The following is a 56108-nucleotide window of genomic DNA, read 5'->3' on the forward strand; positions in this document are numbered from 1 at the left end:
GCTTAACTGCGAGACAAACACGTCGAGCAGGTACGAAAGTAGGTCTTAGTGATCCGGTGGTTCTGTATGGAAGGGCCATCGCTCAACGGATAAAAGGTACTCCGGGGATAACAGGCTGATACCGCCCAAGAGTTCACATCGACGGCGGTGTTTGGCACCTCGATGTCGGCTCATCACATCCTGGGGCTGAAGCCGGTCCCAAGGGTATGGCTGTTCGCCATTTAAAGTGGTACGCGAGCTGGGTTTAGAACGTCGTGAGACAGTTCGGTCCCTATCTGCCGTGGACGTTGGAGATTTGAGGAGAGTTGCTCCTAGTACGAGAGGACCGGAGTGAACGAACCGCTGGTGTTCGGGTTGTGATGCCAATCGCATTGCCCGGTAGCTATGTTCGGACGGGATAACCGCTGAAAGCATCTAAGCGGGAAGCCCCCTTCAAGATAAGATCTCCCTGAGGACTTGATCCTCCTAAAGGGCCCTTGTAGACCACGAGGTTGATAGGCTGGGTGTGTAAGCGCTGCGAGGCGTTGAGCTAACCAGTACTAATTGCCCGAGAGGCTTGACCATATAACACCGAAGTAATTTACCGGTATTGATTGAGTATAACTGCTTATCCAAGTTAAAGGTCTTCTGACCAAGCGCCAACTAGACAAGCTAGAACTAAGACAAAGCTTAACGGTTTTGCCTGATGATCATAGCGGACTGGAACCACCTGATCCCATTCCGAACTCAGAAGTGAAACAGTCCAGCGCCGATGGTAGTGTGGATTCCCATGCAAGAGTAGGTCGTCGTCAGGCTCTTAATACGAAGAACCCGTCCTCGTGACGGGTTTTTTTATGCCTGGAGTTTATGCCCAGGCCAGGCGTCAGAGCCCCTCTTACTATTCCCGTAGAGCGCTTCATCTACCACAAACAAACCCTTCAAGCTCAGTGAAAGTCCCTTGATCGCGACTCCAGTTCCTCCAGGTGCGGCGTCAGGTCCGTCAAACGATGGGCGATGACGTGCGCTACGCTCCCTTCGTCATCCTTATCGATCTCTCCGTATACCATTAGCTGTCGCGCTTTGATGAGGACGTCCATCTGCGCCATCGCTGTTTTTTTCCAAGCAATGATATTGATTGAGCCCGTTTCATCTTCCAGCGTGATAAAAGTTACTCCTGTCGAGGTTTTTGGGCGTTGCCTGTTAATGACCACGCCTGCTACATAGGTCTTGAGGCCTGCTTTTTGTGTAGTCACTTCAGCTGCCTCTATGGATCTATGGGCTGTGCAACTGGCTCGGGCGCTCGGCGCTGACGTTGCGATTAACCAGCTCTAGCGGCTGTCGGCTAGTTCATCGGGAATTGTGGTGCGACAGGACTTACCACACAGCACGCCTTCCAGCCCCATTTCGCTCATCAATCGTGCGACAGTACAGCGCGCCACGGTTATATCTCCGCGGTTTAGCTGATTCCAGATCATGCGGGCGCTGTAGACCTGTAAGTTCTCTTCGTGCGATCACAGCGCTGTTCCAGGGTAGCGGCAAGATGTTTACGGCGGTAGTACGTAGACGGAGCCATCGGCAAGACTTTTCAGATTGACTCGACACCATACGCCTCCTGTTCCTGGTCAATAAATTCGACCATTGCTTCGGTTTGCGGTCGAGCTCCGCTTGGGTGAAAAAAGCCGCCGCCTTTCGCAAAATCTCATTGGCGCGTTTAAGCTCACGGTTCTCCCGTTCGAACTCTTCACTGCGTGTTCACGTACTTCGAGGGGAGTCTCCAGATCGTTTGTTTACAGGCTAACTCTCTCGAGAAGACTGGCCTCCGACAAACCTGGGAGATTCAAAGCTTGCTTTGTTGGGTCAGAATGGAGCTGCATTTGGGCAGACTGAGTATGCTACAAACCAAGATTTCGAGGACTTATATAGAGTTGATTTTTCGTGCAAAGTTTGGCTGTGGTTCTTTGAAGAAAAAGGGCGTTGTAAAACGCCCTTTTTTAGCAGAAGAAGTTAGCTCTTTCTGCGACGTGCCAACAAGCCAGCCAGACCAAGTCCCATCAGTGCCAAGCTAGCCGGTTCTGGAACTGCTGAGGCGACAACAATGTGGTCCTTCTCTGTAGCGACTCGACCACCGTCAACGGTGGCGTAGATGTCAAAATCGTGAGTTCCTGGAGTTGTGCCAGTAAAAGTTACTTCAAACTCGTAAGTTGCAGCGCTATCACGAGTGAATGAGCCGGTGTATACACCAGGAGACACGGATACCATGCCAGGAGGTGCGTCAGAAATATCAAGCGCTACTTCAGAGTATGTGGATATGGCATTGGAAATAGCCTCGTTGATAGTGTCAACTAGCGAGGAGGTGTCGATGCCAGCATGATAGGTGCCACCAGTTGCTGCGGTAATACGGGTAGCCTGCCCGGTGCCGTCCAAGCAGTAGCCTATCCTGCAGCTGGATGCAACGTCGATGGCTTCCACTTGAATGCTTGCCGCCTGCAGAGCCGCAGTGGCGCTCGCTTCGGTTGAACCCAGAGACGGGTCATGGCCTGTTGCGTCGCCGAACCATAGAAGGATGCGTTCTGCATCTGGACGCCATGAAACAGTGTTTGCCACCTGTTCGAGGGCGTAGATATTTGCCTCAGGGCGGTCTCTGCCTCCAAATGCTTCCCAATTATTGATGGCTGCTTGTGCCACAGAGGTATTAGCAGTCATATCGGTGAGTGTGCGGTAGGTGAAAGCGTCAGATATATCGCGGTAGCCGCCAACTCCAAAATTAATGTCTCCAAAGCCTGCTGCGGTGCTTAATATTGAGCTTGCCGCTGCTTTTACGGCTGCAATTTCTCCACCCATGCTTCCGGTTTCGTCCATGAGAAAGAATACGTCCACTTTTGAAGTGGTGGCTTCTGCATCAATGGTAACCGTCTTGGTGATTGTCACGCTCTCACCCACACCTAGTGTGGCAGAGTACGAGGAAGGGGAAATAGAGTCTGCCATTGCTGAGAGCGGCAATAGCGCCGTTAGCGCGAAAGAGCACGCCAATCGTTTCATAGTTATCTCCTGATGTCGATTGTAGTTAGTGAGCTTGTTAATAAATGAAGTGTTTGGAATTGACTCAGGGTCCCAATAAGCACAAATTTGGCCATATTTATTAAAATGCTAAATAGGATAATGACTTAGTGTTTGGTTGTTTGATTTCTCATTCTCAAATAGTTGTAAACCCATTGGACATGAAGAATGGAAGTGTTCTCGGTGAATCGGTGAAGGGTTATTCTTAAAGGCTTATCCCTATGTGGCGGGGCGTCGAGGTTGGACTAGGTCATAATATTCGGATTTGATTCTATAAAGAAGGCATTTCAAGATACTCTGCATTTATAGCTGTTTTTTATTCCTATTTATTATAAGTGTGGAGCAATAGGAAACATTGAGAAAGTGTAAAGTCTTTGAACGGTAGAGCGTTTGTTATCCGCAATGTCTGCAAGTGAAGTTAGGGCGCGCGGCTCTTTTTACGCATCTTGTGACATACTGGTAGTCGTGTTTATGTCTGAGCGTATAATACTTTTCTGATAGTGGCGGACGCCTTTTAAATGAAGTGGGAGAGTCGCGATGAGCAGCGGACATTTGGTGATATTCGATACAACCTTACGTGATGGAGAGCAAAGCCCTGGCGCCTCCATGACAAAGAATGAGAAGCTGCGTATCGCCAAGGCGCTGGAAAAAATGAAGGTGGATGTCATAGAGGCGGGTTTCGCCATCGCCAGTCCCGGAGACTTTGAGGCGGTTAAGGCGATTGCTGAGTCTGTCAGTGAATCCACCGTATGTAGTTTGGCGAGAGCGTTAGATAAGGATATAGATCGTGCTGCTGAGGCTTTGAAGCCGGCCAAATTAGCTCGTATTCATACGTTCATAGCCACTTCCCCAATCCATATGAAGTACAAATTGCAGATGCAGCCTGATCAAGTCGTGGAGCAGGCTATCAGGGCGGTTGAACGCGCCAGGATGTACACGGACGATGTTGAGTTTTCTTGCGAAGACGCGGGACGCTCAGAGATAGACTTTCTCTGTAGAATTATAGAAGCGGCGATAGCCGCTGGCGCGAGAACAATTAATATCCCTGATACGGTAGGTTATGCGATTCCGCAGCAGTTTGGCGAAACGATTCAAACTCTATTGGAAAGAGTTCCCAATGCAGATAAAGCAATATTCTCCGTACACTGTCACAATGATTTGGGGCTAGCCGTGGCGAACTCCCTCGCGGCGGTGATGAGCGGCGCTCGTCAGGTGGAATGCACTATTAACGGGCTGGGTGAGAGGGCGGGAAATGCGGCGTTAGAAGAGATCGTTATGGCGGTGAGAACCCGGAAAGATCTATTTGCCGTTGAAACTCGCTTGGATACGCAGTTCATAGTGCCAACTTCCCGTCTGGTCTCGACAATTACAGGGTTCCCTGTGCAGCCAAATAAGGCGATAGTCGGCGCTAATGCGTTCGCGCATGAGTCTGGCATCCATCAGGATGGCGTGCTTAAGCATAGGGAAACATATGAAATCATGCAGGCGCAGGACGTAGGTTGGCGCACCAACAGTCTGGTGTTGGGCAAGCACTCTGGTCGTAATGCTTTTCGCACCAGGCTGCATGAACTTGGCTATGAATTTGATTCAGAAACTGCGCTTAACGAAGCCTTTGCTCGCTTCAAAGACTTGGCTGATAAGAAGCATGAAATTTTCGATGAAGACTTGCAGGCTTTGGTTAGTGCTGTAGAGCTATCAGAAGATGATGAAATTTATAAATTGGTCTGTATGTCTGTTCGCAGTGAAACCGGCGTTACGCCTATTTCGAAAGTCACCTTGATAATAAACGGAGATGAACGAACAGCTTCTGCGGAAGGGGGCGGGCCTGTTGATGCGACTTATCGGGCGATAGAGGAAATAGCCTCTTCTGGCGCGAGCTTGCAGCTATATTCGGTTAACAACATAACCAGCGGAACTGACTCGCAGGGAGAGGTGACTGTCCGTCTGGAGCGTGGAGGCAGGATCGTAAATGGCGTTGGCGCGGACACCGATATTGTGATCGCTTCAGCGAAGGCATATATCAACGCCCTGAACCTGATTTCTTCAGATAAAAGGAAGCAGCATCCGCAGAGTGAAGTGTGATTTTTCCTGCGAATACAATTATGAACTTTTTGTACGAGAACGACAGACAGACATATTTAAGTGAAATGGGAATTGCGGTGTGGTATGCACGCCGTCAATTGCCGAATGCTGCTCCTTCCACACTATTTGAGTTCGAGGAGACATCTGAGGAACTAGATAATCGAGATATAGAGCGACGCGCGAGCAAAGCCAGTCCGCTCAAAGCGCCATCATTAAAAAGCGCTCAGCAAGCAGCGGCTCTTCGCCAAACGATGTCTGCTATCGCTCAGCCGGAGCAGGTTAAACAGAAGAAAACCCAGGAACAGGATAAGAAAGACGCTTCCCCAATACCTGTATTGGTAAAATCATCTCCTCCAACTATCAATAAGCTGCGTGCGATGAGCATAAAAGGGGATGACATTGGGATGCTGGCGCTGTCTAAGGGAGAAGCAGATATAACTCCTGAATCGTCCGGTGGCCAGCTTCTGGCCAATATTGCGTTGGCGGTTGGCTTGGGAGAGCAATGGAAAGATGCGTATAGCCTTTTCTCCTGGCCGCCATTTGAACGCAAAGGGTTGCCGATGCAAGACGACGCGATGCTGACTAAACTTCTGGCGCGCTGGGCTGCCCCCAATAGTCTGAAGTACTGCATTCTATTCTGTGACGCAGAAATTGCGGTGGCTTTAGGCGGTTTGGACCCTTTGTGGAAGGACGACAGGCTTCTGCAATTGCCGTCTTTAAATGAAATGCTTCATAACCCATCCATCAAAAAATTCGTGTGGCGCAAGCTTCGTCAGTATCTCTACTCCAATGACTGATCAAAAATCCGATCTTGCTTTCAGGTTAATGACCGAAGCGGACTTACCCTTAGTTTTAAATAATGAGCGTGGGGCTTATTCTCATCCTTGGACTGAAGGTGTTTTTAAAGAGTGTTTGACGGGAGCTTCTGAATGTTGGGTCGCTATATATAAAGACGAAGTGGTCGGACATGCGGTAACCTCAATGGTTATAGACGAAGCACACTTGCTTAATTTATGCGTAGCGCGAGCGCTGCAAGGAAATGGTATGGGGGCATCTTTTATGGCGTTTTTGCTGGAGCGTTTTCGTGCGCAAAATATGGTGGAGCTATTTTTAGAGGTGCGCGCCAGCAATGTCGCAGCCGTGCAGCTGTACAGAAAGTTGGGCTTTAATGAGATTGGTTACCGAAAAGCCTATTACCCCGCTTCCGATGGTCGTGAAGACGCCATTGTTATGTCGATGAAATTGCGTTGCGAAGAGTAAGTTGTGGAATATCTGCGCTCCGACTTGTTGCCTTTGGCTGTTGAGCTGGGGTTGTGGGGAGTGATAATTGGGTATATCGCTCTGTTGTGGGTTAGGCGCTGCCATGCACTTTTGCGGCAAGACAATACGTTGCAGCATATTTTCTGGGGATGTGCATTGGCCCTGGGGTTGTTTTGGCGCCTCAGAATTGATGTCGATTTTGGCGTTTCTCTTCATTTTCTCCTTCTAAGCGCGCTAACCCTGGTTCTGGATTGGGAGTTGACGCTGCTTGCCGGCTTTATCGGATTATCGTTACTGGCGCTCTTGGGCTCTACTCCCTGGCTGCTTATCCCTTTGAATTTTCTAGGGGTAGTATTCATCCCCGTAATGGTGACCAAATGGGCTGTAGATATGGAAAGGAAGTCTGGTGGGCGGCTGTTCTTTGCTTATCCTTTGGTCAACGGTTTTCTGGGCGGTGGACTGTCGATAGTCGGCAGCGTATTGTTTGGAATGTCGATTTGCTGGCTCGGAGGCGGCGAATGGAGTCAGGATCACTCTTTAATGCTCGCTTATCTCCCTTTGATAGCCTTGCCTGAAGGCGTGATTAATGGAATGTTGGCGACAGGTATGATGGTGTATTTCCCAAGTGTGCTTAGAACCTTTGATTCCAGTCGCTATCAATAGCTTTTGACACTCTGTTTGCGGCGCTATAATGTTCGCCCTCAATTCGCCAGATGTTCAAGGTTTGTCATGGGACTTCGTGAAGAAATCAAACGCCGTCGTACATTCGCCATTATCTCTCACCCTGATGCGGGTAAAACCACCATTACTGAGAAAGTGCTCTTACATGGCGGTGCGTTGCAGAAAGCCGGTACAGTAAAAGGTAAAAAGTCCGGCCAATTTGCGAAATCCGACTGGATGGAAATGGAAAAAGAGCGAGGTATCTCCGTAACCACTTCCGTTATGCAGTTCCCTTATGACGACTCTCTGGTAAACCTGCTTGATACCCCGGGTCACGAAGACTTCTCTGAAGACACCTATCGTACTTTGACTGCGGTTGACTCATGTTTGATGGTCATAGACAGCGCAAAAGGTGTCGAGGAGCGCACTATCAAGTTAATGGAAGTCACACGGCTGCGCGATACGCCAATCATTACTTTCATGAATAAACTTGACCGCGATATTCGAGATCCAATGGAGTTGTTGGATGAGGTCGAGGATGTGCTGAAAATTAAGTGCGCGCCTATTTCCTGGCCCATTGGAATGGGTAAGGGGTTCAAGGGCGTATACCATCTTCTGCGGGACGAAGTCATTTTATACCAGACTGGTAAGGGGCATACTCTCCAGGATGGGCGCACGATTAAAGGCTTGGATAACCCTGAATTAGATCAGGTACTTGGCTCGGACGCAGAGAATTTGCGCGGCGAAATCGAATTGTTGCAAGGCGCTTCTCATGAATTCGATCATCAGGCTTTTTTGGCTGGTGAGTTGACCCCAGTATTTTTTGGCACAGCGCTAGGTAACTTTGGCGTTGATCATATGTTGGATGGTTTGGTTGCATGGGCTCCATCTCCTCAGCCCAGAGAGACTGACAAGCGCATTGTTGAGGCGGAAGACGAGAAGTTTTCCGGCTTTGTGTTCAAGATACAGGCCAATATGGATCCGCTTCATCGTGACCGAATCGCCTTCTTGAGGGTCTGTTCAGGACGTTACGAACAGGGCATGAAAATAAAGCATGTGCGATTAGGTAAAGATGTTCGTATTGCTGACGCGCTGACTTTCATGGCGGGAGACCGAGCTCGGGCGGAAGAGGCGTTCGCAGGCGACATCATCGGCTTGCATAACCACGGCACTATTCAGATTGGCGATACCTTCAGCGAAGGGGAAGAGTTGAAATTTAGCGGCATCCCTAACTTTGCACCGGAGCTATTCCGCCGTATTCGCCTGAAGGATCCTTTAAAGTCCAAGCAGCTACAAAAAGGTCTGATTCAGTTGTCTGAAGAGGGCGCTGTGCAGGTGTTCAGGCCACTCAATAACAACGACTTGATTGTTGGGGCAGTGGGGATGTTGCAGTTTGATGTGGTGGTGCATCGCCTCAAGTCTGAATACAAGGTGGAAGCGGTGTACGAGCCGGTAAATGTTTCCACGGCTCGCTGGGTTGATGCAAAAGATCCGAAAAAGCTGGAAGAATTCAGGCGGAAGGTATCCGAAAACTTATCACTCGACGGTGGTGACAACTTAACCTATCTTGCGCCGACGAATGTTAACTTGCAGCTCGCCATCGAGCGTTACCCGGATGTTCAGTTCCGGAAGACGCGGGAGCACTAAGAGGATTGGCGATGGCGACTTTTATAGATAGCCATTGCCACTTTGATTTTCCCGATTTCGATGACGACAGGGAAGAGGTGTTACTCAGTGCCAGGGAATTGGGGGTAAAGCGTATCGTTGCGCCCTCGGTAGGTATTCAAAATTGGGCTCGTATATCTCAGTTGGCTAAGAGCTTTGACGAGCTTGATTTCGCGCTGGGTATCCATCCTCTCTATCTGCGCGAGCACTCAGAATTCCATCTGAATGAGTTGGGTGACAGGTTGCGCGAACAGCGTACGGATGTCTCCGCCGTGGGCGAATGTGGGCTGGATGCAACGGCGGACATTGATTTTGACTCGCAGATGCTTTTTTTGTGTGAGCAGCTAAGGATGGCGAAAGCGCTAGATCTTCCTGTGATTCTTCACTCAAGAAAGACTCATAGTCAGCTTGTGAAGCTGGTCAAAGAATCTGGCGTTAAGTGTGGTGTTGTGCACGCCTTCTCAGGAAGCTATGAAGAGGGGATGCAGTTTGTAAGGCTGGGGCTCAAATTAGGTGTTGGCGGCGTCATCACCTATGACCGAGCGCAAAAAACCAGGAAAGCGATTTCCAGACTTCCCTTGGAGTCCCTGTTGTTAGAAACCGACGCTCCGGATATGCCGTTGTGTGGTCGACAGGGGCGGCGTAATTCACCAGAATTGATTCCCCTGGTATTTAGTGTGTTGTGCGCTTTGAGAGAAGAGGCCCCAGAACGGATATCCGACACGATTCTTCAAAACACTATCGATACATTCGATTTTCCCAAGCCTTGAGTCGAAGCCTTAACTTTGTGGGCTGTGTAATTAATTGGATTTAGAGTAGCAATTGAGCAGGAAGTGCAATATAATCCTGCGCCCGGATTTGCAATATAGTTAGGAACTTTGGCGAAGCCCCGAAGCCCGAGTTTCGAAAAGTCAGAACGTCGTTGTAACTTTCCCCGAAGGAGAGGCGCAGCGTGCGTTTTATTTGGATTAATCAGCCGAGAATTTAAGAGTAAGGCGGGATTTAAATGAAAACGATCAGCGCTAAGCCAGAAACCGTAAAGCGTGACTGGTATGTTATAGACGCGACCGACAAGACGCTTGGACGTCTTTCTACTGAAATCGCCCGTCGCTTGAGGGGCAAGCACAAAGCGGAATATACCCCTCATGTTGACACTGGGGATTACATTGTTGTGGTAAACGCAGAGAAAGTGCGTGTTACTGGTAACAAAGCTCAAGACAAAATGTACTATCGTCACACAGGCTATCCTGGCGGCTTGAAAGAAATGTCTTTCGATAAGCTGATCCAACATGCTCCTGAGCGTGTTATCGAAACAGCTGTTAAAGGCATGATGCCGCGCAATCCTTTAGGTCGTGCGATGCTGAAAAAGCTCAAGGTATACGCTTCGGCTGAACACCCGCATACCGCTCAGCAACCGATTGAACTGAAAATTTAAGGAAGGTGGATATGTCTGTTACTCAATACTACGGTACAGGTCGTCGTAAAACTTCGACTGCTCGCGTCTTCCTGAGACCCGGTAGCGGAAAAATTACTGTGAACCAGACTGATCTGGATTCATACTTTGGTCGTGAAACCGCGCGTATGGTCGTACGTCAGCCTCTGGAGTTGTTGGACTCTATTGGCAATTTTGATGTATTTGTTACTGTTAAAGGCGGTGGTCCTTCTGGCCAAGCTGGCGCAATTCGTCACGGCATCACTCGTGCGCTGATTCAATATGATGAAGCGAATCGTTCTCCGCTGCGTAAGGCCGGTTACGTTACTCGCGATGCTCGTGAAGTTGAACGTAAGAAAGTGGGTCTGCGTAAAGCGCGTAAGCGTCCGCAATTCTCCAAGCGTTAATCGATACGCTAAAATAAAAAGCCCGGTAATCCGGGCTTTTTTGTTTCCGCTGAACATAAGCGAAAATCGTCCGACGGATATTTAACTTGGATCAATATTGTTGAGACAAGGCCTCGCCGCACGTGCGTCGTCCTTGTATCGATAAGGCATTTTAATTAGTATGTCAGCCGGATTTTACGCCTGAAGAAATAAGAGCATAATGGCCTGATTTTGGCCTCAAATTGCTGCCTGATGGGAGAAACCTAGTATGACGAAAGACGACGTGAATAAGAGCCGCCGTCGTTTTCTGGTGGGAGCAACCTCGGTCGTTGGAGGTATCGGCGCCATCGGCGCAGCCGTGCCTTTTGTCGCTTCCTGGAACCCTAGCGCTAAAGCAAAAGCCGCTGGCGCGCCTGTTAAGGTCAATATCAGTAAGCTTGAACCTGGTCAACAGATGACTGTTGAATGGCGGGGCAAGCCTGTTTGGGTTGTGCGGAGAACGCCGGAAATGCTGAAAGGCTTGGATTCGATTACGGAAGAACTGCAGGACCCGCAATCCGAAAAGCTACAGCAACCCGCATACGCTCAAAACCCTCATCGCTCCATCAAAGATGAATACGTCATACTGGTTGGAATTTGTACGCATCTGGGTTGCTCGCCAAAGTTCTTGCCAGAGGTCATTCCCGATGAAACCGTTGGCGGTTTTTACTGTCCTTGTCATGGTAGCAAGTTCGACTTGGCGGGAAGGGTCTTCAAAGATGTTCCTGCTCCAAAGAATCTTGAAGTGCCTCCCCACATGTATGTTGATGACGTGAACCTCATCGTAGGTGAAGACAAGGAGAACGCATAATGCAGAAGCTTATCCAGTGGATCGACGATCGCCTGCCAATCGTCGATGCCTTCGAAAAGCACATGAGCAAGTACTATGCGCCAAAAAACTTTAACGTATGGTATTTCTTTGGTTCTTTGTCTTTGGTTGTTCTAATTAACCAGTTGCTTACGGGCATTTGGTTGACAATGAGCTATAACCCCTCCGCTGAAGGCGCGTTTGCTTCAGTAGAGTACATTATGCGCGATGTTGAGTTCGGGTGGCTGATTCGATTGATGCATTCGACTGGCGCATCCGCTTTCTTTGTCGTCGTTTACCTGCATATGTTCCGAGGGCTCTTGTACGGTTCTTATAAAAAGCCCCGTGAGCTAGTTTGGATCTTTGGCATGACCATCTATCTGTGCTTGATGGCGGAAGCATTCTTGGGCTATTTGTTGCCTTGGGGGCAAATGTCATACTGGGGCGCGCAAGTTATTGTTTCTCTATTTGGGGCCATACCTTATGTGGGGGAAGACTTGGCTCAATGGATTCGGGGCGACTATCTAATATCGGGTATTACCCTTAACCGATTCTTTGCTTTGCATGTCATCGCTTTACCAATCGTACTGCTTGGTTTGGTGGTATTGCATATTTTGGCGCTACATGAAGTGGGGTCTAATAACCCGGATGGCGTTGAAATTAAAAAGAATAAGGATGAAAACGGCATTCCTAAAGATGGAATTCCCTTTCACCCCTACTATACGGTGCATGACATCGTAGCTTTGATTGTATTCTTGTTCGTATTCTGCGTAGTCGTATTCTATTTTCCTGAAATGAATGGCTACTTCCTTGAAAAGCCTAACTTCGAGCCGGCAAACCCGCTGAAAACCCCTGAGCATATTGCGCCGGTATGGTACTTCACACCTTTCTACGCGATGCTTCGTGCAATCACATACCCACTATTTGGTGTGGACGCGAAGTTCTGGGGCGTCGTCGTTATGGGGGCTGCAATAGCAATTCTGTTTGTGTTGCCTTGGTTGGATCGCAGCCCTGTGAAGTCTATTCGTTATAAGGGAGCGATGAGTAAAATTGCACTTTTAGTGCTTGTCGTCAGCTTCGTAATTTTGGGCGTTTGTGGAGTCTTGCCGGCTAATGAGCAGCCGAGTTGGCTTGCTCCTCTATGTACAGGCTTATATTTCGCTTACTTCCTATTGATGCCTTGGTATACCAGAGCAGAAAAGACTAAACCTGTACCAGAGAGGGTGACTCACTAATGAAAAGCATACTCAAAGTTCTGCTTCTCTCGTGCGTGACGTCTCTTGCACATGCGGCCGGCGGCGGAGACGTTCATTTGGATCATGTGGATGTTGATATTCGCGATAAGCCTTCTTTGCAAAGAGGGGCTGCGATGTTTACCAACTATTGCATGGGCTGCCACTCATTAAAGTATTCTCGTTATGAGCGTGTAGCGGATGATATCGGTATTCCGCACAACCTTTACGAAGAGAATCTAATCTTCGGCGATGCGAAGATCGGGCAGCTGATGGATATCGCAATGGCTCCTTCCATGGCGCAAAGTTGGTTTGGCGCAGCGCCTCCTGATTTGACTCTGGTTTCTAGGTTGCGCGGGCCGGATTGGTTGTATAGCTATTTGCGGGGATTCTATAAAGACGAGTCTCGTCCGTGGGGTGTCAACAATGTTGTATTTAAAGACGTTGGTATGCCCCATGTTCTAGTCGATCTGCAGGGACTGTGCGCTGAAAAGCCAGAGCTGGGCAGCAAGGCGGGTATTGACCCCCTAAGTGGTGTTGAAGTTGGTGCGCCGGGGTGTAAGTCATTTGCTACAACGGGCAGCATGGAGCCGCAGGAGTATGATGCTGCGATTCGAGATATGGTCAACTTCCTGGCTTATGTAGGCGAGCCGTCAAGGTTGGAAAGTGAAGAGATCGCCCCGTTCGTGTTGTTGTTCTTGGTGGTTCTGTTCGTTCCTGCATACCTCCTCAACAGAGAATATTGGAAAGACGTTCACTAGTCTTTTCGTGTATAATGTTCGACCTTGGATAAAAGCTCCAGCATCGGGTGCCCCTGATGCTGGAATTTTTCTTTCTGAATAATCTGAGTTGCAAGCGACCGAGGTAATTCTATGGGAGTCGTGACCAAACGGTCATCAATGACATTTTTTTCTGATCCGCAGAGCCACTACAGTCATAGAGTTCGTATTGTTTTGGCTGAGAAAGGGGTGGCTGTAGATATCATCGATGTTGATCCTGATGATAAGCCTGCGGAAATTGCCGACCTAAATCCTTATAACACGCTGCCAACCTTGGTGGATCGTGAGCTGTCGCTGTACGAACCAAACATCATGATGGAGTATTTGGATGAGCGTTTCCCTCATCCGCCTCTATTGCCGGTATATCCGGTTGCGCGAGCGCAGAGCCGGTTGTTGATGTACCGAATCCAAAAAGATTGGTGTAGCTTGGCGGATATTGTTCTGCAAAGTAAAACTGACACTGCAGAGGTTGAAGAGGCGCGTAAACAGCTTCGTGAAAGCTTGATAGCCGCCGCCCCTATCTTTTCAGAAAAGCCGTATTTTATGAGCGAGGAGTTTACAATTGTAGACTGCTGCGTCGCTCCACTGTTATGGCGTTTAAAGCTCATGAAGATTGAGCTTCCTGAAAAGCCGGCTAAGCCGTTGATCAAGTACATGGAGCGCCTGTTCTCGCGCGAGTCCTTTAAAGCTAGCCTGTCCGATATCGAACAGGAAATGTTTAGCTGATACGTCTAACTGAAGGGGTCTGTACAAGGCCCCTTAAGCTCAAATTGAATTGGCAAAACCAATGACTCCCAGTCGTCCCTATTTGTTGCGAGCTCTGAACGAGTGGATTCTTGATAATCATCTCACGCCTTATGTGGTAGTGGATGCATCGCTTCAAGGTGTAGAAGTGCCGCGTGACTTTGTGAGCAATGGCCAAATCGTGCTCAATATCAGTCCGCAGGCCGTACGAGGTTTGAGTATAGGTAATGATTATCTTGAATTTAGCGCCCGTTTTGGTGGTGTGCCGCGTCAAGTGTCCGTTCCGGTAATGGCGGTATTGGCTATATACGCGAAGGAAAATGGTCAGGGTATGGTCTTTGGCTCTGAGCCTGGTGGAGCGCCTGAGCCGCCCAGCAATAAAGGTAAGCCAGGGACTCCTCCAGCGCCTCCCCCGAAAGGTGGAGGGCGAGAAGGTTCCAAACCGAGCCTGAAGATCGTCAAATAAACGATTAGGGCTTTAGAATCTGAAGAGCCGGACGCAAGGTGAAAGCCTTGAATCCGGCTTTTTTGTTGCGTTAATCGATTGGGCCAAAAATCTCGCGGTCGATGTAGTCGCAAAGGGTATGTATTGTTAATAGATGTACTTCCTGGATGCGCGCAGTAGAAGTCATTGGAACTCGGATTTCGACATCTTCAGCCTGCAGCAAGGAGGCCATATTTCCACCATCTTTTCCTGTTAATGCGACCACTTTCATTCCCCTGTCGTGGGCTGCTTGAATTGCTTGAATCACATTTGCTGAATTACCGCTTGTGGAAATGGCCAAAAGCACGTCGCCTTCTTGGCCTAGGGCGCGTATCTGCTTGGAGAACACTTCGTTGTAGCTGTAGTCGTTGGCGATGGACGTCAGTGTTGAGGTGTCAGTCGTCAGGGCGATTGCCGGTAAGCTAGGGCGCTCTCGCTCAAAACGGTTCAGCAGTTCCGAGGAGAAGTGCTGTGCATCTCCGGCTGAACCGCCATTACCGCAAGAGAGAATTTTGTGGTCGCTAAGAAGAGCATGAACCATCAACTGGCCTGCCGCCTCAATCAGTGGGGGGAGTGATTGTGCGGACACTTGCTTCGCTTTAATGCTTTCTTCGAAGAGGTGGATGATGCGTTCAATACTGTTCATATAAAAATCCGGAATTAACGGTGGTGTACGTTGGTGCGAAAAGGTGGCGTCACCAGCAGCTAAATGCGTCTGGTATCCATTGAAAGCCGGTATTTGATTTGAGGTTTCCCACGATAACATCAAATCGACATGGCGTGTTTGTTAAACCTTTCTTCTGAAGGTATATGCTCGCGGCAAGGATAATGCGTTGCTGCTTTTTTTGAGTGATGGACTCTGCAGCGCTGCCGAACTTGTCGTTGCTGCGGTGGCGAACTTCAATAAAAACCAAGTGTTCGCCGTGCTTGGCGATAAGATCAATCTCTCCCCCTTTGCAACGAAAATTGCGCTCAACGATGGTGAGTCCTTGAGCGCGAGCGAATTTCTCCGCTTGGCTTTCTGCAGCGCGGCCAATATCAATAGACTTGATCAGGCGCTTAAAGGGCATTATTGGGAGATTGGCTCAGGGCTGTTTAATTCCGCTTTCGCCACCCCTCTTTCAAATATCGCCCATTCCAGTATGCGACGAATTTGCTGGGCGTCATTCATAAATAGATTGCCTGTCGTGCCTTGTATCTGGCTGTCTGGGAATTGGCGCATGAGGCTGAGTCGCGGGGCGATAGTGTAAGCGTCGGCGCCCATTGCATACAGTCTTTCATAGCGCGTGGTGTCAGCGACGTAGCGAATATCTTGTTTGAGAGGTAAAGACTGGCTCAGCAGCCAAGGCGTTTCCGTAAAATGAATGCCATTCAGGTCGTGATCTTTATCTGGTTGTGGGACGCCGCCGTATATCTGCGATGTGGCGTAGACAGGCAGATCGCTGGCGTAGTGGAACAGTAGCAAGGGCTTTAGCTGTCTGGCTACATAAGGTGTAGAGATCATGATGATCGCATCAATATCCTGTCGACGACGCGGCTCATACTCAAATTTGCCTGCAACTGACTTCAGTTTTCTGGCTCTTTGCTTGCTTGCATTGATCTGCAGTAGGTGGGCGATGCCGTCCGAATAGTTTTCGCCCTCGACATATTTGTATGGGATGGGTAAAGGGAGGTTGGCCGCTTCATATTCTCTGTCCAGCACACTGGCGAGTTTTATCGCCCATGGCGAGTCAGGATAAATCACTGCAACGCCACGCTTTCCTTCCGACATTAGCTTTCTGGCTATCTGACGCACTTCGTCTTCGGCGGCCAGTCCGTATTGGTACATGCCAGGAGGCGGGGTGACTCCTTCATCCAGGTAGTTCAATGCAAGTACAGGGGGATCAAGCTCAGGGAAGCCCGCGAGTTGGGCGACGGCTTCTTTCTCCAGAGGGCCGATAATCAGATCGTAGCCTTCTAATTGTAAAGAGAGGTATAGGTCGGCGATATTTTCGATAGAGCCTGAGTCTATAATCTGAATTTCAGGGCCTTGTCCGTTGCTTTCGCTGCTGTTGATGTCCTGGTAGTAAGCCGCTAAAAAGCCGTCACGGATAGCTTCGCCTGCTTTTGCCAGATTGCCGCTTAGCGGCGCCAGCAGTGCGATTTTGCTGGGGCGCTCATTAGGCAGCTCCGCCAGCATCTTGAGCTCGGCAGGGAGTCTTTTCGCTGCGGGATGGTCGGCCCATTGCTGGCGCCAGCTTTTCAGGGCCGCCAATTGCATTTCCAGACTAAATTGGTTTTGGCGTACGGCGGTGATCAGTTCAAGCCATCCCCGCCAGTCATGGTCTTGTGCAGTCTCCAGCGCGTGGCTTAGTTCCAGGCTGGGAGTGGCGCGTAATGCATTCCAAACATCGTCCAGTACTCGCCAGTATTCTTCGCCGGTATAAAGGCCTGATGCATAAATGAGAAGCTGCGCAGCGTCCAGAGATGAACCCGTCGCCATAAGCGCTTTGGCGTGTAATTCATTGGCGCGAAGTTGAATGTCTACTGGCCGGCTGGCGAAGGCGCCGGATGGGGCGGCGTTGAAATAAGAAAGGGCTTGGTCTGGCCGGTTCTGCTCCAAGGCCAGTGTTGCGCCAAGGATAATATACTGTTCCATCTGAGGCAGCGTCAGGGTGGTGGAGTTGATAGATTCCACTACTTTTTGTGCGTTTGCGTAGTCGCCTCGAGCGAGGTAAATGTCCAGCGCTTTCAATTTGTGATTAGCCTGCTCGGGCGGCAGCGTATTTTGGGCAAGCTGGAGTTCTCTCTCCGCTTCGTCCTGAGTCGTTGCGCCTTGCGAGCTGGAGTCGCCGCCTTTGACGGGTAAGCCCTCACAGCCGCTTAAAAAAGACAGGAATAATGTTAAAAGCAGGACGTGAAATGGATAATTATGTTTTCGCTGCATGCGCTTACCAGAGAGCAATAGTTATAAGTCAGGCCGGATTTATGGTTAACTTAGGCCGGCCGCGGCGGTTATATAATGGCGGCGATATGCGAGAAGCCGAGTGTAAATATAAAAGCAACAGCCATTCTAGCAAAGGCCAAGGTTGGGGTGGAAATTTCAGTTATTAACAAGATGAAAGAATTATGAGCGAAGCAAAGGGTGTTTTATACATAGTGGCGACCCCGATTGGCAATTTGGATGATATGACTCCCAGAGCGATCGCCATATTAAAATCGGTGGATTTGATTGCGGCGGAAGATACTCGGCATAGCGGCAAGTTATTGAGTCATTTTGGCGTTGATGCGCCAATGACCTCTTTGCATCAGTTCAATGAAGAGGCGAAAACAGAGCGTTTGTTGGCAGAACTGGCGACGGGAAAGTCTATCGCTTTGATATCTGATGCTGGGACGCCGCTGATATCGGACCCTGGTTTTCCTTTGGTGCGGGCGACTAGAGAGGCGGGCTTCGCCGTCACGCCAGTTCCCGGCGCCTGTGCGTTGGTGGCGGCCTTGTCCGCTTCCGGCATGCCTAGTGAGCGATTTGTTTTTGAAGGTTTTCTGCCCGCCAAGGGCTCTGGACGACGTGGGCGCTTGCAGGAACTGGCTGACGAGCCTCGGACGATGGTGTTCTATGAGTCTCCCCACCGGATCTTGGCGATGATGGAGGATTTAGAAGCGGTAATGGGGGGAGCCCGGGAAGTGGTAATCGCCAGAGAGCTGACCAAAACCTTTGAGACGATAAAGGCGGGCTGCGTTCAGGAGGTTAAAGCCTGGATGCAGGCGGATGGAAATCAGCAGCGCGGTGAGTTTGTCGTATTGGTGAAGGGGGAGCGCAAAGAACAAGGCGACTCCGTGGAAATCAAAGTGTCACAACTGCTGCAGGCGTTGCTCAAAGAGTTGCCAGTTAAAAAGGCGGCGGCGCTGGCTTCATCGCTGACGGGAGTGGGAAAAAACGAGCTTTATCAGCAGGCGCTGGCGTTAAAGGGTGAGTAACTTTGCGACTTCTTTAGTGACATGCTGGCGCAAAGCTTGTGTCGGAAGAGGGAAATCGCTAATCTTGCCGCCAAGAGCTTGTTAGGCAGTCGCTGTTTCGCATCCTTTATTGGGCGCGGGATGGAGGAAAGTCCGGGCTCCACAGGGCAAAGTGCCAGGTAACGCCTGGGCGGCGCGAGTCGACGGAAAGTGCAACAGAAAGTATACCGCCTAAGTCTGCTTCGGCAGAACGGTAAGGTTGAAATGGTGCGGTAAGAGCGCACCGCATGGCTGGTAACAGTCCATGGCGATGGAAAACCCCACTCGGAGCAAGACCAAATAGGGATCCAATGGCGTGGCCCACGCTGGATCCGGGTAGGTCGCTAGAGGTGCATGGCGACATGCATCCCAGATGAATGACTGTCCACGACAGAACCCGGCTTACAGACAAGCTCTTCTTTTCTCTTTTTAACCCTGAATCTCTTGCGTATGAGAGTTTCAGGGTTAACTTCTCTTAACAGTGAAACTGTGCGGCCAGTAATTGGGCGTGTACATGCCTCGTTTAATTTACCAATGTGGTCTTTATAGCTAAATATTCTTAGATGCGAGCTTGTATCTAAAGAAATTCCTCTAGCGCTTTGATTGCAAAGCTATTTTTGTCTCAAATCTGTCTATTTTTTCCCCTTTTTTTCTGTAACTACTTGTCTTTTAAGAGGAAATTATTGACCCATCCGTAACTTAATCATCTTGAAATGTTGCCTTCCGCTTTCTATAGTGTGTAAAAGTGGGTAAAAGTGGATGATTGTGGTTTTTTGTGGCGAAAACCTTCTGAGATGGGCAAATAAGTGTTTAGAGGGGTCAATGCGATCAACATGGATTCAAAGGGGCGCTTTGCCATGCCAACGCGTTACCGGGATCGTATTGCCGAAATAAGCAATAACCAAATGATTGCGACCATTGATACACAAGAACGCTGCCTTCTGATTTATCCACTGCCGGAGTGGGAGCAGATTGAAAGCCAAATCGCTGCGCTTCCCGCGTACAACCCGGCGACTCGGCGCATCCAGCGGCTCTTGTTGGGGCACGCCACTGAACTTGAAATTGATGGTGCGGGACGCGTGTTGTTGTCCCAGCCGCTACGTGAATACGCATATCTGGATAAGAAATTGATTCTATTGGGTCAGGGTAAGAAGTTTGAGTTGTGGGACGAAGATCATTGGACGAAGCGGCGCGATGAATATCTGGATGAGGATGCGCTTGGTCAGGATGTCCCGGAAGAACTGATGAACATCGCGCTTTAACACTATGGAAAGTAATCAATACGGACACGTAACGGTTTTATTGGCCGAGGCTGTTGAGGCTCTGGGCGTCAAGGCGGATGGGCTTTATATAGACGGCACCTTCGGGCGCGGCGGACACAGTGCGGAGATATTGAAGGCGCTGGGGCCGCAAGGGCGGCTGCTGGGTATCGACAAAGATCCACGTGCGAGGCGGACGGCGATGGAAAGGTTTTCTGGCGACGACAGATTTCTATTCCGGCAAGGCTCCTTTGCTGACATGGCTTCGTTCGTTTCTGAACTGCAATGGCCTGGGGTTGACGGCGTACTGCTTGATCTGGGCGTTTCCTCCCCGCAATTGGATGAAGCCGAAAGGGGCTTCAGCTTTATGCAGGACGGGCCATTGGATATGCGTATGGACCCGGACAGCGGTCAGTCTGCTTCCGAGTGGGTGAATACCGCAAAAGAAGAAGAAATCAGCAAGGTGCTTTGGGATTTGGGTGAAGAGCGTTTTGCGCGTCGGATGGCGAAGGCCATTGTGGCGGCGCGTCAGACTCAACCCATTACCCGGACTTTGCAGCTGGCGGAAATCGTCGCGGCGGCCAACCCCCGTTGGGAGAAAGGCAAGAATCCGGCGACGCGCGCGTTTCAGGCTATCAGGATATACATCAACAGGGAGTTGGACGATCTGGCCCAGGGGCTGGAGCAGGCGTTCGGCGTGCTTAAGCCGGGCGGACGCTTGACGGTTATCAGCTTCCATTCTCTCGAAGACCGCATGGTCAAACAGTACATGCGAGATATTGTGCGAGGGCCCAAGACCCCGAAATGGCTGCCGGTGGTGGATGACGCGCCACCCAAAGCCAAATTGGTAGGTAAGAAAATCCGCGCAGGCGAAACTGAAGTCGCAGCCAATGTACGGGCGCGCAGCGCCGTAATGCGTGTATTGGAGAAATGTTGATGATTTTGATTCGTTCTACAGGTCAGGCTACGCCACTGACGACGAGACGCAGCAAAACGGTTCGTGAGCCGATTTTGCCTGTCGTATTGGAGTGGTGGGGTGAGACGTGCCGCCTTGCTGCAAGCATGATCAAGGGGCGGGCGCTGATTACTTTGTCATTGCTGGCGACTCTGGTGGTGTCCGGCGTCGCCACGGTTTATGCAGTGCACTTGAATCGGCAGCAGTTTATTGAGCTGCAGACGCTGCAGCGGGATAAAGACCGCTACGAGCGTGAATGGACCCAGCTATTGCTGGAAGAAAGCGCCTGGAGCGCTCATAGCCGAGTGGAGCAGATTGCAGATCAGCGCTTCGGTATGCATGTGCCTGACGCCACCAAAATAGAGATTGTGAGATGAAAGCCAACGACCGGCGGACAGCTCGGCGTGGGGCCATGGAGCAGGCCGAGAGCGGGCAAGCGGCTCCGGCTATGCTTTGGCGTTACTATGCCGTGGCTATCATGCTGGTTGCGTGTTTTATTGTGCTGGTCTGGCGCGTCGTTGATTTGCAGGTGATTAATCATGAATTCCTGCGCTCGCAAGGCGATATGCGCACCGTTCGGGTCGAGCCGATTCAGGCGACCCGCGGCAAGATACTGGATCGCAATGGCGAGCCTTTGGCGGTCAGCGCGCCGGTCGTGACATTGTGGGCGAACCCCCAAGAAGCGCAGGAGAATGATGAAGGCTGGCGTAAGCTGGCGGATTTGCTTGGCATGCAATCCGACGAGATGGTGAAGCGACTGCGCCGTCATAAGAGCAAAGAGTTCATATACGTACAGCGTCAACTATCGCCAGAAACCGGACGACTGGCGATGGAGCTGAAACTGCAGGGGTTGTACGCAAAGCGCGAATTCAAACGCTATTACCCTGCTGGGGAGGTGGCGGCGCATATCGTAGGTATCACGGATATCGACGAGAAAGGCCAGGAAGGCGTTGAGCTGGCTTTTGACGAGTACTTGCGCGGCGTTAATGGCAGCAAGAAAGTGCTGAAAGACCGCCGCGGGTATGTGATCAAAGATTTGAGCCTGCTGCAGGACGCGCAGTCCGGTACTGATTTGCAACTCAGCATCGATTTGCGTCTGCAGTATATGGCGTATCGGGAGTTGAAGGCGGCGGTTGAGGCGCACCACGCCAAATCCGGGTCATTAGTGATATTGGATGTGAGGACCGGAGAGGTGTTGGCGATGGTGAATCAGCCCTCGTTCAACCCCAACAATCGAGACAGTATGAACCCCTCGGGGTTGCGAAATCGGGCGGTGACGGATTTGTTCGAGCCCGGGTCTACCGTCAAACCCTTGTCGATAGCCGCGGCGCTTAAGACAGGGAGTTTTACAGCAGAAACCCGGATCAACACCAGTCCGGGTTTCCTGCGTTTGAATGGTCAGACAATTCGCGACGCTCGCGACTACGGCACTCTGGACCTGGTTTCCATTATCACCAAGTCCAGTAACGTCGGCACCAGCAAGGTGGCGCTGAAAGTCGGCGGAGAAGCGGTTTTTGAAACCTTCTACCAAGCCGGCTTTGGACAGTCGTCCGGCATTGAGTTTCCAGGGGAAGCGGTAGGTGTATTGCCGAACTTCACCAAGTGGCAGCCTATTCGTCTGGCGACGCTGTCATATGGTTACGGGCTGTCCGTTACTGCGCTGCAGTTGGCGCAGTCGTATATGGCGATCGCAGCCGATGGCGTGCGCATGCCAGTAAGTTTGATCAGGGGCGGGCAGCAAGGCGTTGCTCCGCAACAGGTTATGCCGGCTGGCATTTCCAGGCAGATCAGGGAAATGCTGGAGACAGTGGTGCTGAAAGGCGGTACTGGAACCCGAGCGCACGTCGCCGAGTATCGTGTGGCGGGGAAAACAGGCACTACTCACAAAGTGGGTGAGCATGGGTATGCGGATGACGCTTATAACGCGGTGTTTGCAGGCTTGGCGCCGGTTGAGAAGCCCAGACTGGCGATGGCGATCGTGATGAGTGAACCGCAGGGCTCGGAATATTACGGTGGAGAAGTCTCTGCGCCGGTTTTCGCCAGAGTGGTGGCTAATGCGTTGCGCCTGCTGAACGTGGCGCCGGATCGGACTATCCCTATGGTCGCAGGAGCAAGCGGCTCCGACAGCAAAAGGAATGGAGGCTGATATGCCAGGTGTCGCGCAACAACGACTGGCGGAACTGTTGAAAGGGATCACGGAAGTGCCGGCCGCTTTGGATTGCTGGCTGTCTGATATCCAACTGGACAGCAGAAAAGTTACCAGCGGCGCTTTGTTTATCGCAGCTGAGGGCGTCAGTTCAAACGGCGCTCAGTATGTGGAAGATGCTTTGGCCAGAGGTGCTCGTGCAGTGCTGCTGCCGGGAACGCGTCAGCACGTTTATGAAAAAGGCGATGTGGTCTTTATTGAGCTCGACAATGTGCGGCCAGTAGTCGGGATTGTCGCGCACCGGTTTTTCGGGCAGGCGACGCATCGCATGAAAGTGGTGGGAGTTACCGGCACTAACGGCAAGTCTTCCGTCACTCATTACGTCGCGCAACTGGCGGAAGGGCTGGGAATGTCAGCCGCAGTAGTCGGCACGCTTGGTTACGGTCGTCCGGGCAGCCTGAAGGCAACGACGCATACCACGCCGGATGCGGTGTCTTTGCACCGGGTGCTGGCGGAGCTGCGCGATGAAGGCATTGAGCTGGTGGCGATGGAAGTGTCCTCTCATGCGCTGGATCAGGATAGAGTGGCGGGCGTTAATTTTGATGTGGCGGTACTGACCAACATCACTCGGGATCATTTGGATTACCACGGCACGCTTGAGGCGTACGCTGAAGCCAAAAAGCGGCTGTTCTTGTCGGGTTCAGTGCGCTGGAGAGTTTTCAATCAGGACGACCCTTACGGCGAGCGATGGGCGCAAGAGCTGAAAGGGCCGAAAACGCTGACGTTCAGCGTAGGAAAACGAGATCTGAGCGCGGCGGATGTGTGTGCGGAAGACGTACATTTTGACGCGGATGGAATGAGCTTCGAGCTTGATTTTGGCGCGACGCGGGAACCGGCGCGGCTGGCGCTGGTTGGCGAGTTTAATTTATCCAATGCGTTGGCTGCATGTGCGGCCATGTCGGCGTTGAAGGCGGAGCCGCAGGCTGTGCGTCAGCAGATGGCGCGATTGACGCCAGTGGCTGGACGTATGCAACCGCTGCATGAAGACAAGGCGCCGACTGTCGTGGTGGATTACGCACATACGCCGGATGCTTTGGAAGTTGCGCTGAAGGCCGCGCGGAGGCACTGCGCCGGACGTCTTTGGTGTGTGTTTGGGTGTGGCGGCGACCGTGATCCAGGCAAGCGGCCTTTGATGGGCGCAGTCGCTGCGCAGTATGCGGATGAAGTGGTGCTGACTGATGACAATCCTCGCGGGGAGGATCCAGAAAGTATCGTCGCCCAGATATTGAAAGGCGCAGACCAAGGCGCGCACTTTCAATTGGTGCGTCCTCGAAATGACGCTATCCGCTTCGCGGTGGAGCATGCCGCCCAGGAGGATGTGATTCTGCTGGCTGGCAAAGGGCATGAGGATTATCAGGAGATTCAAGGGCGGCGCATGCCGTTCTCAGACATAGAGATAGCCCGCGACTGTCTAGCCTCTGTCGCTGGCGCGCGAAGTTCCGCCAACGGCGAAATTTGAAAAAGAGATAGTGACGATGATCGGAGACTGGTTGACAGATGACATAGCGAAAGCGGTCGGCGGCGTAGCTGAAGGCGACAATGTCGCTTTTACTCGCGTAACGACCGACTCCCGGGCGGATTGCTCCGGCGCTTTGTTTGTCGCGCTGAAAGGCGACCGCTTCGATGGTCATGAGTATATAGACGCCGCTGTCGCTCAGGGCGCTGTCGCTATACTGGCGCAACGCAAAGTGGCGGCGGGTGTGGCGCAGATTGTCGTGCCGGACAGCTTGGCTGGTCTGGGACGACTCGGCGCACTGAATCGTAATCGCTTTAAAGGGCCAGTGGCGGCTGTTACTGGGAGCGCGGGCAAGACAACAGTGAAAGAGCTGTTGGCTTCTATATTGTCCCAGCGCGGCGACGTATGTAAGACCCAGGGCAACTTTAACAACCACATTGGCGTGCCTTTGAGCCTCCTGCAGTTGACTGAAGGACACAAAAGCGCGGTGTTTGAGCTGGGAGCCAGTGCCGTGGGAGAGATCGCCTACACGGTGGCGCTTGCGCGTCCGCAGGTGGCGATTCTGAATAATGCCGCGGCGGTGCATGTTGAAGGGTTTGGTGATCTGGCGAGCATTGTTAAAGCCAAGGGCGAGATCGTTTGCGGCTTGCCTGAGGATGGCGTGGCGGTGCTGAACAAAGATGACGCCAATTTCTCTGCATGGGTGGAAATGGCGGGTGCGCGCAAAGTTATCAGCTTTGGTATGGATGAATCTGCGATGGTGAGAGCGCAAAACGTGAACCTGGAGCTGAACGGCTCCACGTTTCGGTTGTGCGCGCCAGAAGGAGACATTGATGTGACTTTGCCCTTGCCGGGCGCGCACAACGTTCGCAACGCTTTGGCGGCTGCGGCCGCCGCACTGGCGTTGGGGTGGACTTTGAATGAAGTACGCGACGGGCTCGCGTCGGCGGTTCCAGTTAAAGGCCGCATGAACAAGTTACTGGGAATTAACGGGAGTGTCATTCTTGATGACACATACAATGCCAGCCCGACTTCGATGAAGGCCGCGATTGACGTCCTGGCCCGCTATCCAGGGCGTCGAATCGTCGCGCTAGGGCACATGGGAGAACTAGGTTCCGTTGCAGAGGAAGCGCACAGGGAGGTTGCTCAATACGCCAGGGACAATGGCGTAGATATGTTATTGGGAATAGGCCGCTGGGCGGCGGAATATCGTGAAGGCTTCGGGGATGCGTCCCCGGTTGTTACTACTCATGACGACATCGCCGCATGGTTGCGGGAGCGCTTGGACTCTAACACCACTGTGTTGGTGAAAGGTTCCCGTAGCGCGGCGATGGAAAACGTTGTGAAGCAGATTGTGGAGAAATGAAATTGTATGAACGTCCGTTCATCAAACGCGATGGGAGACGGGGCTAAATGCTAGTCTGGGTAGCTGATTTTTTAGCGCAGTATTTCAGCATTTTCAGTGTGTTCCAGTACCTCACGCTGCGTGCGATCCTGGGCGTCTTAACGGCGCTGCTGATCTCTCTGCTGGTGGGGCCGGTGATGATTCGCAAGCTCAGCTATTACCAGATCGGGCAAGCGGTCAGAGACGATGGCCCTGAGAGCCATTTCAGCAAAGCCGGCACGCCTACCATGGGCGGCGCTTTGATTTTGGTGGCGATTGCAGTGAGCACCTTGCTGTGGGCGGACCTGACCAATCGCTATGTGCTGATCACCCTGGGCGTGACCCTGTTGTTTGGCGCTATCGGCTGGGTGGATGACTGGCGCAAAGTCGTCGAGCGAAACCCGAAAGGTCTGCCGGCGCGCTGGAAGTACTTCTGGCAATCCGTGTTTGGTTTTGGCGCGGCCGTCCTGTTATTCAAAACCGCGCAATTACCGCAGGAAACGACATTGATCGTTCCCTTCTTTAAGGACGTCACCTTGGCGCTTGGCGTGGGGTTTGTGTTGCTGACCTACTTTGTGATCGTGGGCGGCAGTAATGCGGTAAACCTGACTGATGGTCTGGATGGGCTGGCGATTATGCCGACCGTCATGGTGGGCGGCGCTCTGGCCGTGTTTGCTTATTTATCCGGTCACGTGAAGTTTGCGGAGTATCTGCATATTCCTTATTTGCCGGGAACCGGGGAGCTGGTGATATTCCTGGGCGCATTGGTTGGCGCAGGGCTGGGCTTTCTCTGGTTCAACACCTACCCGGCGCAGGTATTCATGGGCGATGTCGGCGCATTGGCGCTTGGCGCTGCGCTTGGCGTGGTGGCGGTCATTGTCCGTCAGGAACTGGTGTTTTTCGTAATGGGCGGCGTGTTCGTGATGGAGACGGTGTCCGTGATTCTACAGGTGGCGTCATACAAGCTGACCGGAAGGCGTATCTTCCGCATGGCTCCGTTGCACCACCATTTTGAACTCAAAGGCTGGCCGGAGCCGAGAGTTATCGTGCGGTTTTGGGTCATAACCGTAGTGCTGGTGCTGATTGGTTTGGCGACGTTGAAGATCAGGTAATTCGTTCATGTCGATTCTGGCGCGCGACCGTAATATCGCTGTAATCGGGCTAGGTAAGACCGGGCTGTCCTGCGCGGATTATCTGACACGGCGCGGTTATGGCTTTTGCGTGATGGATACGCGCGAAAATCCTCCTGGGCTGGCGGAGCTTAATGCGATCAATCCGGATGCTCCGGTAGTGACTGGCGGGCTGGATCAGGACATGCTGGCGCGCGCCGACGAAATCTGGTTGAGCCCTGGTGTGCCATTGAGTCACCCAGACCTTCAGGCCGTCAAAGGGCAAGTCAAGATCTGTGGGGATGTAGACGTATTCAGCCGTGAAGCCAGTGCGCCCATTCTGGCGATCACCGGCTCCAACGGCAAAAGTACAGTGACCACACTGGTCGGTGAAATGGCGAAGGCTTGCGGCGTGAATGTCGCCGTGGGCGGTAATCTCGGAACGCCGGTGCTGGATCTGCTGGCGGATGGGGTGGAGTTGTATGTGGTGGAGCTGTCCAGCTTCCAGCTGGAGACGACTGATCACCTGGGGGCACTGGCGGCGACCGTGCTGAACTTGTCGGAAGATCATATGGACCGCTATGCGGACATGATGGCTTACCACCTCGCCAAGCTGAGAGTTTTTTACGGCTGCCGCCGTCAGGTGCTGAATCGTGATGACGCGCTGGCGCAACCGCCTCTGAGCCGGGAAGCGGAAGTCACTTGGTTTACCTTGAAGAAGCCAGAGCCGGGACAGTATGGCGTGCTGGAAGAGGATGGCTGCGCTTGGTTGGCGTATGGCGCAGAGAAGCTGTTGCCGGTGGAGCAAATGCGCATTCGCGGCAAACACAACTGGAGTAACGCGCTGGCGGCTTTGGCGCTGGCGGACGCTGCTGGTCTGGAGCGCGAGCCCTGTCTGCAGGCGTTGAGAGAATTTACGGGGCTGACCCATCGTTGCGAGTGGGTGGCCGACAAAGGCGGAGTCGCCTATATCAATGACTCCAAAGCCACCAACGTGGGGGCGACCCAAGCTGCATTGGCCGGATTGGGTCCTGTTACGAGCGGCGGAATTGTGCTGATTTGTGGTGGACAAGGGAAAGGGCAGGATTTTGCTCCCTTGGCGCCGGCGGTGAAAGAGTGGGTGTCCACGCTGATAATCGTTGGTGAGGACGGCCCCAAACTAAAAGAAGCTCTCGCTGGCGGCGCAATGGCTTTGTCGGCTGAGACGATGGAAGAGGCGGTTAAACTGGCGGCGGAAGAATCTGCGCCTGGCGATCTGGTGTTGCTGTCTCCAGCCTGCGCCAGTTTTGACATGTTCAAAAACTATGAGGACCGCGGCGACCAGTTCAAACAATGGGTGAGGGCGTTATGAACGCATTAACGCTTACCGCTTCCAAAAACACCCAGGCGATGACGTTGGATATGCCGTTATTGGGCTCAGCTCTGGCGTTGGCGGCCATTGGTTTGATCATGGTGACTTCGGCGTCGGTTGACTTCGCCGACGACGCCAATGGACAGGCCTTATATTACATGTGGCGGCATTTGTCATATCTGCTGGCTGGCGTTGCAGTTGGCTTCGTGATTCTGCGGTTGCCTCTGCAATGGTGGCACCAGCAAAGCTGGATATTGCTGGTGGTGGCCTTGGGTTTCCTGGTGGCGGTGCTGATTCCAGGAATCGGGCGCACTGTCAACGGCAGCACCCGGTGGATTGGCCTGGGTGTGATCAATATTCAGGCGTCGGAAATCGCCAAGGTGTGTCTGGCGATATATACCGCCAGCTATCTGGTGCGTCGTCTGGACGAAGTTCGAGGCAGCTGGTGGGGCTTCGCCAAGCCATTGCTGGTGCTGACGCTGGTGGCGTTGCTGCTGCTTATGGAGCCGGACTTTGGCGCACTGGTCGTCACCATGTGTGCGGTTGTTGGAATGATTTTTCTGAGCGGCGTGGCGTTAAGTCGGTTCGCCGCATTGTTGATGTTCTGCGTGGGCAGCGTGGCGCTACTGGCGGTATCGCAGCCTTACCGCTTGAAGCGGCTGACCGCTTATACCGATCCCTGGGCGGACCAGTTTGACAGTGGTTATCAGCTCACTCAGGCGCTAATTGCTTTTGGGCGTGGCGAGTGGAGCGGCGTAGGCCTGGGTAACAGTGTGCAAAAGCTTTTTTATCTACCTGAGGCACACACCGACTTTGTTTTCGCCATTATTGCGGAAGAGCTGGGGCTGTTGGGTAGCTTGTTGATTATCGTGCTATTCGGTGTGTTGCTGTGGCGCGGCATGCATGTATCGCGGATGGCGGAACGTGCGGGCCAACTGTTTAACGCCTACACCGGTTATGGGGTCACGCTGCTGCTTGGCGGCCAGGCGTTGATTAACCTGGGCGTGAACACAGGGCTCCTGCCGACCAAAGGGTTGACGCTGCCTCTGATCAGCTACGGTGGCAGTAGTTTGATTATCAGCTGCCTGTGCGTGGCGATTTTGCTGCGCATTGGCTCCGAGGCGGTGAGCGGAGAGCAGAATGAAGACGTGTCGCCAAAAGTGAAAAACCGGGGAGACGCGCAGCGATGAGCGGCAAGACTTTTCTGGTCATGGCGGGCGGCACTGGTGGGCATGTATACCCGGCGTTGGCGTCTGCGCTGGCGCTGCGCGAACAGGGGGCGAATGTCGTCTGGCTGGGCGCACGTGGAGGAATGGAGGAGCGCATTATTGGCGGCACTGACATCCCCATGCGTTTGATCACTATTGGCGGCTTGCGGGGCAAAGGCGCCGCTGCGTTGCTGATGGCCCCGGTAAATCTGATGCGCGCCCTGTGGCAGGCATTCGGTGTGTTCCGCAAGGAAAAGCCCGACTGTGTGCTGGGGATGGGGGGCTTCGCGTCAGGACCTGGCGGCATCGTGGCCTGTTTGACTCGCACGCCGCTGGTGATTCACGAGCAAAATGCGATTGCGGGGATGACCAACCGTTGGCTGGCCCGCGGCGCGCGTTATGTATTGGAAGCTTTTCCGCAAACCTTTGCTCAGGCGCAGTCGGTTGTGACCGTGGGCAATCCGGTCAGAGATGAATTGGCGGCGTTGCCCTCACCGCAGGAGAGGGGAGTCGGCTTCAGAAAGCCGACGCTGCTCATTCTGGGCGGCAGTCGCGGCGCTCTGGCGTTAAACGAGGCCGCGCCCAAAGCTATTGCTGCTTTACCCGAGGCTTTGCGCCCGCGAGTCGTTCATCAGGCGGGTGAGGGTAAGGATCAGGCTTGTCGTGAACTCTATGCGAGTTTGGGAGTGGAGGCGGAAGTCCACGACTTTTTACAAGACATGGCCAGCGTGTACGCAAATGCTGATCTGGCTCTATGTCGAGCGGGGGCGTTGACCCTCGCGGAGCTTTGTACTGTGGGACTGGGGGCGCTGCTGGCGCCGTACCCACATGCGGTGGACGATCACCAGACCGCGAACGCCCGGCATTTAGAGCAGGCGGGAGCGGCGATGATATTTCAACAGGACAATTTAACGGTGGAAAGATTGGCTGAAACTTTGACTTCCCTGCTTGGGCAGCCGCAAAAACTGCTGGATATGGCGAACGCCGCACGTACGTTGGCCAAGCCCGAAGCGACCAGAGAAGTGGTCAAGTATTGTTGGGAGGCATGCGCCAATGACTGAGACAACTATGAAGAATACCGTTTGGGGACCGCCTGAAATGCGCCGTATCAGACGCATACACTTTGTGGGCATTGGTGGTTCCGGTATGTGCGGCATTGCGGAAGTGCTGCTGAACCAAGGTTATGAAATCAGTGGTTCTGACTTGAAAGAGTCCGCCACGACCAGACGTTTGAGCGATATGGGAGCGAGCATCACCTTTGGCCATACCGCGCAGAATATTGCCGGCGCCAATGTGGTGGTGACTTCCAGCGCAGTGGCCAGAGATAACCCGGAGGTGACGGCGGCTAACGAGCAGCGTATCCCGGTTATCGCCCGTGCAGAGATGCTGGCGGAGTTGATGCGTTACCGACATGGCGTCGCCATCGCCGGCACTCACGGCAAGACAACGACAACGAGCTTGATGGCGTCTGTTTTAGGTGAAGCGGGTCTGGATCCAACGTTCGTTATCGGTGGTCGCCTGAACAGCGCTGGAACCAACGCCAAGCTGGGCGCATCCCGGTATCTGGTGGCCGAGGCGGACGAAAGCGACGCATCGTTCTTGCACCTGACGCCGATGGTGTCAGTGGTGACAAACATAGATGCGGACCATATGCATACCTATGGCGGCGACTTTGAGAAGCTGAAGCAGACCTTCGTTGATTTTTTACACAATCTGCCTTTCTACGGCGTGGCGGTAATGTGTTACGACGACCCGGTCGTGCGTGAAATTATTCCCCGGGTTGGCCGCTCCGTCATCACCTACGGGTTTAACGAGAAGGCGGATGTGCGTGCTGTGGATATTGCCCAGCAGGGTATGCAGACATCCTTTACTGCGAAACGCCCTGGTGGACAGCCCGATTTGCGTATCAGCCTGAACATGCCGGGCAAGCACAATGTGTTGAACGCACTGGCGGTGATCGCGGTAGCCACCGATGAAGGTATTGCTGACGAAGCGATAGTCTCAGCACTGAATAAATTTCAGGGCGTGGGGCGTCGTTTCCAGGTTTATGGAAATTATCCGGTGGCGGAGGGCTCGGTCATGCTGGTTGACGACTATGGTCATCATCCCAGAGAGGTCGACGCCACTATCAAGGCGATTCGCGACGGTTGGCCGGATAAGCGTTTGGTGACGGTGTTCCAGCCGCATCGCTACACGCGCACTCGCGACCTGTATGAAGACTTCGTGCAGGTATTGTCCAAAGTGGATGTGCTGGTGCTTATGGACGTATATCCCGCGGGAGAAAAAGAAATCCCCGGGGCGGATGGACGCAGTCTCTGTCGCAGTATCCGGCAGCGTGGACAGCTTGATCCGATATTTATCGAGCGCGGGCAGGATGTAAAAGCGGTGTTGAGCGGCGTTCTTCAGGACGGCGATCTTCTGCTGACCCAAGGCGCGGGAGACATAGGCTCAGTGGCCGGAGTATTGGCTGAAGGCGGCCTGCAGTAGTAGCCATAGTCGATAGAAAGTAAGAGTGAACGATGACGCCAGAAACCAAACAACTGGTGTAACGAAGCAACAAGGTAATTAAAGCGTATATGACGGTCCTCAGTTGGGAAAAAGTAAAAGACCTGCCTCCTGCCGACTTCGGCAAAGTGGCGGTGCTGTTCGGAGGCGTATCCGCCGAGCGGGATGTGTCTCTGAAAAGCGGCGGGCAAGTGCTCGCGGCCTTACGTAACGCTGGTGTGGACTGTTTTCATATCGACCCGCGCGATGGTTTACAGCTCTTGTTGGACGGTGACTTTGATCGCGCATTCATCGTGTTGCACGGTCGCGGCGGAGAAGACGGAACCATGCAGGGACTGTTAACCCTGCTGAACAAGCCCTACACCGGTAGCGATGTTTTGGCGTCCGCCCTGGCCATGGATAAGCTGCGTACCAAACAGTTATGGGAAAGCATGGGCATTCCGACGCCTAAGTATGCGGTGCTGGACGCCAGCAGCGATTGGGATGCCATCGTAACGGAAGTGGGTGTGGGGCAGCCGCTGATGGTCAAGCCTGTTCATGAAGGCTCCAGTATCGGCATGCGTAGAGTGGTTTCCGCTGAAGAGTTGGAATCGGCGTATCTGGAAGCGGCGAAATTTGATTCAGTCGTTATCGCAGAACAGTGGATAACCGGCGCGGAATATACGGTTTCAATTCTGGGAGAGGACGCGTTACCGGCCATCAAGCTGGAAACTGACCGCCAGTTCTACGACTACGAAGCCAAGTATGTCGTGAACGACACGCGCTACATTCTGCCCTGCGGCTTACCTCAGGATAAAGAAGATGAACTCAAGACGCTGGCTCTGCGCGCCTACCGCGCCATTGGCTGCTCTGGATGGGGGCGGGTGGACATCATGTGTGACGCCGCCGGCCAGCCTTGGCTGTTGGAGGCGAACACGGTGCCTGGGATGACGGATCATAGTCTGGTTCCCATGGCCGCGAAAGCCTCTGGATTAAGCTTTGAGCAGCTGGTTTTGAGCATACTTGGAACAACATTGTAACCAGGGCGGCGATCGACCTGGATGGCAGTCAGGGACGACTGAATAAATTGAGATGTACGGACGTGCGTAACGGTAGTTGCGCCAAGGCAAGTAACTGAGAGTCGCTACAGCTAATGACGCCAACGAAGAAGCAGCTCGACAAATCACTTGGTTCCCGACGCGGCGCAACTGCGACCCGCGCCAGGGAGCGCGCCGACAAACGGAATACCGGGCCGGCTGCGATTGCGCGACTGCTGGCCTTTATCCCGTGGAATCGGGTGTTGCTGCATGTATCGATCTTTTGCTTTTGGCTGTTGGTGTTAAGCGCGTTGATCGCCGGCGTCAAATGGTTGGACCGTCCAGTCGCCACGGTTCAGGTAGTTGGTGAGTTGAACTACGTGAGCCGCGGAGAGGTGAAGGAGTTGCTGTCCCCGTTAATCAACGCCAGCTTTTTTACCTCTGATCTGGACGGCGTGCGAAAAAACCTGGAAGCCCATCCCTGGGTAAAACGGGCTTCCATCTCCAGATTGTGGCCGGACGCCGTACAAGTGGATCTGGAAGAAGAAGAGCCTTTTGTCAGATGGCGTAACCAGGGCTATATCAACGAAGCCGGTCGCTTGTTCGTTAAAGAAACCGGCGTAGTGGTGAATGGCCTGCCTGCTCTGATTGGACCTCCGCACAGCGAGCGGCTGGTGTTTGATAACTTTCAGAAATGGAAGGCGGAACTGTCCAAAGTGGGGTTGGATGTGAACGGCGTGATCATGGAGTCCAGAGGCGCATGGCTGATCAGCTTTACGGATGGGTGGGAGCTTAACCTGGGGAAGCAGGATGTTGAGGGGCGGCTGCACCGTTTTACTGTGCTGTTTGAGAAGAAACTGCACCAGGAGCGAGAAAAAATAGCGAGTGTTGACGCACGATACACCCGGGGGGTGGCGGTGAAATGGAAAGCAGACGTTACTCCGGAACAAGGTTGAATGTGAACTTTAAGACAGAGTCGAAATATATGGCGAGTTCGAGTGGGAATATGATTGTGGGGCTGGACATTGGCACATCCAAGGTGGTGGCCATTGTTGGGCAGAGAAATCAGGAAGGAGCGATTGAAGTTGTTGGCATCGGTTCCCATCCGTCACGCGGACTCAAACGGGGCGTTGTCGTCAATATCGAAACAACGGTCCAGGCCATACAACGTGCGGTGGAAGAGGCTGAGCTGATGGCTGGTTGCCGCATTCATTCGGTCTATGCAGGTATCGCGGGTAGCCACATCCGTAGCATGAACTCTCACGGCATCGTTGCGGTGCGCGATCGGGAAGTGGTGCAAGCGGACCTGGAAAGAGTTCTGGATGCGGCGCAGGCGGTGGCGATTCCTGCAGATCAGCGTGTGCTCCACGTCGTGCCGCAAGAATATGTCATCGACAATCAAGAAGGTGTGAAAGAGCCAGTAGGGATGTCCGGCGTGCGCCTGGAAGCCAAAGTACATTTGGTCACCTGTGCGGTTAACGCCTATCAGAACATTGAAAAGTGCGTGAAGCGTTGCGGGCTGGAAGTAGACGAAATCATCCTGGAGCAGCTTGCCTCCAGCTACGCAGTACTGACTGACGATGAAAAAGAATTGGGCGTGTGCGTCGTCGATATCGGCGGCGGCACGACTGATATCGCAATATTCACCGGCGGCTCTATTCGCCACACGGCGGTAATACCTATCGCTGGCGACCAGGTCACTAACGATATTGCGATGGCGTTGCGAACGCCGACGCAGAATGCAGAGGAAATCAAGATCAAATACGCCTGTGCGCTGACTCAGCTGGCAGGTGCGGATGAGACGATCAAGGTGCCGGGTGTGGGAGATCGCCCGTCGCGGGACTTAAGCCGGCAGTCGTTGGCGGAAGTTGTGGAGCCGCGCTATGAGGAGTTGTTCACCTTGATCCAATCAGAGTTGCGACGCAGCGGATATGAAGATCTCGTCGCCGCAGGGGTCGTGCTCACGGGAGGAACCTCCAGTATGGAGGGGGTCGTGGAGTTGGCGGAGGAGATTTTCCACATGCCGGTAAGGCTGGCGGTGCCGCAATGGGTCACCGGTCTGAGCGATGTGGTTAGCAATCCTATGTACTCCACCGCAGTCGGATTACTGCTCTATGGATTTAAACAGCAAGAACTCGGCCGGGGCTCCCAGCACCGGGGAGAACCTGCTGAAAACCTGTTCCAACGGCTGAAGAACTGGTTTATGGGGAATTTTTAATCAGCCCAAATAGAGTCAACTCAAAGGTCTATACCAACTTGCGGAAATTAGTTTCAGGTCGCAGGTACTATAACGAAGAAGGAGAAGGGGAATGTTTGAGCTCGTAGATAACGTACCACAAAATGCAGTCATTAAAGTTGTAGGCGTTGGCGGCGGCGGCGGCAATGCAGTTCGTCACATGCTCGCCTCTTCGGTGGAAGGCGTGGAGTTTATCTGCGCGAACACCGACGCTCAGGCGTTGCGTGATGTCGACGCCAAGCACGTAATTCAACTCGGCGGCAGCGTCACCAAAGGGCTGGGCGCCGGAGCCAATCCAGAAGTAGGTCGTCAGGCGGCGATGGAAGACAGAGAGCGTATCGCGGAAACGCTGAAAGGCGCGGACATGGTCTTCATTACTGCCGGTATGGGCGGGGGCACTGGAACGGGCGGCGCGCCTGTCGTAGCGGAAATCGCCCGTGAAATGGGTATTTTGACGGTAGCGGTAGTCACCCGTCCGTTCCCGTTCGAAGGCGGCAAGCGCATGAAAGTTGCGGAAGCCGGCCTGCGTGAATTGGGACAACACGTTGATTCTCTGATCACGATTCCCAACGAGAAACTGTTGAGCGTCATGGGCAAAAACACCAGCTTGCTGGATGCTTTCGCCGCCGCTAACGATGTGCTTTTGGGGGCTGTACAGGGAATTGCGGATTTGATTATCCGTCCCGGAATGATAAACGTAGACTTTGCGGACGTTCGCACCGTTATGTCGGAAATGGGCATGGCGATGATGGGCACCGGTGTTTCCAGCGGCGACAACCGCGCACGTGAGGCGGCGGAAAGAGCCGTACGCAGCCCGCTGCTTGAAGATATCAATCTGCAGGGCGCGCGTGGGATTCTGGTCAACATTACCGCGGGCATGGATCTGTCTTTGGGCGAGTTTTCTGAAGTGGGCGCCACCATTGAAGAGTTCGCTTCCGACGCTGCGACAGTGGTTGTTGGAACGGTAATCGATCCGGAAATGAAGGATGAGTTGCGGGTGACGGTAGTCGCCACGGGTCTGGGGGGTGTGCATGACCGGCCGACCAAAGTGGTGGACAACTCTTCCCGGACTATGAACGGCACCACTGATTATCATCAGCTGGAGCGCCCCACTGTGATGCGCAAACGCGCTACTTCAGTTGTGGGCAATGCGGCGGTGGATCGTCGGGCCGTAGGGGATGAGCAAAACGTGGACTATTTGGATATACCTGCGTTTTTGCGTCGTCAGGCGGATTAAATGAGAATGAGTTCGGTCTTTTAGGTTGGTGCACCTAATACCTTTCTGGTATGATTTGGCCGAATTTTATCCAGATTTTGGTAAATCATTGAAATGATAAAACAGCGCACACTTAAAAACATCATCCGAGCCACTGGTGTTGGTCTGCATTCAGGGGAAAAGGTCTACCTGACCCTGAAACCGGCCCCGGTGGACACGGGTGTTGTATTCTGCCGTACAGATCTCGATCCTATCGTGGAAATCCCGGCGCGTGCTGAGAACGTAGGTGAAACCCTTCTCTCTACGACTCTCGTAAAGAATGGAGTGAAGATAGCAACTGTTGAGCATTTGCTGTCGGCTCTGGCCGGTCTTGGAATCGATAACTGCTACGTTGAGTTGAGCGCAGCCGAAGTGCCTATTATGGATGGCAGCGCCGGTCCGTTTGTTTTTCTGATTCAATCGGCGGGCATTGCTGAGCAGGACGCGCCCAAGAAATTCATCCGCATCAAGCGCGAAGTAACGGTTACTGACGAAGACAAGCGGGCTACCTTTGTGCCGTTCGACGGTTTCAAAGTGACTTTCAGCATAGACTTTGATCATCCTGTGATTAAAGGCCGCTCACAAGAGACAGTAATCGACTTTTCCAGCACTTCTTTCGTTAAGGAAGTAAGCCGTGCGCGGACATTCGGATTCATGCGCGACATTGAAAAGTTGCGCGCGATGAATCTGGCGTTGGGCGGCAGCATGGATAACGTTATCGTTGTCGATGACTTCAAGATTCTCAATGAAGATGGCCTGCGTTACGAAGACGAGTTCGTTAAGCACAAGGTATTGGACGCTATCGGAGATCTATACCTGTTGGGCAACAGCCTGATTGGTGAGTTTAAAGGGCACAAGTCGGGTCACGGCTTAAATAACAAACTTCTTCGCGAGCTCATATCCCAAAAGGATGCTTGGGAAGTTGTGACCTTTGAAGACGCCAGTGAAGCACCGATTTCCTATCTGAAACCGGTGTTGGCCTAAGATTTTTAATCCGCTGTGTGAGTTGAAAGAGCTTCCAAGGCTTTCTTCAACTCTGGATCGTCACAGAGCTGAGCTTCTTGTCTGAGAAGCTCAGCATTCTTTTGCGAAATTGGTTTCGCCTTCCTTTTTATCTTTGCTTTAACTTCCGTTGGCTCCACGCGAATCTTGAACTGATAAGCGAAGTCGAAATCTTTATGCTTGCGTAGTTCCGGCAGGGATGTGTGCTGATTCATGCGCAATTGAGTTGCGGTGACTGCATCGGGGACCGTTACGCGGATAACGCCATCTTTGACTGACGATAAAGTTACTTTGTTACGCAAATGAGGGGGCAAGCATTGTGAGAATATCTTCTGTAGTTTGTCCAATTGCAGGGCGCGGTGAAAAAGAGACTCTAGAGCGGGGGAGGAAGATGACAAGATATCTCCCAGCTTTCTATCTCTGTCAGGCATAATGGTTAACCAAAGATTAAAGGTTTGTTACATTTGCAGACATCAACTATCACAACATCTGTTACAATTTACAAGTATAGTATTTTTAGATAACCTCCGTCGTTTATATAATTCAGGCAACTCAAAACCCTGGAAAAGCATGAATATTATCTTCCTGAGAGATGGACATGGTCAGTCACGCGCCCGTTCTATGGGCGCGCGTGCGGTTGTGCTGACAGCGGTCCTTGCGCTGTCTCTGGTGGCTGCGTTGCTGGCGGGGGCGTTTTGGCTTGGGCGACAGTCCGCCGCATCGGACGCTTCCATTACTCCTGAGCTGGTTAAAACCTGGCAGGAAAATCTGAAACAACAGAAAGAAGAAATCCGCACTTATAAATTACTCGCACAACAGAATATAGATGCGCTGACACTGCGAATGGGCGAGTTGCAAGCCAGATTGTTGCGGCTTGATGCGCTTGGTCAGCGCCTTACCGATGTAGCGGGTCTGGATGAAGGGGAGTTTGACTTTGAGTCATCGCCTGCACTGGGTGGGCCTGAAGAACCTGCTTTAGAGCAGTCATTCTCTGTTCCCATGCTAACGCAAGTGCTGGAGTCCATAGAGCAGCAGGCTGAATCCCGCGAACAGCAACTGCGAGTGATGGATGAGCTATTCGTCAACCAACGTTTTCAAAGAGAGCAGTTTGTCGCCGGGCGTCCAATCAAGAAAGGCTGGTTGTCCTCGCATTATGGTTTCCGTTCAGATCCATTCACTGGCAAGCGGGCGTGGCATTCTGGCGTAGACTTCGCCGGCAAAGATGGTAGCGATATTGTTGCGGTGGCTGGCGGAGTTGTAACGCTTTCGGAAGAACGCTTTGGCTATGGAAATTTGGTTGAGGTCAACCATGGCGGAGGGCTGGTTACTCGCTATGCGCACTGCGCCAAGCTGTTGGTTAAGACAGGGGATGTGGTGCAAAAAGGCCAAGTTTTGGCGAAGATGGGTAGCACTGGACGTTCCACGGGCCCCCATGTTCACTTTGAAGTTCTTCAGGATGGACGCTCAGCAAATCCCACAAAATTTATTCATCGCGCAAGTCGGTAACACTTTTTCAGGGCCTTGTCGTAACTCTTGTCAAGGCCTTGTTATGACTGCTCTTCCCCCAAGTTTTATCTAGTCAAATTAAGGCGCTTCTATCTCCCCACCGCGCGCATTGCTTGTTACTAGGGGTAACAAGTGTGCACTAATCCCTTTATTGCTGTAACAAATTGAGGTTAGAATGCGGAGCTTGGAATTACGCTCCCGCTGAATTTTTATCTCCTTCGGCAAGGTGGCTCCAAATCCATAAAGTAACGAGTAAGCGATTCCGCCACGAGCGGAGCCTCCATAAACGCTTCAAAGAGACAGGTAATTTCGTTAGTTATGTTTTCATCTATCGCCAGGAAAATTTTCGGCAGCAAAAATGCCCGCGAAATTAAGCGCATGGGCAAAGCTGTCAAACGCATCAACGAACTGGAAGAGTCAATCAGCGCATTAGACGAAGCTGCTCTTAAAGCAAAAACGCAGGAGTTTCGCTCTCGACTTGAGAAGGGAGAAACGCTCGATCAGCTGCTGCCGGAAGCCTTTGCAGTCGCGCGGGAGGCGGGTAAGCGCGTGATGGGCATGCGCCATTTCGATGTTCAGTTGATCGGCGGTATGGTGTTGCATGAAGGCAAAATTGCAGAGATGCGTACCGGGGAAGGTAAGACGCTGGTAGCGACGCTTCCCGTGTATTTGAACGCCCTGACTGGAAAAGGCGTACATGTAGTCACCGTAAACGATTATCTGGCGCGTCGTGATGCGGAGTGGATGAGGCCTCTGTACGAATATCTGGGATTGAGCGTTGGCGTCGTAGTGAGTGGTCAGGACGGTGAAACCAAGCGCGCCGCATACGCATCAGACATTACTTACGGAACCAATAACGAGTTCGGTTTTGATTACCTCCGTGACAACATGGCGTTCAGCCTGACGGATAAGGCGCAACGCGGGCAGCATTTTGCGATTGTCGACGAGGTTGACTCGATTCTGATTGATGAGGCGCGAACGCCTTTGATTATCAGTGGTCCAGCTGAAGACAGCTCTGAATTGTACAGAAAGATCAACGAATTGGTTCCCTTGCTCAAGAAGGGAGAGCCGCCTGAGGAAGGGCAGCCTGTAGATGGTCACTTCACTGTTGATGAGAAAAGCCGCTCTGTGGAGCTATCAGAATCAGGCCACTCTTATGTTGAGGATCTGTTAACCAAAAACGGTTTGCTGGAAGAGGGCGACAGTCTCTACGCCGCAACGAACCTGGGGTTACTGCATCATATTAGCTCTGCTCTACGCGCCCATCATTTATATAGCAAAGACGTCGACTACATTGTGCAGAACGGCCAAGTGGTGATTGTCGACGAACATACTGGCAGAACCATGCCCGGACGGCGCTGGGGTGAAGGCCTGCATCAGGCGATTGAAGCGAAAGAGCGCATCAAGATTCAAGCTGAAAGTCAGACGCTTGCTTCCACCACCTTCCAGAATTACTTCCGTCTCTATGAGAAACTGGCCGGTATGACCGGTACTGCTGATACAGAAGCTTTCGAATTCCGCCAGATTTACGGTTTGGATGTGATTGTTATTCCCACCAATAAACCGATTAAGCGTATAGATTACAATGACTTGGTATATCTGTCCGTGGATGAGAAGTTCCAGGCGGTTATCGATGATATTAAGGATACAGTGACGCAAAATCGTCCGGTGCTGGTTGGTACAGCGTCTATTGAGGCGTCTGAATATTTGTCGGCCATGCTGAAAAAAGAAGGCATCGCTCACAACGTTTTGAACGCGAAACAACATGAGCGCGAAGCGCACGTTATCGCGCAAGCAGGTCGTCCCGGCGCTGTCACCATCGCCACCAATATGGCGGGGCGCGGTACGGATATTGTCTTGGGTGGAAACTGGGAAGCCGACGTCGCTGAGTTGGAGGATCCAACACCAGAGCAGATCGCTCAACTAAAAGCCGATTGGCAGAAGCGCCATGATCAAGTAATCGCTGCGGGCGGGCTGCATGTCGTTGGTTCTGAACGTCATGAGTCTCGGCGTATTGATAACCAGCTACGAGGACGCTCGGGTCGTCAGGGCGATCCAGGCTCGACTCGCTTCTACCTGTCTCTGGAAGACAATCTGATGCGTATTTTCGCCTCTGACCGGGTGAAAAATATCATGCAGGCGTTGGGCATGCAGAAAGGCGAGGCGATTGAGCACCGCATGGTGAGTAACGCAATCGAAAAAGCTCAGCGTAAAGTGGAAGGCCGCAACTTCGATATTCGTAAATCGCTGCTGGAATATGATGACGTGGCGAACGATCAGCGTCATGTGGTTTACGAGCAGCGTAACGAAATCATGGCGACTGATGATATTTCGGAAATGATTGACGCAATCCGCGGCGATGTGGTTAACGCCACGATCAGTCAGTTTATCCCTCCGCAAAGTTTGGCCGAACAGTGGAATATTCCAGGATTGGAAAAGCAACTGGACTCAGACTTTGGCGTTGAGTTGCCTGTGCAGCAATGGTTGGACGAAGACAAGCATCTGCATGAAGAGACCTTGCGTGAAAAAATTCTTCAGGCAGTTGTCGATTCGTATCGCGAGAAAGAAGAAGTGGTTGGCGCGTCCGTTATGCGCAACTTTGAGAAGCAGGTGTTCCTGCAAGTCCTGGACACCTTGTGGAAAGAGCATCTTTCCAATATGGACCTGCTGCGTATGGGAATTCACTTGCGTGGTTACGCGCAGAAAAACCCCAAACAGGAGTATAAACGCGAAGCGTTTGAACTGTTCCAGAATATGCTGGATACCATCAAGCAGGACGTGGTCAGAGTGATCTGTCATGTCAGGGTGCAAAAGCAGGAAGAAATGGAGGAGTTGGAACGCCGCCGTCGTGAAGCGCTGGCGCAGCAAATGCAGCGTGCTCAGGCGACTCACCCTGAGGCGATCGAAGAAGGTTCCGATGCGGAAGAGCAAGATGAAAGCTCTGATGCGCCTTATGTTCGCGATCACAAGAAAGTGGGTCGTAATGAGCCTTGCCCCTGTGGTTCCGGCAAAAAATATAAACAGTGTCATGGTCGCCTGGAGTAATTAGAAATGGCTGTGGGGCATGCGCCTTTACCCGAGTTTCACCCTGTTGCAGGCGTTCGTATTGGGGTCGGGTCCGCCGGCATTAAAAAGCCAGGACGTAAAGACTTAGTGGTGTTTGAGCTCTGTGAAGGGGCGCAAACTGCTGCTGTTTTCACCAGCAACGCTTTTTGCGCTGCTCCAGTGACCCTGGCTAAACGTCACCTTGCTGAGGGCTCGCCTCGTTTTCTGTTGATCAACACTGGTAACGCCAATGCGGGCACTGGTCGGCAAGGTATGGACAACGCTTTAAGATGCTGTCAGGCGTTGGCGCAACTGGGCGAAGTGGCGTCTGAGGAAGTATTGCCGTTTTCCACTGGGGTGATTGGCGAGCCGTTGCCTGTGGATAAGGTTGTAGCAGGGTTGCCCAGCGCCTTGGCTAATCTCAGTGAGAACGCCTGGGCTGAGGCCGCCGAAGGCATAATGACGACAGATACCCGGCCTAAAGGCGCCACCATGCGTCTTGAAATTGATGGTGTTGCTGTTCATATCAGCGGTGTCAGCAAAGGCGCGGGGATGATTAAGCCGAATATGGCCACAATGCTGGGCTTTGTAGCGACGGATGCGGATATCGAGCCAGAGCTGCTGCAACGCATGCTGACTGCAGCGGCCAATAAATCTTTCAACCGCATCACCGTTGATGGCGATACTTCCACCAACGACGCCTGTGTATTGGTGGCGACTGGACGCTCCGGGGCTCCCAGATTTACTCAGGATAATGCTGAGCTGTGGCGACCGTTTCAGGAGGCGCTGGATGAGTTAATGCAGCGGCTTGCTCACGCCATTGTCAGGGATGCTGAGGGTGCGACCAAGTTCGTCGCCGTCAACGTTCAGGGCGCAACGGCGCTTAGTGAGGCGCTAGATGTCGCCTATACCATCGCCCACTCCCCTTTGGTCAAGACCGCGTTATTCGCCAGCGACCCTAATTGGGGGCGCATATTGGCGGCGGTTGGCCGCGCAGGCCTACAGAACCTTGAGGTAGAGCGCATCCATATCTATCTCAATGAGGTATGCATTGTTGAGGGCGGCGCACGGGCGGCTTCTTATACGGAAGAGGCGGGACAAGCGGTGATGGATCTTGAAGAGATTACCATTCGAGTCGATCTGGGACGTGGGGAGGTGGAAGACACTGTCTGGACCTGCGATTTCTCCCATGAATATGTCACCATCAATGCTGAATATCGCACCTGATCGCTTCGACAGGTGCTGCGGAGAGGGAGAATGAAAGCCGTTCATGTCGCTGTTGCGGTGATTCTCAATCAACATAATAAAGTGTTGGTGGCCCGCAGACCTGACCATTTGCACCAAGGGGGGCTGTTAGAGTTTCCCGGAGGTAAAGTCGAACCCGGCGAAACGGTTTTAACTGCATTGCAGCGTGAACTTTTCGAGGAAGTTGGCGTCCAAGTGGATATATCTGAGGGTGCAGCACACCCTTTGATCCAAATAGAGCATCACTATCCTGATAAACATGTATTGTTGGATGTGTGGCGCGTATCCCGATTCTCTGGCGAGGCGCAAGGCCGTGAAGGTCAGTATGTGGCCTGGTTGGATCTGAATGAGCTTGATCCTGAGGCGTTTCCCGCCGCCAATCGTGAGATCATCGCGGCGTTGCGGCAAGCCAATTAGTGACCTGAGAGAGGAGTGCGGATGGCGGAACTCACCCATCTTGATGAGAAGGGCGCAGCGCATATGGTGGACGTTTCCGATAAAGAAGCGACAACCCGAGTAGCGCGGGCGGAGGCATTGATTCGAATGCAGCCGGAAACCCTGGCCATGATTACCGAAGGCCGACACAAAAAAGGCGATGTCTTTGCTGTCGCCCGTATCGCTGGTATTCAAGCGGCGAAAAAGACTTCTGACCTGATTCCCCTGTGCCACAGCCTTAATCTGACCTCGGTGAAAGTAAACCTGGAGGCGGATTCGAGCGCTTCTTTGGTGCGTATTGAAGCGATATGTAAGCTTGATGCGAAAACCGGTGTGGAGATGGAGGCGCTGACAGCCGCCAGTGTGGCGGCGTTGACCCTTTATGATATGTGTAAAGCCGTGGATAAAGGGATGGTGATTGAATCGGTGCGCCTGCTGGAAAAGCAAGGTGGACGTAGCGGGCACTGGAAGGTTCAGGAGTAAGCCATGATAAAGGTATTGTTTTTTGCGAAGCTGCGGGAGCAGGTTGGTCGTTCTGAAATGCAACTTCCTGCTTTGGATTCCGGGAGCAGTGTGGCCTCGCTATTGGATGCCGTGATTGCAGAACTTCCAGAGGCGGAAGCTGTTTTGAGGCAGGGAAATGTTCTCGCGGCGATCAACCAGGAGATGGCGCCGTTGAGCGCGACGGTGGCGGATGGTGATGAGGTCGCATTCTTTCCGCCTGTAACTGGTGGGTGAGAGGTCGCCGTTTGTCGTTCGCCGCCTGATGGGCCGGATTTGTTTCGGTAGATCAGGTGGCGTATAAATGGAGTTGGTAGTTATCGAGGGGGAGTGCGTCACGCTATGTCTTCAGCCCGCCTGATTGATCGATTTGGCCGTGAAGTAAATTATGTGCGGCTGTCTGTAACCGACCGGTGCGACTTTCGTTGTGTGTATTGCATGGCGGAAGATATGACTTTCCTTCCCCGTGAACAAATCCTGTCGTTGGAAGAACTCTATGACGTCGGTAAGGCTTTTGTCGAGCTTGGCGTTCGTAAGCTGCGATTGACTGGGGGAGAACCCCTTGTGCGCCGTAATATTCTGGAGCTGGTGGATAAGCTGGGGCGCTTGCAGGAATTGCATGAGTTAACGCTGACTACTAACGGTTCTCAGCTTGTCAAAATGGCGCAGGACCTGCGTAAAGCCGGCGTCAAGCGCATTAATGTCAGCCTCGACAGTCTAAATGCTGATCGTTTCAAAGAATTGACCCGCACCGGGGACTTGCAGCAAGTGTTGGCGGGAATCGAAGCCGCCAAAACTGCCGGCATAGAGAGAATCAAGCTTAATGCAGTGGTTTTGCGCGGGCGCAATGAAGACGAGGTCATGGATCTGGTGCGATATGCACGTGCGGAGAAACTGGATATTTCTTTTATTGAAGAAATGCCGCTGGGCGCAATCACTGAGCATAATCGACAACTCTCATTTGTCTCCAGCGCTGAATTGCGTGAGCGCATAAGTCGGGATTACGAGTTGTTTCCCTGCAGCGAAAACACTGGGGGTCCCTCTCGTTACTATCGTATGTCCGATAGCGCATCCAGAATTGGCTTTATTTCTCCTCATAGCCATAACTTCTGCCATTTATGCAACCGGGTTAGAGTGACGGTGGAAGGGCGTCTGCTGTTGTGTCTGGGGAATGAGCATTCCGTTGATTTGCGGGAAGTTTTGCGTGGCAGACCCGAACAGTTACGGCAGACAATCATCGATGCGATGATGATTAAGCCGGAACGGCACTACTTTGATCTTGAGGAAGAGCCTCAGATCGTACGCTTTATGAATATGACCGGCGGTTGACGCCAGTCCTATGGGGCGGATTATTAGCGTAACTTATTGACGCTATAGATTGCGCCCATGAGTCTAAGTGTTGGGGTGGGGCGGCGCATCTGATAGAATTTCCGCCCCGCCAAGTTTTAGAGAGAGTATCGAGTGTCTGTCACCTATGTCGCCAGTTGCAAGCTGCCAACTCCCTTTGGTGTGTTCGATATGCACGGATTCCAGGAAGTCGGCACGCAAAAAGAACATATTGCCCTGACCTTGGGAGATATTGGCGACGGAGCGCCGGTGCTGGCGCGCACACACTCAGAATGCCTGACTGGAGATGCGCTGTTCAGCATGCGCTGTGACTGCGGCTATCAGCTCGACGAAGCGTTGCGCAGTATTGCCGCCGAAGGGCGCGGCATTTTGTTGTACTTGCGCCAGGAAGGTCGTGGGATTGGCTTATTGAATAAGATTCGCGCTTACAACTTACAGGATCAGGGCGCTGATACGGTGGAAGCCAATGAGCAGCTAGGGTTCGCGGCGGACTTGCGCGACTACAGCATGTGTAAACCGATGCTGTATCATCTGGGTATAAGCCGCATTCGTCTAATGACCAACAACCCTCGCAAGGTCAATTCACTGACTAGTTTGGGAATTGAAGTGGTTGAGCGAGTCCCCCTGGAAGTGGGAAGAAATCCCCATAATCGCAACTACCTGGCCACTAAAGCTGGCAAGTTGGGGCACTTGCTGACGACACACCAAGACGATGATTACGTTGTCGCCGCGAAATAATACGGGCGGGTATTACAACGGAATTCAGGCTTGTCTTGAGAAAGATTAAACGGGGCGCTTAGTTGCGCCCCGTTTGCGTTTTCAGTCGCTGGTGCCGGTCTTGGGCGACGCCAGATTCAGGCTCTGCAGGCGCTTCTTAATGGCGGCGGCGATACCTTGCGCATCCAGGCCGACTTCTTTGTGCAGTTCAGCAGGCTTGCCGTGTTCGATAAACTCATCGGGAAGACCTAGTTGTAAGACAGGCATGGCGATGCCTTGGGAAGAGAGAAACTCGATAACGCCGCTGCCTGCGCCGCCAAGGATGCAATTCTCTTCTAGCGTCACCAAAAGATCATGGCTTCCCGCCATCTCCAGAATCATATTCTGATCCAGGGGTTTGATGAATCGCATATCCACAACGGTGAAATTATTCTCTTCCGCCACTTCTAAGGCGGCAGACAACAAGGCGCCGAAGTTCAAAATGACAGTCTGCGCGCCGCGGCGACGCAGGTTGGCTTTGCCTATCTCCAAGGACTCCAGCCCAGGGTTGATTTCCGCGCCTGGTCCGTTGCCTCTTGGGTAACGCACTGCTGCGGGACCTGTGAATCTGTATCCTGTAGTCAGCATTTTACGGGTTTCATCTTCATCCGACGGCGCCATGACCACCATATTGGGGATGCAACGCAGGTAGGTGAGATCAAAACTGCCGGCGTGGGTAGGACCGTCTTCGCCGACCAAACCTGCGCGGTCGATAGCGAAAAGCACATCCAGATTCTGAATTGCGACATCGTGAATGAGCTGGTCATAGGCGCGCTGCAGGAAGGTGGAGTAAATGGCCACTACCGGCTTGGCTCCGTCGCAAGCCAAGCCAGCGGCTAAAGTCACTGCATGCTGCTCCGCGATGGCGACATCGTAATAACGTTCCGGGAAGCGTTTGGAGAACTCGATCAGATCGGAGCCTTCGCACATGGCGGGAGTGATGCCCACCAAGCTGGCGTCCTGTTCCGCCATGTCGCACAACCACTGACCAAAAATATTGGAGTAGCGCGGCTTTTTGGGCGCTTTGGCGGTGTCTTGCACCTTGGGCTTGGGTTCAATCTTGTTGATGGCGTGATAGCCGATAGGGTCGCTTTCCGCATGAGCGAAGCCCTTGCCCTTTTTCGTGACCACATGCAGGAACTGAGGTCCGCTCAGTTCCTTGATATTATTCAGGGTTTCAACTAAACGAGGCAGATCGTGGCCGTCTATCGGTCCGATATAGTTGAAGCCAAGCTCTTCGAACAGAGTGCCTGGAGCGACCATGCCTTTAAAATGCTCTTCTGTTTTGCGAGCCAGCTCCATCAGACCCGGTGCGCCTTGCAGCACGCGCTTGCCGCTGTCGCGCATCTGATTGTATGTCTTGCTCGCCAACAGGCGGGCGAAATAGTTGGACAGCCCGCCGACATTACGGGAAATCGACATATCGTTGTCGTTCAGAATCACCAGCAGGTCCGCTTTAGTGTCGGCGGCGTGGTTCAAAGCTTCGAACGCCATACCCGCGGTCATGGCTCCGTCGCCGATAACGGCGATGGCTTTCCGGGGCAGGTTCTGCATGCGCGCGGCGATCGCCATGCCCAGTGCGGCGCTGATAGAGGTGCTGGAGTGTCCAACGCCAAAGGTGTCATAAGGGCTTTCCTCGCGACGGGGGAAAGCGGCGAGACCGTCCTTTTGGCGAATAGTGAGCATTTGCTCACGGCGGCCAGTAAGTATTTTGTGGGGATAAGCTTGATGACCCACGTCCCAAACCAGTCGGTCGTCGGGAGTATTGAAGGCGTAGTGCAAGGCTACGGTTAACTCCACCACGCCCAGGCCCGCGCCGAAATGGCCGCCGGATTGGCCTACGCTGTACAGCAAAAATGCACGTAGTTCGTGCGCCAACTGCAGGAGCTCAGCTTCATTAAGAAGGCGCAGCTGGGCCGGAGAGTCGATTTTGTCGAGCAACGGCGTATTGGGCCGATGCACTGGAATTTCTTGAAATACGTATGGTTTTTGCATTCTTGCAGTTGTAGTCGCTCGGTTCTAAGGGATTAGCCGCCGGATCATAGCCTCGGACGCAAAAAAATTGCCTATAAAAGCAATCGGCCATTATAAGCGATGTTGGGTTGGAGAACACGGGCAATTGGCGATCAATGCGTGCGCTCGATCATGAAGCTGGCAAGATCCTGTAACCGGGAGTTCTGCAAACCCAGCGCCTGCAGCTGCGCGAGGGCTTCCTCATATAGCTGGCGCGCCTTCAGTTTCGCTTGTTCAAGACCCAATAGAGACGTGTACGTAGGTTTGTTGCGCTCGGCGTCTTTCCCTGCGGTTTTACCTAATACGCTGGTGTCGCTTTCCACGTCTATGATGTCGTCACGAACCTGAAACGCCAAGCCAATGGCCTGCGCGAAGCGGCGTAAGCCGTCAATGGTTTCTGCGTCAGTCCGGCCGGCGGACAGGGCGCCCAATACAATACTCGACTCAATCAGCGCGCCGGTTTTTTCCAGGTGCATGCGCTCCAATTCCTCAAGCTTGAGCGTATGGCCCTCTGAGTAGATATCGATAGCCTGTCCGCCGACCATGCCCTGATGCCCACTGGCGCGGGCAAGTTCTCGCACCATCTGCAGCATGCTTTCCGCGGATGCGCCTGAGGGCTCGGTTAATGCGCTAAACGCCAGTGTTTGCAGGCCATCGCCGACCAGAATGGCGGTGGCTTCGTCAAAAGCGATATGGCAAGTGGGTTTGCCTCGGCGCAGAGAATCGTCGTCCATTGCCGGCAAATCGTCATGCACCAAAGAGTAGGCGTGAATCAGTTCTACCGCGCAGCAGGCGGGTAACGCCTGTTGCAGGTCTCCGCCCAAGGCTTCCGTAGTAGCGAGCAACAGTAAAGGACGTACTCGCTTTCCGCCGTTAAGCACGCAATAACGCATGGCCTCATTCAGCCTGGCCTTGGGGCCTTCCGGATTGGGAAGCAGGTTGGCTAGGGCTTGGTCGATTTGGGCGCGGTTACGCTGGAAAAAGTCGTCGAGAGAATCAGTCTTCGGCGTCATTCTGATCAAAAGGTTTGGTTAGCGGGGCTCCGCGCTCTTCAATTAACTGTTGAACCTTTTGTTCTGCAGTCTGCAAGGCGGTTTGGCAGTGGCGAGTGAGTTGGACGCCTTCTTCAAAAGCGACCAGGGCTTCTTCCAGTTTAAGGTCGCCTTGCTCCAGCTTTCTCACCAGGACTTCTAGACGCTGCAATGCGTCTTCGAAATCGGGCGTTGAGCCGCTGGTGGAGGGACTTACATCAGAGTTGGCGTTTTTTTCAGTCATTGTGTTCTTATGCCGGTTTTTGCGCAGAGCCACCCTACCTGAGAGCGCCGTCAGGGTCAATCGGTCGCCGTTAAAATTCAGCCGCAGCGGGCTTTGTCGGCGTCTTCTTCATTAAACTAACACCCGGATAAGTCAGCAGTTTTTAAATTCCCTGTCTATACTTTGGGGAAGCCCGGCGCGGCCAGTCTCAGCGCCGGCATCCTCTGGGTTTATTCTGTACTGTCCACCCGTAAAGGAGCGCTTTGTGGATTTAGCTACGCTTTTGGGCCTCATTGGCGGTTTGGCTATCGTTGCGATGGCGATGATGTTGGGCGGCTCAATTGGAATGTTTGTTGATGTGCCGTCGCTGCTCATCGTATTTGGCGGTACGCTTCTGGTTGTTTTGATGAAGTTTTCGCTCGGTCAGTTCCTAAGCGCTGGCAAGGTGGCGGCCAAGGCTTTTATGTTCAAGCTGGATAAGCCCGAAGAGTTAATTGAACAGGTCGTTGAGCTGGCTGATGCCGCCAGAAAAGGCGGCCTGCTCTCCCTGGAAGGCAAAGAAATACCCAACGCATTCCTGTCTAAAGGCATACAACTGCTGATAGACGGCCATGACGGCGACGTCGTCAAAGCACTGCTGACCAAGGACCGTAATCTCACTGTAGACAGGCACAAGCAAGGATCTTCCGTATTCGGAGCAATGGGGGATGTCGCCCCCGCGATGGGGATGATTGGGACGCTGATTGGTCTGGTGGCGATGCTGTCGAATATGGATGATCCAAAGTCAATTGGACCTGCGATGGCCGTTGCGCTGCTGACCACGTTATACGGCGCCATGTTGGCGAATATGATCGCTATTCCGGTTGCAGATAAATTGAAACTGAGAATGGGAGAGGAAGAGCAGATCAAATCCATGATTATTGACGCTCTGTTGGCGATTCAGGCGGGGCAGAACCCACGTGTGATTGAAACCATGCTACGCACTTATCTGCCTGAAGGTAAACGTCAGACTGAAGAAGCCTGACGGGAGTGCGCCAATGAATGACGAAGAAGAGCAAAAGTGCGAATGTCCTCCCGGGCTGCCCGCCTGGATGGCGACTTTCGCCGATTTGATGTCCTTGCTGATGTGTTTCTTTGTGTTGCTACTGTCTTTCTCCGAGATGGACGCGCTCAAGTTCAAGCGTTTGGCTGGCTCTATGCGGGAGGCCTTCGGCGTGCAGGCGATCGTCAATGTGGACAGTATTCCCAAGGGCACCAGCATCATCGCCCAAGAGTTCAGTCCTGGTAAACCAGACCCGACCCCCTTGCAGACCATCATGCAGCAAACCGAGATGGACCTGCCTAATCTGCAGCAGCTTTGTGAACAGCAGGTGGCGGACGCGCTTCAGGAAGAGTGCCCGAAGATTCAAGGAGAAGAACTCAGCGATATTGTGCTGGAAAAAATCAAGATGCTGGTGGAGGAGACGGAGAACGACGCCATTACCCTGGCTTCCGCATTGGAGGCGGAGGTCCGCAACAATCAAGTGGAAGTGGAAACCCGGGGACGCAAGATTGTCATTCGCGTGCAGGAAAAAGGTTCGTTCAATAGCGGCTCCGCGGATTTGAATCCCGAGTTCTATCCAGTGATAGACAAGCTGGTGGAACTGCTCAAGTCCATGGCAGGGAGTATCTCCGTGGAAGGGCATTCTGACAGTATTCCCATTCACACGGCCCGGTTTCGTTCCAACTGGGATCTCTCCGCTGCACGGGCGCTGGAAGTAGCCCATGCGTTGTTTGAGTCGGGAGAACTGGATCCCTCCCGCTTCAGCATCGCAGGTTATGCTGATACCAAGCCCCTGGCGTCGAACGATTCGGCGGAAAACCGCGCCCGCAATCGACGGGTGGAAATTATTCTGCAACAACCTCTGGATGATGAAACCAAGAAAGAGATCCAGAAGGCGAGAGACGTCGCGCCAGATATTCTGCCCAGGGATCAATCTGAGGAATGGCAGGGCTTGGCGCCGGACGAAATATTCTGATCTGGCGGCTTTCTGAACGGTTCGCATTAGACTGGGCGAGAGCGTATAAATAGAGAGACAAGATGGGAGCGAAGAGCAGGAGGCGCATGAGAGTATTGACGTATGAGCGCGGGTGAGAATCTATGTCTGAGGTAGCTGAAAGACGTCGCTTCTTTCGAATTAGCGATACGGTAGGTTTGGCGTATCGGGTGTTGCAGCGAGGAGAGGCGGCGGAAAAAGAGTCATCGGAGTCCCATGTAAGTTCGACCTCTTTGTTGACTCTGGAGAATGATATCTCCAAAGCGCTGGAGAGTATGCGGGCGGCGAACGCAGGGTTGGCTCACATGCTTGAGTTGTTCAACCGCAAGATCAACTTGGCGCTTACTCTGGAGAGCCGCAGCGATGGCGTCTGGTCAGAACCCCGGCGGGCCAGACGGGTTAATCTCAGCGCTTGCGGGATTGCTTTTCCGGTGGACGATCGACTGGATGTCGGCGTGACGCTGCAACTCCACCTGATCTTATACCCCAGTAATATTTCCATGTCCCTGCGTGCGCTCGTTATTGCCTGTGACAAGCCCAGAGCCGATGATGAGGACAAAGATGGCTTTATCCTGCGAGCGGATTTTACGGACATCGAAGAACAGAATCAGGAAATCCTGATTCAGCATGTCCTCAAGTGTCAGACCCGGCAATTGCGGGAGCGGCGAGAGGAGAAGGAAAAGAAAGGCTGACTTCACTCTGGTATACGCCCTTCTCAAATGTCTTTTCCCACATCTGCGTGACGCCGTTTGCATCATGTAGCAGCAGCGTACTGCTGCGGGTGCCGTAGTCCTTCGAAGTAATAAAAGCGGAGGAAAGCAACCGCTCCACCTCAACGCCTACGCCGGTATCCGGCAACAGGTAGTCCGGCGCGGCGGCGTCATCCGCCAGTAACGCCCAGAGTTCATCCTGATTCGGCCCAGTAATCGCAGAGGTGAATCGGCGTTTGCCTGCAGTCAGTTTAGGCCAGGGCGTATTCAATAACCCATTGCTCAGACCGTATATGCCTGGCGTTAAGCGCTGGTACTGAGGCTCTTTGCGATTACTGAAATAAGCCAGGGTGGAGTCGGCAAGCATCATCAGGTTAAAGCCGCCGTAGGATTGGCTTGTCGGTTCCAGAGCGGCGGCGAAGTCGTCTACTGACAGTTCCGACTCCAGGAAGCTTCTTACCAAGGATCCGCGGGATAGCTGCGCGGCTTCGCGGGGGCCGGAACGGTGGTTGGTGACGGCGGCGAAACGGCCGTTCGTCGTCGCGCCCATCCAGGTCCCGCCTTCCTGCAAGTCGCGTCCTGCATAGATACGCGGGCGCTCTGGCCATTGCGTCAGAGGTTGGGTGGGGCGGGCATAAAACTCGTCGCGATTGGCGGCGGCGATCAGCGGAAACCGGGGATTCGCTTGGTAAGCGACAAATAGTAGGCACATAGGCTTGCTCCCAGACGTGCGTGGAAATCGAAAAGCACAGAGTCCTTAATTTATGTATCATACCACCTTCTTTATACGGGGCTCCTGGTGGAGTGGCCTGATCCTATTTTGTTGGGGGCGAAATGGTATTCCTGGCGTATTTGGCTTTAGGCGCGCTAGCGGGAGTGTTGGCCGGACTGTTCGGCATCGGCGGCGGATTGATAATTGTCCCTGCGTTGATTTTCAGCTTCGAACTGCAGGGCGTGGCCCCAAGCGTCGCCACGCACTTGGCCGTCGGCACTTCCCTGGCGACTATTATTTTCACCTCCATTAATTCGATTCGTGCGCATCATCAGAAGCAAGGGGTGAACTGGCGCGTGTTTCGTCCCATGGCGGTAGGGCTGATGGTTGGCGCGGTATTGGGCGCGCAGACGGCTTCATTGATGCCGGCGGCGCAGTTGAAGCTGGTCATCGGGATATTCGCCATTACCATCGGCGTACAGATGGCTCTGGCGCTGAAACCCAAGCCCCATCGAAGCCTGCCGGGGAATGGCGCTCTGGTCGGCGTGGGCGGCGGCATTGGTTGGGCCTCAGCCATATTCGGCATTGGCGGAGGCTCCTTGTCGGTGCCTTATCTGACATGGTGCAACGTGCGTATGCAGCAGGCGGTGGGCACTTCCGCCGCTTGCGGATTGCCGATCGCGTTAATGGGCGCCGTCACTAATATCTGGGAAGGATGGAGCGAAGCGGCGTTGCCGGAATATAGTCTGGGGTTTATCTACCTGCCGGCGCTGGCGGGAATTGCGATAACCAGCATGCCGTTTGCGAGCCTGGGCGCCAAATTGGCTCATCGCCTGCCCGGAGACGTGCTTAAACGAATTTTCTCAGTGCTGCTGTTTGTTGTGGGTGGCCGGTTTCTATATCAAGCGTGGGGACAATTGTGACAGAACGTTGGTTTGACTATCCGAATATCGACCCGGTGGCTTTTTCCGTCGGGCCGCTAAGCGTGCATTGGTATGGGTTGATGTACTTGTTGGGGTTTGCCGCAGCCTGGATGTTGGGTAAACACCGTTCGCATCAGCCGCATGCGCCCATGAAGGAGCAGCAGGTAGCCGACCTGATCTTCTGGTGCGCCCTTGGTGTGGTGCTGGGTGGACGCGTTGGCTATGTCATTTTCTATAACTTTGATCAGTTTCTGGATGATCCTATCTGGCTGTTTGAAGTCTGGACCGGAGGCATGTCGTTCCACGGTGGACTGATCGGCGTCATTATCGCCATGTGGGCCTACGGTCGTTCCTTGGGACTCTCATTCTTTCAGGTGGCGGACTTTGTCGCGCCGCTGGTGCCTATTGGTTTGGGCGCAGGGCGCTTAGGCAACTTTATCGGTGGCGAACTTTGGGGCAGAGCGACGGACGTTCCCTGGGCCATGGTGTTTCCGCGCGATCCATCGCATCTGGCGCGTCACCCTTCCCAGCTTTATCAGTTCGCCCTAGAAGGCGTCGCTCTGTTTTTAATCCTGTGGTTCTATTCCGCCAAACCCCGTCCGCGCATGACTGTCTCCGGCCTGTTCCTGCTGTGTTACGGCTGCTTCCGTTTCCTGGTGGAGTTTGTGCGCGAACCCGATGCGCAGTTAGGCTATCTGGCGTGGGACTGGCTGACCATGGGACAGGTATTATCAACCCCGATGATTGTGATTGGGGTAGCTTTCATTATTTATGGCCGCACCGTGTATGGAGCGGAAGCAAAAGCGGCGCGGAGTTAGTAAACATCATATGAAACAGTATCTCGACATGATGCGCCACGTGCGCGAACAAGGGGCCGTCAAAACCGACCGCACTGGCACCGGCACCCGCAGCGTTTTCGGTTATCAAATGCGCTTCGATCTGCAGCAGGGGTTTCCCTTGGTGACCACCAAGAAGCTACATTTGCGCTCGATCATTTATGAATTACTGTGGTTTCTGAACGGTGATACCAATATCAAGTATCTGAAAGACAATGGCGTCAGCATCTGGGACGAGTGGGCGGATGAAAGCGGTGATCTGGGGCCTGTTTATGGCTATCAGTGGCGCAGCTGGCCGGCGCCGAATGGCGAGCATATTGATCAGATTTCCAATGTGTTGGCGCAGATCAAACGCAATCCGGACTCTCGTCGTCATATGGTGGTGGCGTATAACCCGGCGTTTGTGGATCAAATGGCGCTGCCTCCCTGTCACGCCATGTTCCAGTTCTATGTGGCGGAAGGGCGTTTGTCCTGCCAGTTGTATCAGCGTAGCGCCGATATTTTCCTGGGTGTGCCTTTCAATATCGCCAGCTACGCGTTGCTGACACATATGTTTGCGCAGCAGTGCGATCTGGATGTGGGAGATTTCATCTGGACCGGCGGCGACGTCCACTTGTACAACAACCACCTAGATCAAGCAAAAGAACAACTGGATCGTGAACCACGCCCGCTGCCGCAATTGCAGATTCGTCGTAAACCAGCGTCACTGTTTGACTATGAATTTGAAGACTTTGAGATCACTGGGTACGACCCGCATCCTCATATCAAAGCGCCAGTGGCGGTATAAGGAGCAATGATATGAGCGCAGTTTTATCAATTGTTGTCGCCCGCGCCGAGAATGGCGCCATTGGGGTGGAAAATACGCTGCCCTGGCGCTTATCCAACGACCTGCAGTATTTCAAGCGCGTCACCATGGGCAAGCCGATTATTATGGGACGCAAGACCTTCGATTCGATTGGACGTCCGCTGCCGGGCAGAACCAACATTGTGGTGACCCGTAATAAAGACTGGCGTCACGATGGCGTCAGTGTGGCTCACTCTCTGGATGAGGCGGTATCTCTGGCGGGGCGGGAGCAGACAGACGAGGTTATGCTGATTGGCGGCGCCGAGTTGTATCGGCAGGGGCTGGCGGTGGCGCAGCGCGTTTATCTGACGGAAGTAAAGACTTCCGTGCAGGGCGATGCGTTCTTCCCGGAGCTGAACCCCGCTGACTGGCGTGAAATGTCTCGCGAGTCGCACCCGGCGGATGAGAAAAATCAGTATCC

55 protein-coding genes, 2 rRNA genes, 1 other RNA gene, 1 pseudogene and 1 other annotated feature (2 of these 60 only partly in view) are annotated in these 56108 nt (G+C 53.0%); of the genes and pseudogenes, 48 read left to right on the forward strand and 11 right to left on the reverse strand.

Annotation, left to right across the window (positions count from 1 at the left end; translation table 11 throughout):
• Together O5O45_RS30615 and rrf are read left to right on the forward strand one after the other, a co-directional pair.
• A 23S ribosomal RNA gene (locus tag O5O45_RS30615) occupies positions 1-564 on the forward strand (it extends 2327 nt beyond the left edge of the window).
• Between the two features lie 117 nt (positions 565-681).
• Positions 682-794: ribosomal RNA gene (gene rrf, locus O5O45_RS30620) — 5S ribosomal RNA — on the forward strand.
• 129 nt (positions 795-923) lie between these two features.
• On the opposite strand, the gene O5O45_RS30625 is transcribed toward rrf, so the two are convergent.
• From O5O45_RS30625 to O5O45_RS30635, 3 genes and pseudogenes are all read right to left on the reverse strand, one after another.
• Complete coding sequence (locus O5O45_RS30625) at positions 924-1232, reverse strand: OB-fold nucleic acid binding domain-containing protein (RefSeq protein ID WP_305902776.1); 309 nt, start codon at positions 1230-1232, stop codon at positions 924-926.
• A gap of 75 nt (positions 1233-1307) precedes the next feature.
• A pseudogene (locus O5O45_RS30630) lies at positions 1308-1475 on the reverse strand (IS3 family transposase); the annotation flags it as partial.
• Positions 1476-1543: 68 nt separating this feature from the next.
• Positions 1544-1660 (reverse strand) — a sequence feature (AL1L pseudoknot).
• Positions 1661-1983: 323 nt separating this feature from the next.
• Positions 1984-3018 (reverse strand): PEP-CTERM sorting domain-containing protein, encoded by a 1035-nt coding sequence (locus O5O45_RS30635; protein WP_305903037.1) that lies wholly within the window; start codon positions 3016-3018, stop codon positions 1984-1986.
• A 555-nt stretch (positions 3019-3573) separates the two neighbouring features.
• Here O5O45_RS30635 and O5O45_RS30640 point away from each other — a divergent pair.
• The 13 genes from O5O45_RS30640 to O5O45_RS30700 all read left to right on the forward strand — a co-directional run bounded on the left by O5O45_RS30640 (position 3574) and on the right by O5O45_RS30700 (position 14589).
• Positions 3574-5118: a 2-isopropylmalate synthase gene (locus tag O5O45_RS30640; RefSeq protein ID WP_305903038.1), complete on the forward strand. Its 1545-nt coding sequence runs from the start codon at positions 3574-3576 to the stop codon at positions 5116-5118.
• A gap of 20 nt (positions 5119-5138) precedes the next feature.
• Entirely contained in the window at positions 5139-5915 is a 777-nt protein-coding gene (locus O5O45_RS30645; RefSeq protein ID WP_305903039.1) for a hypothetical protein, read from the forward strand.
• Complete coding sequence (gene rimI / locus O5O45_RS30650; RefSeq protein ID WP_305903040.1) at positions 5908-6378, forward strand: ribosomal protein S18-alanine N-acetyltransferase; 471 nt, start codon at positions 5908-5910, stop codon at positions 6376-6378. Before O5O45_RS30645 ends, rimI begins: the two co-directional genes overlap by 8 nt.
• Before the next feature lie 3 nt (positions 6379-6381).
• A complete protein-coding gene (locus O5O45_RS30655; RefSeq protein WP_305903041.1) occupies positions 6382-7041 on the forward strand; it encodes an energy-coupling factor ABC transporter permease in 660 nt (219 codons plus the stop codon).
• A gap of 66 nt (positions 7042-7107) precedes the next feature.
• Positions 7108-8685: a peptide chain release factor 3 gene (prfC, locus tag O5O45_RS30660; protein WP_305903042.1), complete on the forward strand. Its 1578-nt coding sequence runs from the start codon at positions 7108-7110 to the stop codon at positions 8683-8685.
• Positions 8686-8696: 11 nt separating this feature from the next.
• Positions 8697-9473: a TatD family hydrolase gene (locus O5O45_RS30665; protein ID WP_305903043.1), complete on the forward strand. Its 777-nt coding sequence runs from the start codon at positions 8697-8699 to the stop codon at positions 9471-9473.
• A gap of 236 nt (positions 9474-9709) precedes the next feature.
• Entirely contained in the window at positions 9710-10138 is a 429-nt protein-coding gene (rplM, locus tag O5O45_RS30670) for a 50S ribosomal protein L13 (protein WP_011399611.1), read from the forward strand.
• Between the two features lie 11 nt (positions 10139-10149).
• Positions 10150-10542, forward strand: a complete 393-nt coding sequence (gene rpsI / locus O5O45_RS30675; RefSeq protein WP_305903044.1) for a 30S ribosomal protein S9 — start codon at positions 10150-10152, stop codon at positions 10540-10542.
• A gap of 247 nt (positions 10543-10789) precedes the next feature.
• Positions 10790-11371: a ubiquinol-cytochrome c reductase iron-sulfur subunit gene (gene petA / locus O5O45_RS30680; protein ID WP_305903045.1), complete on the forward strand. Its 582-nt coding sequence runs from the start codon at positions 10790-10792 to the stop codon at positions 11369-11371.
• Positions 11371-12603, forward strand: coding sequence for a cytochrome b (locus O5O45_RS30685; RefSeq protein WP_305903046.1), 1233 nt, complete (start codon positions 11371-11373; stop codon positions 12601-12603). Before petA ends, O5O45_RS30685 begins: the two co-directional genes overlap by 1 nt.
• Positions 12603-13361 (forward strand): cytochrome c1, encoded by a 759-nt coding sequence (locus O5O45_RS30690; protein ID WP_305903047.1) that lies wholly within the window; start codon positions 12603-12605, stop codon positions 13359-13361. Before O5O45_RS30685 ends, O5O45_RS30690 begins: the two co-directional genes overlap by 1 nt.
• Before the next feature lie 111 nt (positions 13362-13472).
• Positions 13473-14105, forward strand: a complete 633-nt coding sequence (locus O5O45_RS30695; protein ID WP_305903048.1) for a glutathione S-transferase N-terminal domain-containing protein — start codon at positions 13473-13475, stop codon at positions 14103-14105.
• 61 nt (positions 14106-14166) lie between these two features.
• The gene (locus O5O45_RS30700) at positions 14167-14589 is read left to right on the forward strand and encodes a ClpXP protease specificity-enhancing factor (RefSeq protein WP_305903049.1); all 423 of its coding nucleotides are present in this window, start codon (positions 14167-14169) and stop codon (positions 14587-14589) included.
• A gap of 70 nt (positions 14590-14659) precedes the next feature.
• Here the strand turns inward: O5O45_RS30700 and O5O45_RS30705 are convergent, their stop codons facing one another.
• The 3 genes from O5O45_RS30705 to O5O45_RS30715 are packed head-to-tail and all read right to left on the reverse strand — an operon-like array spanning position 14660 to position 17533.
• Complete coding sequence (locus tag O5O45_RS30705; protein WP_305903050.1) at positions 14660-15253, reverse strand: phosphoheptose isomerase; 594 nt, start codon at positions 15251-15253, stop codon at positions 14660-14662.
• A gap of 49 nt (positions 15254-15302) precedes the next feature.
• The gene (locus tag O5O45_RS30710) at positions 15303-15677 is read right to left on the reverse strand and encodes a YraN family protein (protein WP_305903051.1); all 375 of its coding nucleotides are present in this window, start codon (positions 15675-15677) and stop codon (positions 15303-15305) included.
• Positions 15677-17533: a penicillin-binding protein activator gene (locus tag O5O45_RS30715; protein ID WP_305903052.1), complete on the reverse strand. Its 1857-nt coding sequence runs from the start codon at positions 17531-17533 to the stop codon at positions 15677-15679. Before O5O45_RS30715 ends, O5O45_RS30710 begins: the two co-directional genes overlap by 1 nt.
• A 182-nt stretch (positions 17534-17715) precedes the next feature.
• Between O5O45_RS30715 and rsmI the strand changes: the two genes are divergently transcribed.
• The 18 genes from rsmI to lpxC all read left to right on the forward strand — a co-directional run bounded on the left by rsmI (position 17716) and on the right by lpxC (position 37506).
• Positions 17716-18564: a 16S rRNA (cytidine(1402)-2'-O)-methyltransferase gene (gene rsmI / locus O5O45_RS30720; RefSeq protein ID WP_305903053.1), complete on the forward strand. Its 849-nt coding sequence runs from the start codon at positions 17716-17718 to the stop codon at positions 18562-18564.
• 73 nt (positions 18565-18637) lie between these two features.
• An RNA gene (gene rnpB, locus O5O45_RS30725) (RNase P RNA component class A) lies at positions 18638-19003 on the forward strand.
• A 385-nt stretch (positions 19004-19388) separates the two neighbouring features.
• Entirely contained in the window at positions 19389-19844 is a 456-nt protein-coding gene (gene mraZ, locus O5O45_RS30730; RefSeq protein ID WP_041598950.1) for a division/cell wall cluster transcriptional repressor MraZ, read from the forward strand.
• Positions 19845-19848: 4 nt separating this feature from the next.
• Entirely contained in the window at positions 19849-20778 is a 930-nt protein-coding gene (gene rsmH / locus O5O45_RS30735) for a 16S rRNA (cytosine(1402)-N(4))-methyltransferase RsmH (protein WP_305903054.1), read from the forward strand.
• Positions 20778-21173, forward strand: coding sequence for a cell division protein FtsL (ftsL, locus tag O5O45_RS30740; protein ID WP_305903055.1), 396 nt, complete (start codon positions 20778-20780; stop codon positions 21171-21173). The genes rsmH and ftsL overlap by 1 nt, the downstream gene beginning before the upstream one ends.
• Entirely contained in the window at positions 21170-22942 is a 1773-nt protein-coding gene (locus O5O45_RS30745; protein ID WP_305903056.1) for a peptidoglycan D,D-transpeptidase FtsI family protein, read from the forward strand. Before ftsL ends, O5O45_RS30745 begins: the two co-directional genes overlap by 4 nt.
• A 1-nt stretch (position 22943) precedes the next feature.
• On the forward strand, positions 22944-24461 hold the full coding sequence (locus O5O45_RS30750) for a UDP-N-acetylmuramoyl-L-alanyl-D-glutamate--2,6-diaminopimelate ligase (protein ID WP_305903057.1): 1518 nt from the start codon (positions 22944-22946) through the stop codon (positions 24459-24461).
• A 31-nt stretch (positions 24462-24492) separates the two neighbouring features.
• Positions 24493-25824, forward strand: a complete 1332-nt coding sequence (locus O5O45_RS30755) for a UDP-N-acetylmuramoyl-tripeptide--D-alanyl-D-alanine ligase (RefSeq protein ID WP_305903058.1) — start codon at positions 24493-24495, stop codon at positions 25822-25824.
• Between the two features lie 47 nt (positions 25825-25871).
• Positions 25872-26954: a phospho-N-acetylmuramoyl-pentapeptide-transferase gene (gene mraY / locus O5O45_RS30760; RefSeq protein ID WP_305903059.1), complete on the forward strand. Its 1083-nt coding sequence runs from the start codon at positions 25872-25874 to the stop codon at positions 26952-26954.
• A gap of 7 nt (positions 26955-26961) precedes the next feature.
• Positions 26962-28302 carry a UDP-N-acetylmuramoyl-L-alanine--D-glutamate ligase gene (gene murD, locus O5O45_RS30765; RefSeq protein ID WP_305903060.1) on the forward strand — a complete coding sequence of 447 codons (1341 nt, stop codon included), beginning with the start codon at positions 26962-26964 and terminating at the stop codon, positions 28300-28302.
• Entirely contained in the window at positions 28299-29492 is a 1194-nt protein-coding gene (gene ftsW, locus O5O45_RS30770; RefSeq protein ID WP_305903061.1) for a putative lipid II flippase FtsW, read from the forward strand. Before murD ends, ftsW begins: the two co-directional genes overlap by 4 nt.
• A complete protein-coding gene (gene murG / locus O5O45_RS30775) occupies positions 29489-30571 on the forward strand; it encodes an undecaprenyldiphospho-muramoylpentapeptide beta-N-acetylglucosaminyltransferase (RefSeq protein ID WP_305903062.1) in 1083 nt (360 codons plus the stop codon). The genes ftsW and murG overlap by 4 nt, the downstream gene beginning before the upstream one ends.
• Positions 30564-31997 carry a UDP-N-acetylmuramate--L-alanine ligase gene (gene murC, locus O5O45_RS30780; RefSeq protein WP_371747910.1) on the forward strand — a complete coding sequence of 478 codons (1434 nt, stop codon included), beginning with the start codon at positions 30564-30566 and terminating at the stop codon, positions 31995-31997. Before murG ends, murC begins: the two co-directional genes overlap by 8 nt.
• An 89-nt stretch (positions 31998-32086) precedes the next feature.
• A complete protein-coding gene (locus O5O45_RS30785; protein ID WP_305903063.1) occupies positions 32087-33034 on the forward strand; it encodes a D-alanine--D-alanine ligase in 948 nt (315 codons plus the stop codon).
• Between the two features lie 113 nt (positions 33035-33147).
• Positions 33148-33987, forward strand: a complete 840-nt coding sequence (locus O5O45_RS30790; protein WP_305903064.1) for a cell division protein FtsQ/DivIB — start codon at positions 33148-33150, stop codon at positions 33985-33987.
• 29 nt (positions 33988-34016) lie between these two features.
• Positions 34017-35249: a cell division protein FtsA gene (ftsA, locus tag O5O45_RS30795; RefSeq protein WP_305903065.1), complete on the forward strand. Its 1233-nt coding sequence runs from the start codon at positions 34017-34019 to the stop codon at positions 35247-35249.
• A gap of 91 nt (positions 35250-35340) precedes the next feature.
• Positions 35341-36504 (forward strand): cell division protein FtsZ, encoded by a 1164-nt coding sequence (ftsZ, locus tag O5O45_RS30800; RefSeq protein ID WP_011399586.1) that lies wholly within the window; start codon positions 35341-35343, stop codon positions 36502-36504.
• Positions 36505-36597: 93 nt separating this feature from the next.
• Complete coding sequence (lpxC, locus tag O5O45_RS30805) at positions 36598-37506, forward strand: UDP-3-O-acyl-N-acetylglucosamine deacetylase (RefSeq protein WP_127968640.1); 909 nt, start codon at positions 36598-36600, stop codon at positions 37504-37506.
• 5 nt (positions 37507-37511) lie between these two features.
• On the opposite strand, the gene O5O45_RS30810 is transcribed toward lpxC, so the two are convergent.
• Positions 37512-37955, reverse strand: coding sequence for a DciA family protein (locus tag O5O45_RS30810; RefSeq protein WP_305903066.1), 444 nt, complete (start codon positions 37953-37955; stop codon positions 37512-37514).
• 139 nt (positions 37956-38094) lie between these two features.
• On the opposite strand from O5O45_RS30810, the gene O5O45_RS30815 reads away from it, so the two are divergent.
• From O5O45_RS30815 to ribA, 8 genes are all read left to right on the forward strand, one after another.
• Complete coding sequence (locus O5O45_RS30815; protein WP_305903067.1) at positions 38095-39030, forward strand: M23 family metallopeptidase; 936 nt, start codon at positions 38095-38097, stop codon at positions 39028-39030.
• Positions 39031-39348: 318 nt separating this feature from the next.
• Complete coding sequence (gene secA, locus O5O45_RS30820) at positions 39349-42075, forward strand: preprotein translocase subunit SecA (RefSeq protein WP_305903068.1); 2727 nt, start codon at positions 39349-39351, stop codon at positions 42073-42075.
• Positions 42076-42081: 6 nt separating this feature from the next.
• Positions 42082-43302, forward strand: coding sequence for a bifunctional glutamate N-acetyltransferase/amino-acid acetyltransferase ArgJ (gene argJ / locus O5O45_RS30825; RefSeq protein ID WP_305903069.1), 1221 nt, complete (start codon positions 42082-42084; stop codon positions 43300-43302).
• A 30-nt stretch (positions 43303-43332) separates the two neighbouring features.
• Positions 43333-43737 carry an 8-oxo-dGTP diphosphatase MutT gene (mutT, locus tag O5O45_RS30830; RefSeq protein WP_305903070.1) on the forward strand — a complete coding sequence of 135 codons (405 nt, stop codon included), beginning with the start codon at positions 43333-43335 and terminating at the stop codon, positions 43735-43737.
• A 21-nt stretch (positions 43738-43758) separates the two neighbouring features.
• Positions 43759-44238, forward strand: coding sequence for a cyclic pyranopterin monophosphate synthase MoaC (gene moaC, locus O5O45_RS30835; RefSeq protein ID WP_305903071.1), 480 nt, complete (start codon positions 43759-43761; stop codon positions 44236-44238).
• Between the two features lie 3 nt (positions 44239-44241).
• Positions 44242-44493: a molybdopterin converting factor subunit 1 gene (gene moaD / locus O5O45_RS30840; RefSeq protein WP_305903072.1), complete on the forward strand. Its 252-nt coding sequence runs from the start codon at positions 44242-44244 to the stop codon at positions 44491-44493.
• A 105-nt stretch (positions 44494-44598) separates the two neighbouring features.
• Positions 44599-45585: a GTP 3',8-cyclase MoaA gene (gene moaA / locus O5O45_RS30845; RefSeq protein ID WP_305903073.1), complete on the forward strand. Its 987-nt coding sequence runs from the start codon at positions 44599-44601 to the stop codon at positions 45583-45585.
• A gap of 132 nt (positions 45586-45717) precedes the next feature.
• Positions 45718-46341 (forward strand): GTP cyclohydrolase II, encoded by a 624-nt coding sequence (ribA, locus tag O5O45_RS30850; protein ID WP_305903074.1) that lies wholly within the window; start codon positions 45718-45720, stop codon positions 46339-46341.
• Positions 46342-46422: 81 nt separating this feature from the next.
• On the opposite strand, the gene dxs is transcribed toward ribA, so the two are convergent.
• The 3 genes from dxs to O5O45_RS30865 form a co-directional block, all read right to left on the reverse strand.
• Positions 46423-48354 carry a 1-deoxy-D-xylulose-5-phosphate synthase gene (gene dxs / locus O5O45_RS30855; protein WP_305903075.1) on the reverse strand — a complete coding sequence of 644 codons (1932 nt, stop codon included), beginning with the start codon at positions 48352-48354 and terminating at the stop codon, positions 46423-46425.
• A 131-nt stretch (positions 48355-48485) separates the two neighbouring features.
• Positions 48486-49385: a polyprenyl synthetase family protein gene (locus O5O45_RS30860; protein WP_305903076.1), complete on the reverse strand. Its 900-nt coding sequence runs from the start codon at positions 49383-49385 to the stop codon at positions 48486-48488.
• Positions 49369-49647, reverse strand: coding sequence for an exodeoxyribonuclease VII small subunit (locus tag O5O45_RS30865; RefSeq protein ID WP_305903077.1), 279 nt, complete (start codon positions 49645-49647; stop codon positions 49369-49371). Before O5O45_RS30865 ends, O5O45_RS30860 begins: the two co-directional genes overlap by 17 nt.
• 244 nt (positions 49648-49891) lie before the next feature.
• Here O5O45_RS30865 and pomA point away from each other — a divergent pair, with 244 nt between their 5' ends.
• The 3 genes from pomA (at position 49892) to O5O45_RS30880 (ending at position 52354) form a co-directional block, all read left to right on the forward strand.
• Positions 49892-50650 (forward strand): flagellar motor protein PomA, encoded by a 759-nt coding sequence (gene pomA / locus O5O45_RS30870; protein ID WP_305903078.1) that lies wholly within the window; start codon positions 49892-49894, stop codon positions 50648-50650.
• A 13-nt stretch (positions 50651-50663) separates the two neighbouring features.
• Positions 50664-51644 (forward strand): flagellar motor protein MotB, encoded by a 981-nt coding sequence (locus tag O5O45_RS30875; RefSeq protein WP_305903079.1) that lies wholly within the window; start codon positions 50664-50666, stop codon positions 51642-51644.
• 122 nt (positions 51645-51766) lie between these two features.
• Positions 51767-52354 (forward strand): PilZ domain-containing protein, encoded by a 588-nt coding sequence (locus tag O5O45_RS30880; protein ID WP_305903080.1) that lies wholly within the window; start codon positions 51767-51769, stop codon positions 52352-52354.
• Here O5O45_RS30880 and O5O45_RS30885 read toward each other — a convergent pair.
• Entirely contained in the window at positions 52296-53084 is a 789-nt protein-coding gene (locus O5O45_RS30885) for an NRDE family protein (RefSeq protein ID WP_305903081.1), read from the reverse strand. The two genes, O5O45_RS30880 and O5O45_RS30885, sit on opposite strands and share 59 nt — an antisense overlap.
• A 122-nt stretch (positions 53085-53206) precedes the next feature.
• On the opposite strand from O5O45_RS30885, the gene O5O45_RS30890 reads away from it, so the two are divergent.
• The 4 genes in view from O5O45_RS30890 to O5O45_RS30905 are tightly spaced (at most 11 nt apart) and all read left to right on the forward strand, a layout consistent with a single transcriptional unit that may run on beyond the window.
• Entirely contained in the window at positions 53207-54007 is an 801-nt protein-coding gene (locus O5O45_RS30890) for a sulfite exporter TauE/SafE family protein (protein ID WP_305903082.1), read from the forward strand.
• Complete coding sequence (gene lgt, locus O5O45_RS30895; RefSeq protein ID WP_305903083.1) at positions 54004-54825, forward strand: prolipoprotein diacylglyceryl transferase; 822 nt, start codon at positions 54004-54006, stop codon at positions 54823-54825. Before O5O45_RS30890 ends, lgt begins: the two co-directional genes overlap by 4 nt.
• 10 nt (positions 54826-54835) lie before the next feature.
• On the forward strand, positions 54836-55630 hold the full coding sequence (gene thyA, locus O5O45_RS30900; protein WP_011399566.1) for a thymidylate synthase: 795 nt from the start codon (positions 54836-54838) through the stop codon (positions 55628-55630).
• An 11-nt stretch (positions 55631-55641) separates the two neighbouring features.
• Positions 55642-56108 carry the 5' portion of a dihydrofolate reductase gene (locus tag O5O45_RS30905; protein ID WP_305903084.1) on the forward strand. Its footprint extends 31 nt past the window's final position, so 467 of the gene's 498 nt are visible here — the first part of the coding sequence; it begins with the start codon at positions 55642-55644; the stop codon falls past the right edge of the window.

It is taken from the genome of Hahella sp. HNIBRBA332, from assembly GCF_030719035.1.
Classification (GTDB): domain Bacteria; phylum Pseudomonadota; class Gammaproteobacteria; order Pseudomonadales; family Oleiphilaceae; genus Hahella.

What these genes read in the sequence shown, in the direction of transcription:
- O5O45_RS30865 (WP_305903077.1), bottom strand. Translation starts at nt 49,647, where the DNA reads ATGACTGAAAAAAACGCCAACTCTGATGTAAGTCCCTCCACCAGCGGC.
- O5O45_RS30815 (WP_305903067.1), top strand. Translation starts at nt 38,095, where the DNA reads ATGAATATTATCTTCCTGAGAGATGGACATGGTCAGTCACGCGCCCGT.
- O5O45_RS30635 (WP_305903037.1), bottom strand. Translation starts at nt 3,018, where the DNA reads ATGAAACGATTGGCGTGCTCTTTCGCGCTAACGGCGCTATTGCCGCTC.
- murD (WP_305903060.1), top strand. Translation starts at nt 26,962, where the DNA reads ATGTCGATTCTGGCGCGCGACCGTAATATCGCTGTAATCGGGCTAGGT.
- O5O45_RS30880 (WP_305903080.1), top strand. Translation starts at nt 51,767, where the DNA reads ATGTCTGAGGTAGCTGAAAGACGTCGCTTCTTTCGAATTAGCGATACG.
- argJ (WP_305903069.1), top strand. Translation starts at nt 42,082, where the DNA reads ATGGCTGTGGGGCATGCGCCTTTACCCGAGTTTCACCCTGTTGCAGGC.
- O5O45_RS30710 (WP_305903051.1), bottom strand. Translation starts at nt 15,677, where the DNA reads ATGCCCTTTAAGCGCCTGATCAAGTCTATTGATATTGGCCGCGCTGCA.
- O5O45_RS30750 (WP_305903057.1), top strand. Translation starts at nt 22,944, where the DNA reads ATGCCAGGTGTCGCGCAACAACGACTGGCGGAACTGTTGAAAGGGATC.
- O5O45_RS30695 (WP_305903048.1), top strand. Translation starts at nt 13,473, where the DNA reads ATGGGAGTCGTGACCAAACGGTCATCAATGACATTTTTTTCTGATCCG.
- prfC (WP_305903042.1), top strand. Translation starts at nt 7,108, where the DNA reads ATGGGACTTCGTGAAGAAATCAAACGCCGTCGTACATTCGCCATTATC.
- rsmI (WP_305903053.1), top strand. Translation starts at nt 17,716, where the DNA reads ATGAGCGAAGCAAAGGGTGTTTTATACATAGTGGCGACCCCGATTGGC.
- O5O45_RS30890 (WP_305903082.1), top strand. Translation starts at nt 53,207, where the DNA reads ATGGTATTCCTGGCGTATTTGGCTTTAGGCGCGCTAGCGGGAGTGTTG.
- petA (WP_305903045.1), top strand. Translation starts at nt 10,790, where the DNA reads ATGACGAAAGACGACGTGAATAAGAGCCGCCGTCGTTTTCTGGTGGGA.
- ftsW (WP_305903061.1), top strand. Translation starts at nt 28,299, where the DNA reads ATGAACGCATTAACGCTTACCGCTTCCAAAAACACCCAGGCGATGACG.
- O5O45_RS30790 (WP_305903064.1), top strand. Translation starts at nt 33,148, where the DNA reads ATGACGCCAACGAAGAAGCAGCTCGACAAATCACTTGGTTCCCGACGC.
- O5O45_RS30715 (WP_305903052.1), bottom strand. Translation starts at nt 17,533, where the DNA reads ATGCAGCGAAAACATAATTATCCATTTCACGTCCTGCTTTTAACATTA.
- moaD (WP_305903072.1), top strand. Translation starts at nt 44,242, where the DNA reads ATGATAAAGGTATTGTTTTTTGCGAAGCTGCGGGAGCAGGTTGGTCGT.
- moaA (WP_305903073.1), top strand. Translation starts at nt 44,599, where the DNA reads ATGTCTTCAGCCCGCCTGATTGATCGATTTGGCCGTGAAGTAAATTAT.
- O5O45_RS30785 (WP_305903063.1), top strand. Translation starts at nt 32,087, where the DNA reads ATGACGGTCCTCAGTTGGGAAAAAGTAAAAGACCTGCCTCCTGCCGAC.
- O5O45_RS30685 (WP_305903046.1), top strand. Translation starts at nt 11,371, where the DNA reads ATGCAGAAGCTTATCCAGTGGATCGACGATCGCCTGCCAATCGTCGAT.
- murG (WP_305903062.1), top strand. Translation starts at nt 29,489, where the DNA reads ATGAGCGGCAAGACTTTTCTGGTCATGGCGGGCGGCACTGGTGGGCAT.
- murC (WP_371747910.1), top strand. Translation starts at nt 30,564, where the DNA reads ATGACTGAGACAACTATGAAGAATACCGTTTGGGGACCGCCTGAAATG.
- rsmH (WP_305903054.1), top strand. Translation starts at nt 19,849, where the DNA reads ATGGAAAGTAATCAATACGGACACGTAACGGTTTTATTGGCCGAGGCT.
- mraY (WP_305903059.1), top strand. Translation starts at nt 25,872, where the DNA reads ATGCTAGTCTGGGTAGCTGATTTTTTAGCGCAGTATTTCAGCATTTTC.
- dxs (WP_305903075.1), bottom strand. Translation starts at nt 48,354, where the DNA reads ATGCAAAAACCATACGTATTTCAAGAAATTCCAGTGCATCGGCCCAAT.
- ftsL (WP_305903055.1), top strand. Translation starts at nt 20,778, where the DNA reads ATGATTTTGATTCGTTCTACAGGTCAGGCTACGCCACTGACGACGAGA.
- rplM (WP_011399611.1), top strand. Translation starts at nt 9,710, where the DNA reads ATGAAAACGATCAGCGCTAAGCCAGAAACCGTAAAGCGTGACTGGTAT.
- O5O45_RS30875 (WP_305903079.1), top strand. Translation starts at nt 50,664, where the DNA reads ATGAATGACGAAGAAGAGCAAAAGTGCGAATGTCCTCCCGGGCTGCCC.
- O5O45_RS30690 (WP_305903047.1), top strand. Translation starts at nt 12,603, where the DNA reads ATGAAAAGCATACTCAAAGTTCTGCTTCTCTCGTGCGTGACGTCTCTT.
- O5O45_RS30860 (WP_305903076.1), bottom strand. Translation starts at nt 49,385, where the DNA reads ATGACGCCGAAGACTGATTCTCTCGACGACTTTTTCCAGCGTAACCGC.
- thyA (WP_011399566.1), top strand. Translation starts at nt 54,836, where the DNA reads ATGAAACAGTATCTCGACATGATGCGCCACGTGCGCGAACAAGGGGCC.
- O5O45_RS30640 (WP_305903038.1), top strand. Translation starts at nt 3,574, where the DNA reads ATGAGCAGCGGACATTTGGTGATATTCGATACAACCTTACGTGATGGA.
- O5O45_RS30645 (WP_305903039.1), top strand. Translation starts at nt 5,139, where the DNA reads ATGAACTTTTTGTACGAGAACGACAGACAGACATATTTAAGTGAAATG.
- O5O45_RS30745 (WP_305903056.1), top strand. Translation starts at nt 21,170, where the DNA reads ATGAAAGCCAACGACCGGCGGACAGCTCGGCGTGGGGCCATGGAGCAG.
- moaC (WP_305903071.1), top strand. Translation starts at nt 43,759, where the DNA reads ATGGCGGAACTCACCCATCTTGATGAGAAGGGCGCAGCGCATATGGTG.
- mutT (WP_305903070.1), top strand. Translation starts at nt 43,333, where the DNA reads ATGAAAGCCGTTCATGTCGCTGTTGCGGTGATTCTCAATCAACATAAT.
- ftsZ (WP_011399586.1), top strand. Translation starts at nt 35,341, where the DNA reads ATGTTTGAGCTCGTAGATAACGTACCACAAAATGCAGTCATTAAAGTT.
- ftsA (WP_305903065.1), top strand. Translation starts at nt 34,017, where the DNA reads ATGGCGAGTTCGAGTGGGAATATGATTGTGGGGCTGGACATTGGCACA.
- O5O45_RS30810 (WP_305903066.1), bottom strand. Translation starts at nt 37,955, where the DNA reads ATGCCTGACAGAGATAGAAAGCTGGGAGATATCTTGTCATCTTCCTCC.
- rimI (WP_305903040.1), top strand. Translation starts at nt 5,908, where the DNA reads ATGACTGATCAAAAATCCGATCTTGCTTTCAGGTTAATGACCGAAGCG.
- secA (WP_305903068.1), top strand. Translation starts at nt 39,349, where the DNA reads ATGTTTTCATCTATCGCCAGGAAAATTTTCGGCAGCAAAAATGCCCGC.
- O5O45_RS30885 (WP_305903081.1), bottom strand. Translation starts at nt 53,084, where the DNA reads ATGTGCCTACTATTTGTCGCTTACCAAGCGAATCCCCGGTTTCCGCTG.
- rpsI (WP_305903044.1), top strand. Translation starts at nt 10,150, where the DNA reads ATGTCTGTTACTCAATACTACGGTACAGGTCGTCGTAAAACTTCGACT.
- O5O45_RS30705 (WP_305903050.1), bottom strand. Translation starts at nt 15,253, where the DNA reads ATGAACAGTATTGAACGCATCATCCACCTCTTCGAAGAAAGCATTAAA.
- lpxC (WP_127968640.1), top strand. Translation starts at nt 36,598, where the DNA reads ATGATAAAACAGCGCACACTTAAAAACATCATCCGAGCCACTGGTGTT.
- O5O45_RS30700 (WP_305903049.1), top strand. Translation starts at nt 14,167, where the DNA reads ATGACTCCCAGTCGTCCCTATTTGTTGCGAGCTCTGAACGAGTGGATT.
- O5O45_RS30665 (WP_305903043.1), top strand. Translation starts at nt 8,697, where the DNA reads ATGGCGACTTTTATAGATAGCCATTGCCACTTTGATTTTCCCGATTTC.